Source organism: Kineococcus lubricus, from assembly GCF_050871965.1.
Classification (GTDB): domain Bacteria; phylum Actinomycetota; class Actinomycetes; order Actinomycetales; family Kineococcaceae; genus Kineococcus.
The window spans coordinates 1-44653 of sequence record NZ_JBJLSK010000028.1 but is presented as its reverse complement, the minus strand read 5'-3'; the positions used below and the strand labels follow the sequence as shown (position 1 = coordinate 44653).

Here is a 44653-nt window from a genome sequence, read left to right as displayed (position 1 = left end):
GGGGACGGTGGGTCCACCGTCCCCGGGCGGCCGTCCGCGCGTCCGCGCCGGACCCCCGCGCAGGACCCCCGCGCAGGGCCCGGCGCGGCTCCTGCGGCGGGTCACCCGGTCGCGGCCCCGGTGCGGACGGGCGACGTGGGCCGTCCGGCCCCGGCCCGGGGCCCGCCGACCCCCTACGCTCGCGGGGTGCCAGACGAGCGGACCGACCTGTCGCCCGCGACGGTCCGACGCCTGGAGCAGGCCCAGGCCTCCTTCGCCTCGGCCATCGCGGCGCGGATGGACGCCGCCCACCCCTGGTACGCGGCGCTGCCGGCCGACGAGCGGTCGTGGGTGGGGCTGGTCGCGCAGGCCGGTTTCGGCGACTTCCTGCGGTGGCTGTCCGAACCGGACCCCGACGTGCTGGCCGGGACGGCCGTCTTCGGCACCGCGCCGCAGGAGCTGATGCGGTCGGTGACGCTGGAGCAGACCGTGGAGCTGGTCCGGACGGCGATCACGGTCGTCGAGGAGGGGCTGGACGCCGTCGTCGGCGACGGCGACCCCGCCGAGCAGGTCGTGGCGCGCGAGGCGCTGCTGCGGTACTCCCGCGAGGTCGCCTTCGCGGCGGCCGCGGTCTACGCGCGGGCCGCCGAGGCGCGCGGGGCGTGGGACGCGCGGCTGGAGGCGCTGGTCGTCGACGCGGTGCTGCGCGGGGACGGGGAGGACACCATCGCCTCCCGGGCCGCGGCGCTGGGCTGGACGCTGGACGCGCCGACGGCGGTCGTCATCGGCCCCTCGGGGGACCGGACCTCGGCCGGGGTGGTGGCGCGGGTGCGGTCCCTGGCCCGCGAGGCCGGCGGGGAGGCGCTCGTGGGCGTCCAGGGCGACCGGCTGGTCGTCGTGCTGTCGGGGGCGCTGGACGTGCTGGCGACGGCGGACCTGCTGACCCGGACGGAGTTCGGGCCGGGGCCGGTGGTCGTCGGTCCGACCGTGGGCAGCCTGCCGGTGGCGGCGCGCTCGGCGCGCGCGGCCCAGGCGGGGGTGGTCGCGGCGCGCGCGTGGCCGGAGGCGCCGCGCCCGGTGCTGGCCGACGACCTGCTGCCCGAGCGGGCCCTGTCGGGGGACGCGACGGCGCGCCGGGCCCTGGTCGACCGCGCCTACGTGCCGCTCGTGGAGGCCGGCGGGGCGCTGCTGGAGACGCTGACGGCCTACCTGGCGCACGGCGGGTCGCTGGAGGCGTGCGCGCGGTCGCTGTTCGTCCACGCCAACACGGTGCGCTACCGCTTGCGGAGGGTGGCGGAGGTGTCGGGCTGGACGCCGTCGGCGCCGCGGGAGCGCTTCGTGCTCCAGACGGCGCTGGCGCTGGGCCGGTTGTCGCAGGCCGTGCCGGGTCCGCGGGCCGAAGGGACTCCCGCGCCCCGGCGGGGCACCGGCACCGATCCGCACTGAGCGTCCACCACCGGTGACTGCTCGCCGGAGCCCGAGCGCCCTCGGGGTTGGAGGATCCCTACAAGGGACACGCGCGAAGTCGGTGAGCGTCGTGACCGCCCCCGGCGGGCCGCGGAGGGCAGTCTGAGCCGGTGCTCGTTCTCGTCTTCCCCGGCCAGGGCTCCCAGTCGCCCGGCTTCCTCGCCCCCTGGCTCGACGTGCCGGGTGTCGCGGACCGGTTGCGGTGGGCCTCGGCCGTCGTGGGTGAGGACCTGACCGCCCACGGCACGGTCTCCGACGCCGACACCCTGCGCGACACGGCCGTCGCCCAGCCGCTCATCGTCGCCGCGGGTCTGCTGGGGCTGCGCGAGCTGTTCGCCTCCCCCGCCGACCTGGCCGGCCGGGTCGGCGCGGTCGCCGGCCACTCCGTCGGCGAGCTGACCGCCGCGGCCGCCGCCGGTGCCCTCAGTCCCGAGCAGGCCCTGGTGCTGGTGCGCGAGCGCGGGCGCGGGATGGCCGCGGCCGCCGCCGCCTCCCCGACCGGGATGAGCGCCGTCCTCGGCGGGGACGGCGAGGAGGTCGGCGCGAAGCTGGCGGCGCTGGGGCTGACCCCGGCCAACGCCAACGGCGGGGGCCAGGTCGTCGCCGCCGGCACCCTGGAGGCTCTCGCCGCCCTGGCCGCGGACCCGCCGGCCAGGGCCCGCGTGATCCCGCTGCAGGTCGCCGGCGCCTTCCACACCGAGCACATGGCCCCCGCGGTCGGCGCGCTGGAGCAGCTGGCGGCCGGGATCGACCCCGGCACCGCCGCCGTGCCGATCGCCGCCAACGCCGACGGCGAGCTCGTCACCGACGGCGCGCAGTTCCTGCGGCGCCTGGTCGCGCAGGTCTCCCGGCCGGTGCGCTGGGACCTGGTGACCGACGCCTTCGCGCGCCTGGGCGTCACCGGGCTGATCGAGGTGCCCCCCGCGGGTACGTTGACCAACCTGGCCAAGCGCACACTGAAGGGTGTGGAGGTCCTGGCGCTGAAGACGCCCGACGACCTCGACAGGGCCCGCGCGATGATCGCCGACCACGGTGGCCGGGCCGCCACGCTGACCACGACGGAGGCCGTCCTGTGACCGCGATCAAGACCGCTGCGACCCACCAGGCCGCCGTCCTCGGCGTCGGCGCGCACCGACCGCCGCGCATCATCGACAACGAGGAGGTGTGCACCTGGATCGACTCCTCCGACGAGTGGATCCAGCAGCGCACCGGCATCCGGACCCGCCGCTGGGCCGCGCCGGACGTCTCGGTGGTCGACATGAGCGAGGACGCGGGGGCCAAGGCGCTGGCCGCGGCCGGGCTCGGCGGCTCCGACGTCGACGCCGTCATCCTCGCCACGGTCTCCCACCCGTACCAGACCCCGGCGGCCGCGGCCGTGGTCGCCCACCGCCTCGGCGCGACGCCGGCGGCCGCCTTCGACGTCTCGGCCGGCTGCGCCGGGTTCTGCCACGGCATCGCCCTGGCCGCCGACCTGGTGCGCGGGGGCACCGCGCGCAACGTGCTGGTCGTCGGCGCGGAGAAGCTGTCCGACTTCACCGACAAGCACGACCGCTCCACGGCGTTCCTGTTCGCCGACGGCGCCGGGGCCGTCGTCGTCGGCCGCGCCGAGGAGGCCGGCGTGGGCCCCACGGTGTGGGGGTCCGACGGCGGCCAGGCCGACCTGATCCGCTCGAAGTTCCCCTGGACGGACCTGCGGACCCCCGCGACCGACGCGGCCCTGGCCGCCGAGGACCCCGCCGAGGTCGGTGACGTCGAGCGCTGGCCCTACCTGGAGCAGCAGGGGCAGTCGGTCTTCCGCTGGGCCGTCTGGCAGATGGCCCCCGTCGCCCAGGCCGCCCTCGACGCGGCCGGCGTCCAGGCGCAGGACATCGACGTGTTCGTCCCCCACCAGGCCAACGCGCGGATCATCGACGCGATGGTCAAGCAGCTCAAGCTGCCCGACACCGTCCACATCGCCCGGGACATCGTGGACTCGGGCAACACGTCCGCGGCCTCGATCCCGCTGGCGCTCGAGCGCGCGATGGCCGACGGGGACGCCCCCGCCGGTGGTCTGGCGCTGCTGATCGGTTACGGCGCGGGCCTGTCCTACGCCGCCCAGGTCGTCCGGCTCCCGTAGCCGGGCTGTCTCCTGGCCGTGAACCGCGGTCAGGTCGTTCCGGCGGTCCCCGACGGGCCGCCGTCCACATGGAGGAGCCACGCATGGCCAGTGAGCAGGAGATCCTCAGCGGTCTCGCCGAGATCGTCAACGAGGAGACGGGCCTGCCCACCGACAGCGTCCTCGCGGACAAGTCGTTCACCGACGACCTCGACATCGACTCGCTGTCGATGATGACGATCGTCGTCAACGCGGAGGAGAAGTTCTCCGTCCGCATCCCCGACGAGGACGTCAAGAACCTGCGCACCGTGGGCGACGCCGTCGCCTACATCTCGCAGGCCCAGGGCTGACCCGACCGGGCACCCGGCCGGCCCGCGCTCGCGGGCCGGCCACCCCGCACCACCCCTTCGCCGTCTGAGTTCCAGGAGGAGCTGACCGACCATGACCACGACCCCGTCGACCCCGTCGACCGCGACGACCTCGTCGCGCCGCGTCGTCGTCACCGGGCTGGGCGCCACGACACCGCTCGGCGGCGACGTCCCCACCAGCTGGGAGAACGCGCTCGCCGGCCGTTCCGGCGCGCGTCCCATCACCGACGACTGGATCCACCAGTTCGACCTGCCCGTGTCGTTCGCCGCCCAGGCCGCCGTGCGCGCCGACAGCGTGCTGGAGCGGCGCGAGATCAAGCGGCTGGACCCCTCCCAGCAGTTCGCGGTCATCGCCGCCCGGGAGGCCTGGGCCGACGCCGGGTCCCCCGAGGTGGACCCGCTGCGCCTGGGTTCGGTCGTCGCGACCGGCATCGGCGGCATCTGGACCCTCCTGACCGCGTACGACACGCTCAAGGAGAAGGGCTCGCGCCGCGTCCTGCCCCTGACGGTGCCGATGCTGATGGCCAACGGCCCGACCGCGGCCATCAGCATCGAGTTCACCGCGCGGGCCGGGGCGCACACCCCCGTCAGCGCGTGCGCCTCGGGGGCCGAGGCCATCGCCTACGGCGCCGAGATGATCCGTTCCGGGCGCGCCGACATCGTCATCTGCGGCGGCACCGAGGCCGCGATCCACCCGCTGCCGATCGCGTCGTTCACCTCGATGCACGCCATGTCGAAGCGCAACGAGGACCCCGAGCGGGCGTCCCGGCCCTTCGACACCGGCCGCGACGGGTTCGTGCTCGGCGAGGGCGCGGGGATCCTGGTCCTGGAGTCGGAGGAGCACGCGCGGGCGCGCGGGGCCCGCGTGTACGCCGACGTGCTGGGGACGGGCCTGTCGGCCGACGCCTACCACGTCGCGGCGCCCGAGCCCGAGGGCGCGGGGGTGAGCCGGGCCATCCTGGACGGCCTGGCCCAGGCGGGGCTGACGCCCGCGGACGTCGCGCACGTCAACGCGCACGCCACCTCCACCCCGGTCGGGGACATCGCCGAGGACAAGGGGCTGCGGCTGGCCCTGGGCGACGCCGTCGACGACATCGCGGTGTCCTCGACGAAGTCGATGACCGGTCACCTGCTGGGGGCCGCCGGGGCGGTCGAGAGCATCTTCACGATCCTCGCCCTGCGCGACCGGCTGGCGCCGCCGACGATCAACGTCGACGACCTCGACCCGGAGATCACGCTCGACGTGGTGCGCAAGGACCCGCGTCCGCTGCCCGCGACCGGGCAGCTCGTCGGCGTGAACAACGCCTTCGGCTTCGGCGGTCACAACGTCAGCGCGGTGTTCGCCTCCCGCTGAGCCGCCGCCCGACGCGAGCGCGCCCCCGTCCCCGGTTCCCCGGGGCGGGGGCGCGCTGCGTGGCGGGCGGGCCGGCCGCTCAGCCGACCTGGTGCAGCCAGCGCACGGGGGTGTCGTCCCCGGCGTGGCGGAACGCCTCCAGCTCGCAGTCCCAGGCCTCGCCGACGGCGAGCGCCAGGGCGCGGCGGGCCCCGGCGGCGTCGCCGTGGCTGAGCAGCTCCATGGCCGCGTGGACGCGGTCCTCGGGCACCTGGACGTTGCCGTGGACGTCGGTGGCGGCGTGGAAGATGCCCAGGGCGGGGGTGTGGCTCCAGCGGCCCCCGTCGCAGCCCTGGGACGGTTCCTCGGTGACCTCGAAGCGCAGGTGCGACCAGCCGCGCAGCGCGGAGGCGATGAGGGCTCCGGTGCCCTGCGGCGCCTGCCAGGAGTGCTCGGCGCGCAGGCAGCCCGGGGCGACCGGCTGGCTCGTCCAGTCGAAGGACGCACGCACGCCGAGGACACCGCCGGCAGCCCACTCGATGTGAGGGACGAGCGCTCGCGGTGCGGAGTGCACGAAGAGCACACCGCGGGTCGTCGCACCGGACACGCCTGTCTCCTTCTGCGGGGTTGTGAGGGACGTCTTCCCCAACGACCTCACGAACCGCGGACGACTGGCGGTGATGCTCGACTGCACGACGTGCTGGACGTACGGGGTCATCATGCACTACGGATCACGGTCGCGACCAGCACCCCGACCGCACCGCACCGTCGCGGGCGCTCAAGTCGGCGCCCGCTCCCGCCGATGGACCCACGGTCCCCCGCCCGCCGCAGCGGTGCCGGGGCACCAGCAGCACGCGCACGCGGCGGTCGCCGGACCGCCGCGCCACGACCGGAAGGGGCTCCCCGTGGACGACCAGACCAGCCGGGCCGCGGGCCGCGGCGCCGTCGGCGAGGTCTCCGAGGTGATCCGGCCGGCCGCCATCGTCCCCGAGGAGGCGGCCCGGTCCGTCCTCGTCGAGCTCGCGCTGCGCGACGTGCAGAACGGCGGTGTCTGGCAGGCCGGACCGTCGCTGTGGAGCCGCTACGACCGCCCGTGGCACGGGGCGGACAACGTCGCGGGGGCCGAGCTCATCGGCCGCGTCCACGTCGCCTACGGCACCCCGACGAAGTACGAGATCACCATCTACCGCGTGACCGTCACCCTCTTCGGCAGCCAGCTCGGCTGGACCGTGGAGTCGCTGTGCGACGAGGCCCTGGGCCACGGCGGCCTGCGGCTGCGGGACTGCCCGCGGGCGGCGCTGGCCGTCCCGCCGCCGCCCTTCCGCGGCTGACCGCGCCGGCGGCGGGTGACACCATCGTCCCCGTGCCCGAACCCGTCCCCCCGTCGCGCCGCCACCACCGCCCGGCCCTGCCGGGGGACCAGGCGATCGTCTCCCTCGCGGGGGGCGTCGACCCCTCGGCCGTGCAGGAGGCCGCGCACGCCGCGGCCAGCGCCCTGGTCCACGGCGCCCGCTCCGCGCAGGACGCGGAGGTGACGCGCCGCGTGGTCCGCCTGGCCCAGGACGAGGGCCTGGAGGTCATCGCGGACCTGTGGGCCGACGCGCCCGCCGACTCCCTCGCCGGCGCCCTGTGGCGGCTGTACGTGCTGCGGACGTGGGTGCACCGGCAGCCGGTGGCCGTCTCGCGGCAGTACGCCGAGGGCCGTCGGCACGCCCCCGTCCTGGAGGTCGTCGCGGGTGTCGCCGACCCGCCCGGCCCGCAGGAGGTCGCCTCCGTCGTCGACGCCGTCCTCACCGGCGTCGCCGAGGGCGACTTCGCCGTCACGCTGGAACGGGCCGCCGCGTTCTGCCGCGTCCTGGCGATCGGCCGCGCCCACCACGCCGACTCCAGCTGGATCGCGCCGGAGGACGACGCGGGGGCCGCGCTGACCCGGTCCGCCGCCCGGCTGGTCCGGACGGCCGAGCAGCTCGAGCACGTCGCCGTCCGGTGGCGCGCCGGTGAGCTGGGGTGACGCGCCGGGTTGGGCCCGCCGAGGGGGCCTCGTTACAATGGGGGTGCGTCGGGCCGCGGTAGCCCCGGGTCCCAATGAAAGCCGCTACGAGCGGCCGTGCGCCGTGAGGCGCTTCCCGGTCCGGCGCACCTTCAGCTGAACAGCCCCTCGCCCCAGGCGCCGCCCCGCTCGATGCCGGGCGGGCAGGCGAACAACCCCGAGCCGGTGTGCTTGAGGTACTCCGTCAGCGCGTCGTGCGCCCCCAGCCTGCGCTGGACGGGGACGAACTGCCGGTGGGGGTCGTTGCCGAACACGATGAAGAACAGCCCGGCGTCGAGCTGTCCCGTCGCGGGGTCGAGGCCGTCGGTGTACGAGTAGCCGCGCCGCAGCATCCTCACCCCGCCGTTGGTCTCCGGCGCCGCGAGGCGCACGTGCGCGGCGACGTCGATGGCGGGCTCGCCGTCCACGGTCTTCGCGAGGTCGAGGGCGTCGAACTCCCGCGTCCCCGACAGCGGGGCGCCGGACTCCTTGGCCCGGCCGATGACCCGTTCCTGCTCCCCCAGCGAGGCCCGGTCCCAGGCCTCGATGAGCATGCGGATGCGACGGGCCACGAGGTACGTCCCGCCGCGCATCCAGTCCTGGTCGGCGGCGGGCGCGCCCCGGCCGCCGACCCAGACGTGCTCGTCGAGGTCGGCGGTGTCCTCGGCCCGCAGGTTGGCGGTGCCGTCCTTGAACCCCATGAGGTTGCGCGGGGTGGACTGGGCCGTCGAGGTCGTCGACGTGCGCCCGAACCCCAGCTGCATCCACCGCACGCGCACGGTGCCGCGCCCGATGCGGACGAGGTTGCGCACGGCGTGGAAGGCGACCTGCGGGTCGTCGGCGCAGGCCTGCAGGCACAGGTCACCGCCCACCTTCGTCGGGTCGAGCTGCTCACCCGGCAGCGCCGGCAGCTCCTCCAGGGCGGCGGGCCTGCGGTCGGCCAGGCCGAACCGGGAGTCGAACAGCGACGGGCCGTACCCCAGGGTCACGGTGAGGTTGGCGGCCGGCAGCTCGTGCGCCTCGCCGGTGTCCTGCGGCGGCTCGTCGGTCGCGCCGCCCAGGCCCCCCGGCCCGCCGACGGGGACGCCCGTCGTCATGGTCGCGGCCGCGGCGCTCCACCGCTGGAGCACGTCGGCGAGGTCACCGGCGCGTCGCGTCGTGACGTCGAGGGCCGCGAAGACCAGGGAGTCCTGGGCCGGGGTCGTGATCCCGGCCTGCCGGGCCCCGTGGAAGGGGACGGTCCGCGGGACCGGGGCACCGCCGTCGCGGCCGGCGAAGGCGCTCAGGCCCGCGCCGACGCCGGCCGCACCGGCGACCGCGGCGCCGGTCAGCAGGCCCCGGCGGGAGGGGCGCAGGACGCTCACGGGGCCCCGATCAGCGGTTCGCGGCGCCGACGACCTTGCCGGACACCTGCGAGAGCGGTTCGGCGAGGGCGTCGACGGCGGTGGCGAGGTCCTTGACCTGGTCCGGGGTCAGCTCGGTGTACGCGGCGTACCCGTCACCGCGCCGGTACGGCTGCAGGGCGGTGGTGACGTCGTCGAAGCGGCCCCGGATGGTGGTGACCAGGTCGGCGTCGGTGACCTGCAGCGCCGGGGTCAGCAGGTCGAACGCCGTGCGCGAGCCCTCGACGTTGGCCGCGAAGTCCAGCAGGTCGAGGTGGGAGTACGCCTCCTCCTCCCCGGTGACCTTGGAGCTGGCGACCTCGTCGAGCAGGGCGGAGGCCCCGTTGGCCAGGTCGGCCGGCTGGTACGCGGTGGTCTGGACGAGGGTGTTCAGCTCGGCGACGTCGGCGACGAGCTGCTGCGCGACGGGGGCCACCCCCTCGGTCGTGCCCCCCTCCCACAGCGCCTGCTCGATGCGGTGGAAGCCGGTCCAGGTCGCGGGGTCGGCGACGTCGGCGATGCGGACGTCGATGCGCGGGTCGAGGTCGCCGAAGCTCTCGGCGACCGGCTCGATGCGCTCGTACGGGACGCGCGCGGGGCCGTAGAGCTCCCGGGCCCGGGCGACGTCCCCGGCCTCGACGGCGGCGGCGAAGGCGCCCGTGGCGGTGACGAGGTCGGCGACCTGCTGCTGCACGTAGTCCTGGTAGCCGGAGGTGGCGGCGGCGAACAGCGGGTCGGCGGTGCTCGCGGGGGCCGACCCGGTGACGGTGAACGGCGAGGTCTCGGTCGCGGCGTTGGGGCACTGCAGCGTGTAGTCGCCCGCCTCGAGCTGGAGGGAGAACGTGCCGGTCAGCCCGGGGGTGAGGTTCTCCCGCTCGCCGACGATGCGGCCGCCGGAGTTGACCAGCTCGGCCTCGGTCACGGCGCTCGCCCCGGAGTTCACGATCTCGAACGACGCCGGGCCGGCCGGCACGGAGTTCGGCTCGGCCGTGCAGCCGTCGTCGGTGAGGGTGACGCGGACGGCCCCGTCGGCGCCGCCGGAGGTGCCGCCGGAGGTGTCGCCGGCGGCGGTGGACCCGCCGCTGCAGGCGACGAGCAGCAGGAGGGGCGCGGTGGCGAGCGCCAGGAGGGGACGGGACGTCCGGATCACGGGAGGGCCTCTCGGGGTGCGGGGAGCGGGTCAGGCGGGGACGCGGCGCGGTGCGGTGCGCTGCGCCCGGGGCCGCAGGACGACGACGAGCATGGGGACGAGGTAGACGGACCAGCCGACGAGCTCGGCGACCGTGGGCCGCGGCTGCCAGCCGAGGACGCCGGTGAACAGCGCGGAGCGGACGGTGCCGGGGGTGACGACGGCGCTGAGGTCGAGGGCGCGCTGCTGGCCGGCGAGCAGCCAGCCGGCCTCGTAGGCGGTGTGCGCGGCGGACATCACCAGGCCCGCCGCCACGAGCACGAGCACGACGCCGGTGACGCGGAACAGCCGGCCGAGGTCGATGCGGACGCCGCCGCGGTAGACCAGGTGGCCCAGGACGACGGCGAGCGCGATCCCCAGCGAGGCGCCGACGGCGCCCTGGGCGTTGCTGCCGGAGGCCTGGTAGGTGGCGAGCAGGAAGACCGACGTCTCCAGCCCCTCGCGCAGGACGGCGAGGAAGGCCATGGCGACCAGGGCCCACGACGACCCGCGCGCCAGGGCCGACGACGCGGAGGACTCCAGGTCGGCGCGCATCGTGCGGGCGTGCCGGGTCGTCCACACGACCATCCACGTCACCATCGCGACCGCGACGAGCGCGAGGACGGTCTCGAGCTGCTCCTGCTGGCGCTGGGGCAGGGAGCGGGTCGCGGCCTGCAGCACCACGGCCACGCCGAGGCACAGGACCGCGGCGGCGGCGACCCCGGCCCACACGGACCGCAACGCCCGGCGCTCACCGCGCTGGACGAGGAAGGCCGAGACGATGCCGACGATGAGCGAGGCTTCGAGACCTTCCCGCAGACCGATGACGAACGTCGCGAGCACGGGGGTCTCCTGGGGTCGGGATCGGCTCACGAGGTGAGGTGAGCCTCGCCGAGGATAGGACTCCCTCACCTCACCGGATCGCTCCACGGGGCCGGATGTGGTGCAGTTCACACGGGTAGCGGGAACCCGGTACCGGGTCCCGCGTTGAGTCGTCGCCGTGGGGGACCCCTGGTCGCCAGCACCCCGTCGGCACGGGCAGGATCGTGCCCATGTCGCTCGACGCCGCGCCGCCCACCGCCGCCCCGCCGACCACCGCGGGGGCGCTCCCGATCGCCGACGACGTCGAGGCCGCCGCCGCCCGCCTGGCCCCGGTGGTCACCCGCACCCCGCTGGCCACCAGCAGCCGCTGGTCGGCCGAGCTTGACGCCCACGTGCGGGTCAAGCGCGAGGACCTGCAGGTCGTGCGCTCCTACAAGCTGCGCGGGGCGTACAACCTCGTCTCCCAGCTCGACGCCGGGCAGCGGGCCCGCGGGGTCGTCACCGCCAGCGCGGGCAACCACGCGCAGGGGCTGGCGTACGCGTGCGCGGCGCTGCGCGTGCAGGGCCGGATCTACGTCCCGCGCACGACCCCGCGCCAGAAGCGCGACCGGATCGCGGCCCTGGGCCAGGAGTTCGTCGAGACGATCGTCCTGGGCGACACCTACGACGAGGCCGCCGCCGCGGCCGCCGACGATGCCGCGCGCACCGGCGCCACGATGGTCCCGGCCTTCGACGACGCCCGGACGCTGGCCGGGCAGGGCACCGTGGCCGTCGAGGTCGTGGAGCAGCTGGCCGCCCTCGGGGAGGACCCGCCGGACGTCCTGGTCGTGCCGGTCGGCGGCGGCGGCCTGCTCGCCGGGGTCCTGACCTGGGTCCGGGAGCGGCACCCGCGGGTGCGGGTCGTCGGCGTGGAACCGGAGGGCGCGCAGTCGATGGCCGCGGCGCTGGCCGCGGGGCACCCGGTGGAGCTGCCCGACCTCGACACGTTCGTAGACGGCGCGTCGGTGCGGCGGGTGGGCGCGGTGACGCACGCCGTCGTCGCCCAGCACCCCGTGGAGCTCGTCGCGGTGCCCGAGGGGGCGATCTGCGTCGAGATGCTCGCGATGTACCAGACCGACGGCATCATCGCCGAGCCCGCCGGGGCCCTGGCGACGGCCGCCCTCGCCGGGTACGTGCGGGTCGAGCCCGGCCAGAGCGTCGTGGCGGTCGTGTCCGGGGGGAACAACGACATCTCCCGCTACGCCGAGATCATCGAGCGCGCCCTGGTCCACGAGGGGCGCAAGCACTACTTCCTGGTGGAGTTCCCGCAGGAGCCGGGGGCCCTGCGCCGGTTCCTCGACGAGGTGCTCGGCCCGGACGACGACATCACGCTGTTCGAGTACGTCAAGCGCAGCAACCGGGAGTTCGGGCCCGCCCTGGTTGGGATCGAGATCCCGTCCCGGGACGACCTGCCGGGGCTGCTGGCCCGGATGGACGCCGCTCCCCCGTCGTTCGAGCGGATCTCGGCGACCGAGCCGCTATACCGCTACCTGCTGTGAGCTGACCGGGGGCGGGCCGGTCGGGGACGGCGGGAAGCTGCGCCGTCCCCCGGGCGTTCCACCCAGGTGATCGTCGAGCTGTACACGTCCGCGTTCTGCGCCCCGTGCCGCGCCGCCCGCCGCGTCGTCGGCGAGGCGGCCCGGCTCGTGCCCGCGGCCCGCGTCACCGAGCTCGACGTCGCCGACCACGTCGACCTCGCCGCGGCGCAGCGGATCACCAGCACCCCGACGGTCCTGGTCCGCGACGACCGCGGGCGCGAGGTGTTCCGGGCGGCCGGCGCACCGACCGTGCCGCAGGTCCTGGCGGCGCTGGGGCGGGCGCTGGAACCCTGAGGTCACCCGATCAGCGGCTGTCGTCACCGGCCCGCCGGCCCGACCTTCTAGTGGCCGCCGTCCGTGACCGACCACGACCGCCGCGGCCGGTCCCCGCTCCCAGGAAGGTCCCTCCCCGCATGGCTGCTCGTCCCTCGACCCAGGACCGGATCCCCGGCGTTCCCCGGCCCTCCGCCGAGGCCACGACCCTCGTGGTGGGCCCGTCCGACCGGCCGTTCGCGTTCCCGCGCGCCGCGCGGTCCTCCGCCGGCCCGGTGCCGCCCCGCGCCCTGCCCGGGAACACCTCGTCCCGGGGGCGCCTGCTGGAGCTGTTGCGGGTCAAGGCGTCCCACTGACCCGCGCCGGTGGGGCGGGTGGGGCTCGAACCCACGACCGAGGGATTATGAGTCCCCTGCTCTGACCGACTGAGCTACCGCCCCGCGGGCCGAGAGCTTACCGGCGCCCGGTGCTCAGCCCCGCAGGTCCCGGCGGTGCAGCCACCGGGTCCCGGCCAGCGTGAGCAGCGCCGCCACGAGGACCATCGCCGAGGCCGCCGGCCGGTCCACCGGGTGCAGCGGCACCAGCGCGGTGTGCGCGAACGGCGAGACCGCGTCCAGCCGCTCCAGGAGCCGGCCGGCGGCACCCTGCCCGCCGGTGCTCTGGCCGAGGGTGTGCAGCAGGAACCCCCCGGTGGCCGGCAGCGAGCCCACCGCCGCGACCGCCCGCACGCCCGCCCCGTGGGCCAGCACCGAGGCTCCCGCGCACAGCAGCACCACGGGCAGGGTGTTCCCCGTCCCGGCGAGCACCGCCGTCAGCGGGACCCGCTCCCCGGTGAGCCGGATCCCGCCCCAGGTGGCGAGGGCGGCCACCGCGAGCACGACCGCGGCCGCCGCGACGGTGACCGCGACCTCGGCCAGCAGCACCCGGCGCCGGGTCAGCGGCCCGGCCAGCAGCAGGGTCAGCGTCCCGTCGGCCTCCTGGGCGGCCAGCGCGGCCACCCGCACCGCGGCGAAGACGCCGACCGGGACGGCGAGCAGCGTGAACAGCGTCGCGGTGAAGCCCTCCAGCCGGGCCAGGTCGCCGAAACCGGCCCGCCCGGCCAGGGCGGCGACCTGGGCGTCGGAGGACAGGAAGTCCGTCGTGGTGCGCGCCAGCACGCCGACGAGCAGGAAGTACGCCCCGATCGCCACCGACCAGACCAGGGCCGGCCGCAGCGCGCGGCGCACCGCGAACGCCTCCACCGAGGTCAGCAGCCCCGTCCCCCCGGGCCGCCGGTCGCGGCGACCGACGAGCCCCTGCCCCACGTCCCGCCGTCCCGCGAGCGCCACCGCGGCGGCACCGACGGCCACCGCGGCCCCGGCCAGGAGGAGCAGCGGCCCGGCGCGGTCCGCGCCGTAGGGCTCGCTGAGCTCGAGGAGCCCGAAGGGTGAGACCCACCGCAGCGGACCCCGCGCCGGGCCGCTGTCGGCCAGGGCGCGCAGCGCCAGCCCCGCGCCGAGGGCCAGCACGGCCGCCTCCGAGGCCGCCGTCCGCGTCGGGAGCACCTGGGCGCACAGGGCGGCCACGGCGAGGGCGAGCAGTCCCAGCAGGCCCACCCCGGCCCCGTGCACCAGCGCCCCCCGCGCGGCGGTCCCCACCAGGGTCAGCACCGCGCTCACGGTGGCGCCGACGGCGACGGGGACGGCGGCCACCACCGCCAGCCGTCGGCGCAGCAGCTGTCGCGCGGTGACCGGTGCGGCCAGCAGCAGCGCGGCGTGGCCGCTCTCCTCCTGCCCGCGGGTCAGGCGGGTGGTCGTCAGCACCACCCAGGTCGCCAGCAGCACCGCGGTGACGGTTCCCACCCGCCACACGGTGAACGCCCCGGCGTCGGTCAGGTCGCCCGGTCGCCCGAACAGGACCTCGACGGCGGGGTTGCCCGCGATCGCGGCCAGACCGGCCACCGCCGCGGGGTCGGACAGGACGCGGTCGTGGGCGGTGGCCACGAGCGCCGACACCGCGGCGGTCGCGGCGAGGACCGTCAGCGCGCCGCGGCGGGTCTGGCGCCACGTCAGGGACGCCACCGCCCTCGCCGCGGGGGCGGACGGGACGGCGAGCCTCACCGCAGGCTCCCGGACGTGCCGGCGGCACCGTCGCGGGTGCCCGGCGCGCAGCGTTCGGGCTCCCCCGCGCCGTAGTGGTCCAGGAAGACCTCCTCCAGCGAGGGTTCGTGCACGCTCAGCGCGCTGACCCCGGCCCCGGCCAGGGCCGCGAGCGCGGCACCGGGGGGACCGCTGACGGTGAACCGGACCCGTCCCGGCGCCCGCGGGCCCACCGGGTCGGCCGTCTCCAGCACGCTCACGCCCGGCAGCCCGGCCAGCCGGGGAGCGGGGCCGGTGAAGGTGGCGCTGACCTCGGTGCGGTGCAGGCCCCGCAGCCGGGACAGCGGTCCGGCCTCGACCAGCCGGCCGGCGCGCACGATCCCGACCTCGTCGCAGACCGCCTCGACCTCGTCGAGCCGGTGCGAGCTGAGCAGCACCGTCTGGCCGCGGTCCCGGGCGCAGGTCACCGCCCGGTGGAACTCCCGCTCCACCAGCGGGTCCAGGCCGCTGGTCGGCTCGTCCAGCACCAGCACCAGCAGCGGGGCGCGGGTCGCGAACGCGGCGACCAGGGCCACCTTCTGCCGGTTGCCGGTGGAGTAGGTGCGCGCCCGCTTCGAGGGGTCCAGGGCGAAGCGCTCGACGAGCTCGGCGCGGTAGGCCTCGTCGGTGCCGGGGCCGGTGGCGGCCAGCAGGTGCAGGACCTGCGCCCCGCTCAGGTGCGGCCACAGGGCCACGTCGGCGGGGACGTGGGCCAGCTGCCGGTGCGCCCGGACGACGTCGGCGGCGTCGACGCCGAAGACCTCGGCGCGTCCGCTGCTGGGACGGGCCAGGCCGAGCAGCATCCGGATCGTGGTCGACTTGCCCGCCCCGTTGGGGCCGAGCAGGCCGAAGACCGTGCCGGGACGGATCCGCAGGTCGAGGTCCTGCACGGCCCAGGTCCGGCCGTAGCGCTTGCCCAGGCCCACGGTGCGCACGGCGCAGGGGTCGGTCGGGCGGGTCGTCGGGCTGGTCATCGGCTGCCTCCGGGTCGGAGCTGGACGCGGCCACGGCAGATCGCGCCGCCGACCAGGCTTCCCGGCACACCGGTGATCACCGTACGCCCCGGCCGGCACCGCCGGAAGAGGTCGCCTCAGCCGACGATGGTGCGCTCCTCCGGCAGCTGGTACAGCCGCGGTCTGCTGCGCAGCGCCAGGGCCGCGGCCAGGGTGATCGTGCCGGTGCGGCCGATGAACATCAGCGCCACCAGCACCAGCTGGTGCGCGGCCGGCAGCTGCGCGGTGATGCCGGTGGACAACCCGACCGTGGCGAAGGCGGAGACCACCTCGTACAGGACCTGGTCGAGGGTGAACGGCGTGGTCAGGGCGAACAGCACCGAGGGGAGCACCACCGCGGCCACCCCCAGCAGCGCCACGCTCAGGGCCTGCCGCTGCAGCCCCCGGGGCAGGCTGCGGCCGAACGCGGTGACGGCGTCGTCCCCGCGGGCCTCGGAGACGATCACCAGCAGCAGCACCAGGAACGTGGTGACCTTCACCCCGCCGGCGGTCCCGGCGCTGCCGCCGCCGATGAACATCAGCACGTCCGTGCCCAGCCAGGTCCCGGTGTTCATCTGCGCGACGTCGACGCTGTTGAACCCCGCGGTGCGGGGCATGACGCCCTGGAAGAACCCGGCGAGCAGCTTGCCGGGGACGCTGAGGCGGCCCAGGGTGCCCGGGTTGCCCCACTCCGCGGCCAGCACGAACGCCGGGCCCAGGACGAGCAGCGCCGACGTGCCCAGCACCGTGAGCTTGGTGTGCAGGCTCCAGCGGCGCGGTTCGCGCAGGTGGCGGCGCAGCTCGAACAGCACCGGGAAACCGAGTCCGCCGAGGACGACGGCGGCGCACAGCGGCAGGCAGATCCACGGGTCGGTGGCGAAGCCGACGACGTTGTCGCTGTAGAGCGCGAACCCGGCGTTGTTGAACGCCGAGACCGCGTGGAACACCCCCAGCCACACCGCTCTCGGCAGCGGCTCGCCGTAGCCGAGGGCGAAGCGGGCCGCCAGCAGCGCGGCGGTGACGCCCTCGACGACGAGGCTGGTGCGCGCCACCCCGAGCAGGATGGTGCGCACGTCGCCCAGCCCGAGGGTCTTGGTCTCCGCCTGGGCCACCAGCTGCTGGCGCAGCCCGAGCCGGCGGGTGACCAGCACCCCCAGCAGCGAGGCCAGGGCCATGATGCCGAAGCCGCCGGCCTGGATGAGCACCGCGATGACGACCTGGCCGAAGCCGGACCAGTACACGGGGGTGTCCACGACGATCAGCCCGGTCACGCACAGCGCCGACGTCGCCGTGAACAGCGCCTCCAGCGCCGTGGCGGCCCCCGGCCCGCGGTGGGCGACGGGCAGCACCAGCAGCAGCGTGCCGAGGACGACTCCGACCGCGAACCCGGCGATCGTCAGCTGCGCCGGGTGCGGGGTGCGGGTCCGGCGCCCGCCCGGGCGCGAACGCCGAGGTGGGCGTCCGGGTGCGTCGTGGGAGGGGTCGGGCTGCGGGGACCGGTCCGGCTGTTCTCGTCCGGCCGGTGGGGAGCTGCTCATCGCCGCCCAGGATCCCCCGCCACGCGCCGCGGCGGGCGGCGCCGGGTCCTCCGACGCGCCGTCTTGACGCGTCCTTGACGCACCGCCCGGTGCGCGCGAGGGCGGGGACGTGGGCTGAGACGACGAGAGGGACGCACCGTCCGGTGCGTCCCTCTCGACCTTGCTCCCGCAGTTGGACTCGAACCAACAACCTGCCGGTTAACAGCCGGCTGCTCTGCCAATTGAGCTATGCGGGACCACTCCGCGTCCCGGCGGTGAACCCGCCGTGACGACTGTCCAACCGTACCAGCCCCTCGGACCGCTCCGTGCACACCCGTCCCCCGCCCGGGAGCCCGCTCAGCCCCCGCCGTGCGCCCGTTCCTGCCACGTCCGGCGCGCGGCCTCCAGCCGGAACAGCTCCGCCGAGGCGGCCTGGTACTCCTGCGGCTGCGCCGCGGGGTCCAGCCGCTGCAGGGTGCGCCGGGCCTCGGCGACGGCCCGGGTGGCGGACTGGCCGGCGAGGGCGGCCACCAGGGAACGCCCCCAGCGCTCCAGCTCGTCCTCGCTGGAGACCGGCAGGTCCGCCGCGGCGAGCTCGTCGACCAGCGCGGCCACCGGCCCGTCGGCGTACTCCAGGACCGAGGCCAGCCACGCCGGCCCGGCCGGCGCCTGCGAGGGCCCGCCGGCGGCCACGACGGCGTCGTGGACGGCCCGGTGCCCCGGTGCGCCGAACGCGTCGGCCTCCAGCGCGTCGAAGACGTCCGCGACCGACCACGGCGCCTGCAGCGCGCAGGACAGGACCCGGCGCTCCAGCTGCGCCACCGGGTCGTTCAGGTCCACCGCGGGCCGCTGCGGCGCCGGCGGCGGGGTCTGCTGCGGGCGGGACCCGCCCGAGGCCCGGCGCACGCGGTCCAGCACGAACCGCTCGTCGAGGAACCCGGTCCAGCGGTCCAGGTTGATCGCGTAGCGCTGCTGCAGACCGCGGTCGCGGATGGCCGCCACGATCGGGGCGGCCGCGTCCAGCGCCGCCAGCCGGCCCCCCTCGGAGTCCAGGTCGAACCTCTCGATGGTGGAGCGGATCGCGAACTCGAACAGCGGGACCCGGCCGTCGACCAGCTGCGCCACGGCCGTCTCCCCCGCCGCCAGCCGCAGGTCGCACGGGTCCTGGCCGTTCGGGGCGACCGCCACGTACGTCTGCGCGCTGAAGCGCTGGTCCAGCTCGTACGCCTTCATCGCGGCCTTCTGCCCCGCCGCGTCGCCGTCGAAGGTGAACACGACCTCGGCGGAGGCGTCGGCCTCGCCCAGCATGCGCTGCACGATCCGCGCGTGGTCCTCCCCGAACGCCGTCCCGCACGTCGCGACGGCCGTCCCCACCCCCGACAGGTGGCAGGCCATGACGTCGGTGTAGCCCTCCACGACGACGACCCGCTTGGTGCGGGAGATCTCCCGCTTGGCCAGGTCCAGGCCGTACAGGGCCTGCGACTTCTTGTAGACCGGCGTCTCGGGCGAGTTGAGGTACTTGGCCTCGATGCGGTCGTCGTCGAACAACCGGCGCGCACCGAAGGCCACGGTGTGCCCGCTGACGTCGCGGATCGGCCACACCAGCCGGCCGCGGAACCGGTCGTACAGGCCGCGCTGGGACTGCCCCGCCAGCCCCGAGGTGACGAGGTCCTCCTCGCCGAACCCCTTGGCCCGCAGCTGCCGCAGCAGCGCGTCCCCGGTGTTCGGGGCGAAACCCACCCCGAACCGGGCGGCGTCCTCGCGGCTGAAACCCCGCGCGGCGAGGAAGCCGCGGGCGGTCTCGGCCGGGCCCGGCGCCTCCAGCTGGCGGGCGTAGAACTCCTCGGCGACCGAGTGCATCTCCAGCAGCCGCTGGCGCTGCCCGGCGTTGGACGCCGGCCGCTGCGCCGCGCGGCCGCCGTCGTCGACGTACCGCAGCTGCACCCCGGCGCGCTGGGCCAGGCGCTCGACGGCGTCGGCGAACCCGAGGCCGTCGATCTTCATGACGAACTCGATGGCGTCGCCGGACTCCCCGCAGCCGAAGCAGCGCCAGCGGCCCGTCGCGGGCCGGACGGTGAAGCTGGGGGTGCGCTCGTCGTGGAAGGGGCACAGCCCCTTGAAGGAGCCCACGCCGCCGGAGCGGAGGGTGACCTGCTCGCCGACGACCTCGTCGAGCCGCACCCGTTCCTTGACCGTCAGGAGATCGTCTGGATGGATGCGCCCGGCCACGCAGGGAGTGTAGGCGCCCGGCGCGTCCGGCCCGGGTGGCAGGATCGCCCCGTGAGCAGCGAGCAGAGCAGCACCGCGGGCGACGACAGGGCCTGGGGCTTCCGCACCCGCGCCGTGCACGCCGGGGCGGTCCCCGAGCCGACCACGGGCGCCCGCGCGGTCCCGATCTTCCAGACGACCAGCTTCGTCTTCGAGGACGCCGCCGACGCCGCGAACCTCTTCGCGCTGCAGAAGTACGGCAACATCTACTCGCGCATCTCCAACCCCACCGTCGCCGCCCTCGAGGAGCGGATGGCCTCCCTGGAGGGCGGGCTGGGGGCGCTGGCCTGCGCCAGCGGCCAGGCCGCGGAGTTCCTGACCTTCGCCGCGCTCGCCGGCGCCGGCGACCACGTCGTCGCCTCCAACAACCTCTACGGCGGGACCGTCACCCAGCTCGACGTGACGCTGCGCCGCTTCGGCGTCGACACGGTGTTCGTCGACCCCGAGCCGGAGGCGGTGCGCGCCGCGATCACCGAGAAGACCCGGTTCGTGTTCACCGAGCTCGTCGCGAACCCCTCGACCGTGATCGCCGACGTGCGCGTCCTGGCCGACGTCGCCCACGAGGCGGGCATCCCGCTGGTCGTGGACGCCACCACCGCCACCCCCTACCTGTGCCGGCCCATCGAGCACGGCGCGGACGTCGTCATCCACTCCGCGACGAAGTTCCTCGGCGGTCACGGCACCACCCTCGGCGGCGTCGTGGTCGACGCCGGGACCTTCCCCTGGGACAACGGCAGGTTCCCGTCGATGACCGAGCCCGTCGCCTCCTACGGCGGGCTGTCGTGGTGGGGGAACTTCGCCGAGTACGGGTTCCTGACCAAGCTGCGCAGCGAGCAGCTGCGCGACATCGGCGCCACGCTGTCCCCGCACTCGGCGTTCCTGCTGCTCATGGGGATCGAGACGCTGCCCCAGCGGATGCGCGAGCACGTCGCGAACGCCCAGCGCGTCGCCGCCTGGCTGGAGGCCGACGAGCGGGTGTCCTGGGTGCGGTACTCCGGGCTGCCCTCGCACCCCCACCACGCCCGCGCCCAGCAGTACCTGCCCGAGGGCCCCGGGGCGGTGTTCTCCTTCGGCGTCGTCGGCGGACGCGCTGCGGGGGAACGGTTCATCAACAGCGTCCAGCTCTGCTCGCACCTGGCGAACATCGGCGACGCCCGGACCCTGGTGCTGCACCCGGCCTCCACGACGCACCAGCAGCTGTCCGCCGACCAGCTGCGGGCGGCCGGGGTCCCGGCCGACCTGATCCGCATCAGCGTGGGCCTGGAGGACGTCGAGGACGTCCTGTGGGACCTCGACCAGGCCCTCACCGCGGCCGTGGAGGAGAACTCGTGACCGAGCAGAACATCTCCGACGTCGGCACCGTCGCGGCGCCGCAGAACCTGCGGGAGCAGCCCGCGGCGACCGGCGCGAAGGACGCCCCCGCCACGTCGTGGCGCGGGCCCTCGGCCGCCGAGCGGCTGCGCATCCTGCGCCGGACGCGGACCGTCGCGATCCTGGGGGCGTCGGCCAAACCCTCGCGGGCCTCCTACTTCGTCGAGACGTACCTGCTGGCCGACTCCGACTTCGAGCTGTGGTTCGTCAACCCGAACGAGACCGAGATCCTCGGCCGCCCCTGCTACCCGTCGCTGGCCGAGCTGCCCGGGGTCCCCGACCTCGTCGACGTGTTCCGCCGCCCCAGCGAACTGGGGGCCGTCCTCGACGACGTCATCGCCGTGGGGTCGCCGGTGATGTGGATGCAGCTGGGGCTGGCCGACGAGGCCGTGGCCCGCCGCGGGGCGGAGAACGGCGTGACCGTCGTCATGAACCGCTGCCTGAAGATCGAGCACGCCCGGTTCCACGGCGGTCTGCACCTGGCCGGTTTCGACACCGGCGTCATCTCGGCCCGGCGCCGCGCGCGCTGACGTCCGCGTCCCCCCAGGGGGTGCCCGTCCACAGGGCGGGCCCCGGCGTCGGGGTCGGGTGAGCGCGCGCTCCTAGCGTCGCGGCGTGACCCGCAGACTCCCCTGGGTGGCCGTCGGCGCCGCGGCGGCGCTCGGCGCGCAGACCCTCGTCCTCGTGGCCGGCGTCGCGCTGGCCGCCGTGGGCGACCGGCCCCCGCCGATGCAGCCGCCCGCCGCCCTGCGGCACGCGGCGGCCCCGCCGTGGGTGGCCGGCACCTGCCTGGTCGGCCGCGAGGCGGTCCCCTGCGCCCACGAGCACGACGCCGAGGTCGTCGCGGTGGTCGACCCGGGCCGGCAGGACGACGAGGAGCTGCGCCGCTGGCGCGCGAACGCGGTCTGCGCCCGGGAGGTCGTCGGCCGCGCGGTGGACGCCGCCGCGCCGTCGCTGACCCACGCCTCCACCTACCCCGACGACGAGCTGCAGCGCCGGGACGCGCGCGTGTGGTGCCTGCTGGTGGCCGGTGCCCGGACCGCGCTGACGGGGTCGCTGACCGCGGGCGACCTGGCGGTCCTGCCGCCGCCCCGGCTGGAGTGAGCGGTCGTCCGTAGAGTCGGGCGGGTGAGTTCCCAGCAGCCGGGCCCCGGACCCTCGCGGTCCACCGACGGGTTCTCGATCGCCGCGCTGGTCACCGGGATCGCCGGGACCGGTCCGGTCGCCTTCGCCCTCGGGGCGCTGGCGCTGCACCGCACGGCCTCCCGGCGCGCGCCCGGTCGCGGGTTCGCGGTCGCGGGGATGGTGCTGGGCGGCTTCTGGATGCTGGTGGCGTCGGTGGCCGTCGTGGCCGCGGTGGCCGCCGGGGTCGGCGGGGCGGGCCTGCTCGCCGGGCTGGGCGGCCCCCGCGGCGCGGTTCCCGTCGACGACCTGGTGGCCGGGGACTGCTTCGAGACCGGCGCCGACGACGGCCGGTCCGGCACCGTGGAGCAGGTCGACTGCGCGCGCGAGCACGACGGCGAGGTGCTGGAGGTCGTGGCCCTGCCCGAGGGCCCCTACCCGGGCCAGGCGTACCTGCAGGCCTGGTCGGAGGACCGCTGCGCGGCCGACGCGAACGAGGCCGTCGAGCGGGCCGGTCTGGTCCCGGAGGACTTCGAGTACGGGTACTACTACCCGCTGGAGGACAACTGGCGCGGCGGCAGCCGCCTGCTGCAGTGCACCGTCCACGGCTGGGACGGCCAGGGCGTGCGCGGCTCGGTGCTCGCGGGCGACGCCACCCTCGGCTGAGGCCGGCCCCCGCCCCGCTCAGCGCGTCAGGCGGGCGTGCCAGGCCTGCGCCGAGACGTCGGTGAGCGAGGCGATCTGGTCCACGACGACCCGCAGCCGGGCCGCGTCGTCCCCCGCCGCGGCGTGGTCCTCCCGGAAGGGCGGTTCGAGCACGTCGGGGCCGCCGGCGACGAGCGCGGCGAGCAGCTCGTGCAGCAGCTCGCGCTGGCGGGCGTAGAAGGGCTGCCGCTCCTGCGCGCTCATGACGAAGGTGGCCGCGACCCCCTTGAGGACGGCGACCTCCAGGGCCGTCCCGGCCGGGACGACGACGTCGGCGGCGTACCGGGTGAGCCGGCCGTCGCCGTACCGGGCCCGGGTCGCGTGCTCGGCGGCGTTGGCGAACCGGCCGATGAGCTGGGAGGTCATGTCCTTCAGCGCCGCCAGGTGGCGGCGGCCGCCGAAGACCTCCCCCGGTCGTTCGGCGGCCCAGTACCCCGAGGAGGACAGCCGGCGCAGCGCGTCGGTCACGGCCTCGTCGGTGGCCTCGGGCAGGTACCAGTCCCGCACCTGGGCGGCGACCCGGGCGCGGATCTCGGCCCGCTCGAGCCAGTCGAGCCGCACGTGCCCGGCGACGACCGCGTCCTCGACGTCGTGGACGGAGTAGGCGACGTCGTCGGCGAAGTCCATCACCTGCGCCTCCACGCAGGGGCGGTTCTCCGGGGCGCCGTCGCGCAGCCAGGCGAAGACGTCGGCGTCGTCGGCGTAGGCGCCGAACTTCGACGTCGCGCGCGGCGCCTTCCCGTGCAGCCACGGGTACTTGGTGGCGGCGTCGAGGCTGGCCCGGGTGAGGTTCAGCCCCACCGGCGACCCGTCCGCGGCGACCGACTTCGGTTCCAGGCGGGTGAGGATCCGCAGCGTCTGGGCGTTGCCCTCGAACCCGCCGATGCCGGCGGCCGCCTCGGCGAGCGCCCGTTCGCCGTTGTGCCCGAACGGCGGGTGCCCGAGGTCGTGGGCCAGGCAGGCGGTGTCGACGACGTCGGGGTCGCAGCCCAGGGCCGCGCCGAGCTCGCGGCCGACCTGCGCGACCTCCAGGGAGTGCGTGAGGCGGTTGCGGACGAAGTCGTCCGTGCCCGGCCCCACGACCTGCGTCTTGGCGGCCAGCCGGCGCAGCGCCGAGGAGTGCAGGACGCGGGCCCGGTCGCGCATGAACGCGCTGCGGCCGTGCGCCTTGGGGGGTTCGGTGGCCCAGCGCTCGGTGTCCTGGGGGCCGTAGCCGGCCGCGGAGCCGCTCATCCGCCGGACACCGACAGCTCGGCCTGGCGGATCATCTCGGCGGCCACGCCGGTCAGTTCCTGGCTGTCGAGCCAGCCCTCGGGCAGCGCGACCCGGGCCTGCGGGGAGCCGGCGCGACCGCGCGAGCCCTCGGCGGCCGCGCCGGGGTACGGCTGGTCGAGGTCGAGGTCGGCGATGAGCTCGTCGAGGGCGGCCAGGGTGTCGACGAGGCCGAGCTTGGCGCGCGTGTCGCCGCCGACGGCGTACCCCTTGAAGTACCAGGAGACGTGCTTGCGGATGTCGCGGCAGCCGCGCAGCTCGTCGTCGTAGAACGCGCACAGCAGCTCGGCGTGCCGGCGCAGCACCTCGGTGACCTGCCGCAGGCCGGGCCGCACCCGCTCGGGGCGGCCGGCGAACCCGGCTTCGAGGTCGGCGAACAGCCAGGGCCGGCCCAGGCAGCCGCGGCCGACGACGACGCCGTCGACCCCGGTGCGGCGCACCATCTCCAGCGCGTCCTCGGCGCTCCAGACGTCCCCGTTGCCCAGGACGGGGATCGTCGTGACGGTCTCCTTCAGCCGGGCGATGGCGTCCCAGTCGGCGGTGCCGGAGTAGTGCTGGGAGGCGGTGCGGCCGTGCAGCGCGACGGCGGCCGCGCCCTCCTGCTCGGCGGTCTTGCCGGCCTGCAGGTAGGTGAGGTGGTCGTCGTCGATGCCCTTGCGCATCTTGACGGTCAGCGGGATGCCGCCCTTGGACGCCTCGCGGACGGCGCCGCGGACGATGTCGCGGAACAGGCCGGCCTTCCACGGCAGGGCCGAGCCGCCGCCCTTGCGGGTGACCTTGGGGACGGGGCAGCCGAAGTTGAGGTCGACGTGGTCGGCGAGGTCCTCGGCGACGATCATCTCGACGGCCTTGGCGACGGTGAGGGGGTCGACGCCGTACAGCTGCAGGCTGCGGGGCGTCTCGTCGGCCTCGAAGGTGATGAGGCGCATCGTCTCGGGGGTGCGTTCGACGAGCGCGCGCGAGGTGATCATCTCGCTGACGTAGAAGCCCTGGCCCTGCTCGCGGCACAGGCGCCGGAAGGCGGAGTTGGTGATGCCGGCCATCGGCGCCAGGACGACCGGCGTCGGGGAGACGAGCGGTCCGATCCGCAGCGGCCGGGCGGCGGTCAGCGTGGGTGCACTCACGCACCCATTGTGACCGCCTCGGCGGGGGCCGGGCAGCCGGTGCCCTCGGGTTCGGGGACGGCCAGCACGGGGCAGGGGGCGTCGAGGACGACGAGGCGGGCCCGGCCGCCGAGCAGGTCGTCGACGCCGCGGCGGGGCAGGCCGACGACGAGGAGGGCGGCGTGCTCGCGCTCGGCGTGGTCGAGGAGGGCCTCGGTGAGGTCGGCCCCCTCGGGGGGCAGCCGGACGTCGAGGCCGGCGATCGCGGTGCGACAGCGCAGCAGCAGGCCGTCGGGCAGCGGGGCGGCGGCGATGACGGTGAGGGTGCCGCCGCGCAGGTGGGCCTGGGCCAGGGCTTCCAGCACGGCGTGCTCGTCGCCGGGTTCGTAGCCGACGACCACCTGCGGGTGCCGGCGGTGGGGGGACCTCGGATCGCGCATCTGCCGCTCCCTCGCGTCGATGGATCTCGTCGGTGGATCTGGTCGGGCCATGACACTAGGATCCGGACAAGCGCTTGCGCAAGCGCTTGTCCGGCGGTGTTGCCGGACCGTGACGCAGGTGGGGTGGAGGCTGCGACCGTGGTGACGATGGCCGACGTGGCACGCCTGGCGGGAGTGAACGCCTCCACCGTCTCGCACGTCCTCAACGGCACGCGGACCGTCAGCGACCCCACGCGCGAGGCCGTGCTCGCCGCGATCGCCCGGACCGGCTACCGGCAGAACGCCCTGGCCCGCTCCCTGGCCCGCTCCGCCACGACGACCCTCGGCCTGGCCAGCCGGTTCGTGTCCAACCCCCACTTCGCCGACCTGGTGACGTCCATCGAGTCCAGCGCGCGCCGCGCCGGCTACTCCCTCGTGCTGGCCGACACCCGCGACGACCCCGAGCAGGAGCTGCGGGCCGTCCACGAGCTCGCCGACCGCCGCGTCGACGGGGTGCTGCTGGCCCCCTCGGTGCACGCCGTCGACGGCGCGCTGCCGTTCCTGCGCCGGCACGGGGTCCCGACCGTCCTGCTCGACCGGTTCACCGACTCCGTGTTCGACCAGGTGGCGCCGGAGAACACCGAGGCCACCGCCGTGCTGACCGGTCACCTCGCCGACCTCGGCCACACCTCCCTCGCCTTCGTCGCCGGGCTCACCGGCCTGAGCTCGACCACCGAGCGCCTGGAGGGGTTCACCCGCGTCGTCACCGCCCGCGGCCTGTCGGGGGTCGTCCTGGACGGCGGCAGCGAGACCGAGGTGGCCGAGGCGGCCGTGCGCGCCGCGTTCGCCGGGCCCGGGCGCCCCAGCGCCGTGGTCGTGGGCAACAACTCGATGACGGTGGGGGCCCTGCGGGCGCTGCGGGCCCTGCGGCTGCGGGTCGGCACCGACGTGGCCCTCGTCTGCTACGACGACCCCGAGTGGGCCGACCTCGTCGACCCGCCCCTGACCGCGATCCACCAGGACGTCCCGGCGATGGCGACGCGCGCGGTGACGATGATCCTCGAACGGCTCCGTGACGACGCCCCGGCGGCCCCCCGCCGCGAGCGGATCCGGCCGACCTTCCGGCACCGGGCGTCCTGCGGCTGCTGAGCCCTCCCGGTCAGCCCCGGCCGGCGGCCACCGGTCGCGCCCGCAGCCAGCCGAAGACCAGCAGTCCCGCCACCAGCCCCCAGAACGCGCTGCCGACGCCCGCGAACGTCACCCCGGAGGCGACGACGGCGAAGGTCAGGCCCGCGGTGGGGCGGTGCGCGGCGTCGGCGAGCGCCGAGACGAGGCCGCCGACGAAGGAGTCGAGCAGGGCCAGCCCGGCCACGGCCTCGACCAGGACCGGGTCGGTGGTGCCGACGAGCCCGGCGATGGGCGCGGCGAGCAGCCCCAGCACGAGGTACCCCGCGCCCCCGGCGACGGCGGCGACCCAGCGGCGGCGGGGGTCCGGGGAGGCGTCGGGCCCGGCGATGATCCCCGCGGCCAGGGCGGAGAGGTTGACGGCGTGCCCGCCGAGGACGGCGGCGGCGGCGCTGCCGATCCCGGCGCCGACGAGGACGCGGCCGGTGGGGACGTCGCGGTAGCCCAGGGTGTGCAGGATCGTGAAACCGGGGATGTTCTGCCCGGCCATCGTGACGACGTACAGGGGGACGCCGAGGGAGACCAGGACGTACGGGTCGAGCTCGGGCAGCACGGGCACCAGCCGGGGCACCCAGTCCAGGGACGTCGACCCCGGCAGCCCCGCGACGGTGAACCCCAGCGCGGCGACCATCGCGACGGGGACCGCGAGCACCGGGCGGACCCGGCGCAGGACCAGCCACAGGAGGAGGACCACGAGCCCGGCGACGGGCTGGGCGCGCACGGCGGCCACCGGCGCCAGGCACAGCGGCAGCAGGACCCCGGCCAGCAGGGCCCCGGCGACGGGGGTCGGGACGCGCCGCACGAGCCGGGCCAGCGCGGGCCAGGCGCCGGTGACGACGACGAGCAGCGCGCACAGCAGGAAGGCCCCGATCGCGGCGCCGAAGGACCCGGTGCGGCCCTGGGCGGCGACGAGCAGCGCGGCACCGGGGGTGGACCACACGAAGGACAGCGGGGTCCCGGTGCGCCAGGACAGCAGCGCGGCGAGGGCGAACTGGGCCAGGCACAGCGCGAACAACCCCGACGCGGCCTGCGCGGGGGTGGCGCCGACGGCGGTCAGGCCGGCGAGGACGAGGACGAAGGAGGAGGCGAAACCGGTGACGGCGGCGATCGCCCCGGCCGCGACGGGCCGGGCCAGCCCGCGGTCGCGGCGGTGCTGGGGCGCCGGGGGCACCGCGTCACCGTCGCGCCCCGTCAGCGCCCCCGGCCGCGCACCCGTCCGCTCCCCCGCGTGATCACCCACCGCGCGAACCTACCGAACGACGCGCGGCCGCCCGTCCCCCCGCGAGGGGACGGGCGACCGCGGGCCGGTGGTGCTCAGGCGCCGAGCAGGCGCGACCCCAGCCACTGGGTGACCTGGGACAGCCCGACGCGTTCCTGCGCCATGGTGTCGCGCTCGCGGATCGTCACGGCCTGGTCCTCGAGGGTGTCGAAGTCGACGGTGATGCAGTACGGGGTGCCGACCTCGTCGTGGCGGCGGTAGCGGCGGCCGATGGCGCCGGCGTCGTCGAACTCGACGTTCCAGTGCTTGCGCAGCTCGGCGGCCAGGTCCTTCGCCTTGGGCGAGAGCTGCTCGTTGCGGGACAACGGGAACACCGCGGCCTTGACGGGGGCGAGGCGGTGGTCCAGGCGCAGCACGGTGCGCTTGTCGACACCGCCCTTGGTGTTCGGCGCCTCGTCCTCGGTGTAGGCGTCGACGAGGAACGCCATGAGCGAGCGGGTGAGGCCGGCCGCGGGCTCGATGACGTAGGGCACCCAGCGCTCGCCCTTGGTCTGGTCGAAGTAGGACAGGTCGACCCCGGACTCCTTGGAGTGGGTGGTGAGGTCGTAGTCGGTGCGGTTGGCGATGCCCTCGAGCTCGCCCCACTCCGAGCCCTGGAAACCGAAGCGGTACTCGATGTCGACGGTCCGCTTGGAGTAGTGCGACAGCTTCTCGGCGGCGTGCTCGTAGAAGCGCAGGTTGCCCGGGTCGATGCCCAGCCCGGTGTACCAGGACATGCGCTCGTCGAGCCAGTACTGGTGCCACTGCTCGTCGGTGCCGGGCTCGACGAAGAACTCCATCTCCATCTGCTCGAACTCGCGGGTGCGGAAGATGAAGTTGCCGGGGGTGATCTCGTTGCGGAAGCTCTTGCCGATCTGGCCGATGCCGAACGGCGGCTTCTTGCGGGCCGACCCCATGACGTTGGCGAAGTTCACGAAGATGCCCTGGGCGGTCTCGGGGCGCAGGTAGTGCAGCCCCTCCTCGTTGTCGACCGCACCGAGGTAGGTCTTCATGAGGCCGGAGAAGTCGCGCGGCTCGGTCCACTGGCCCCGGACGCCGGTGTCGGGGTCGGGCACGTCGGCCAGGCCGTTGACGGGCGGGTGCCCGTGCTTGGCCTCGTAGGCCTCCAGGAGGTGGTCGGCGCGGTAGCGCTTGTGCGTCTGCAGGGACTCCACCAGCGGGTCGGTGAAGACGGCGACGTGCCCGGAGGCCTCCCACACGCGGCGGGGCAGGATGACGGAGGAGTCCAGGCCGACGACGTCCTCGCGGGTGGAGACCATGGTGCGCCACCACTGGCGCTTGATGTTCTCCTTCAGCTCCACGCCGAGGGGGCCGTAGTCCCAGGCGGAGCGGGTCCCGCCGTAGATCTCCCCCGACGGGAACACGAACCCCCGCCGCTTGGCGAGGTTGATGACGGCGTCGAGGCGGGATGCGGCCACGCTGGGATCTCCTGTCCGGCTGGGTGTCGGCGGTGCGCCCGCGCAGGGTCGGCGGACGCGGGGACGAGGTTACGCGCTGAGCGAGCACCGGCGCCGACCGGTCGCATCCGTTCGGCCCACGGCGACCCCCGGACGTAGGGTGTCCTGACCGCCCGGGCCCGTCCCGGGCCGACCTGAGGAGGACGAGTCGTCGTGTCGGTCCCGGCCCGTCGATCCACCCGGCAGCGCTCGGCCGTCTCGGCCGCCCTGGACGAGGCCGACGCCTTCCTGTCCGCGCAGGACCTGCACGCGCGGCTGCGCGAGCGCGGCGAGAACGTGGGGCTGGCGACGGTCTACCGCGCCCTGCAGGTGCTCGCCGAGGACGGCGACGTCGACGTCCTGCGCACCGACGACGGCGGCGAGGCGGTCTACCGCCGCTGCAGCACCGGCCACCACCACCACCTGGTCTGCCGCCGGTGCGGGGCGACGGTGGAGGTCGAGGGGCCGCAGGTCGAGGCGTGGGCACGGCGCGTGGGTTCGGAGCACGGCTTCACGGCCGTCCAGCACGTCGTGGAGGTCTTCGGCGTCTGCGCGGACTGCTCCGCGAAGGGCTGACCCCGCCCCACCCCGGCGGGATCACCCGTCGCGGTCGCCCAGCCACGGTTCGAGGCCGTCCTGCGGCGCCGTCCACCCGCGCGTCTCGGCCGGGGTGGCCAGGATCCGCTCGAAGGCGGCGCTGACGCGTTCGGCGTCGCCGTCGTCGACGCCGGTGACCACCAGCCGCGTCCGCGGCCGTTCCCCGCCCGGGGTGTCCCACTGCCCGATGCTGCCGATGCTCAGCTGCCCGCCGGCGCCGTCCCAGGCGCACACGACGCCGGGCCGCGACGGCACCCAGAAGACGCCGCGGGCGCGCAGCCGGCCGGCGCCGACGGCTTCGATCTCGTCGAGCAGCCGCTGCGGGTGCAGCGGCGCCGGGGTGCGCAGGTCGAGGGTGAACACCCCCAGCCGGTCCCCCGCCCCGCTGGGCCGCACGGCGCGCAGGTCGCTGCGGCGCAACGGTTCGGAGGTGGCGACGCGACGCGGCGCGAGCAGGTCGGCGGCGTCGGCGGCGAGCAGGTCGGCCACGGTGCAGCCGGGCGCGGTGACGTGGTCGAGCAGGACGGCCGAGCGCGCCGGCAGCGTCCCGTCGACCAGGACGAGGTCGGCCTCGTCGAGCTGGTGGGCCAGGACCTCCCCGACCGCCCGGTCGCCGTCGGCGAGCAGGTCGTCGCCCAGGAGGTCGTCCAGCAGGCCGGGGCCGCCGACCACCGACACGACGCCGCCGACGGCGACGAGGTCGGCGAGGTCGTCCCCGCCGTCGACGCCGTGGGTCAGGGCCTGCAGGGCGGCCAGCGGTTCGGCGGCGACGGGCAGGGCCAGGACGAGGCGGGCGAAACGGCCGCTGCGGGCGATCGCCGCGACGGTGGGCAGCACGTCCTCGCGCAGGGCGCAGCCCAGGCAGGCGTGCTCCAGCGGGACCGTGACGTCCTCGACGACGCCGCCGAACTCGGTGACCAGGCGGTGCAGCGCCTCGGGCAGCAGGTCGTAGCGCAGCAGGGCGGTGCCCGGCTCGCCCCAGAGGGCGGCGGCGGTGGCGCTGTCGCGCAGCACGGGGTCCATCGACGTCAGGACGGTCACGGGAAGTCTCACGGAGCACTCCTTGTTGAGATCCATTCTCAGAAAATGACCGTAGCAGACGACCCGACGCGCCCCGACGCCCGCCACGTGCCGAGCACGGGAGGTGACCACAGGTAACGTCGGACCCCGACCACCGCCTTCGAGACAACGGGAGAAACCGTGAACCGCTCCGAACTGGTCACCGCCGTCGCCCAGCGCGCCGGCCTGACTCAGTCCGACACCGACTCCGTCCTCAACGCCTTCGGCGACGTGCTCGTCGAGGCCGTGAGCAAGGGCGAGGCCGTCAAGCTCCCCGGCCTGCTGACCGTCGAGCGCGTCGAGCGGGCCGCCCGCACCGGCCGCAACCCCCGCACGGGCGAGACCATGGAGATCGCCGCGTCCTTCGGCGCCAAGCTCACCGCCGGGTCCAAGCTCAAGGCCGCCGCGAACGGGAGCTGAGGCCCCGCCTCCCCCCTGTCCGCCCTCCGGTTTCGCATCGGAGGGCGGACGCGTCAGACTGCCCCCGCCGCTCGCCCGCGAGCGGTGCTGTGACAATGGCCACAGCAGGAAGCAGTCAGCACGTGCACACGGAGTCAGCGTCGACCCCCGGGCACCCGGCAGGGAGGCGAGGCGTCGAATGAGCGCACAGACCGACGAGCAACTCCGAGGTGCGCCCCAGGCACCCGGTCCCCAGGAGGTCCCGGCCCGCGCGCAGGACGTCATGACGGTCGACGGGGTGTCCTCCGACGAGGGCCACGCGGCGCTGCGGGCCTCGGTCCGCAAGCTCGGCGAGCTCCTCGGGGAGTCCCTGACCCGCCACGAGGGCCGCGAGCTGCTCGACCTCGTCGAGCAGGTCCGCGCCCTGGCCCGCCGCCCCGACGACGGCGCCGAGCTGGCCGCGCTGCTGTCCGGGGTCGACGACGCGACCGCCATCAACCTGGCCCGCGCCTTCACCGCCTACTTCCAGCTCGCCAACGCCTCCGAGCAGCTGCACCGCGGCCTGGAGCTGTCGCGGGCCTCCACCGGCGGCCTCGACGGGGCCCTGGAACGGCTCGCCGAGGCCCTGCGCTCGGGCGACCTGGACCGCGACACCGCCCAGGAGATCCTCGGCCGCCTCCAGCTGCGCCCGGTGTTCACCGCGCACCCCACCGAGTCCAGCCGCCGCTCGGTCCTGGACCTGCTGCTGCGCATCACCACGATCGTGCAGACCTCCGAGGACTCCTCCCAGCGCCCCCTGGACGCCCGGCGCGGGCAGCGCCGGCTCGCCGAGCTCGTCGACGAGCTGTGGCAGACCGACGAGCTGCGCGTCCTGCGCCCGCGACCGGCCGACGAGGCCCGTTCGGCGCTGCACTACCTGCGCAACCTCACCTCCACCGTCCTGCCGGACCTGCTCGAGGACCTCGCCGCCGGCCTGGCCGACCTCGGCCTCGACCTGCCCGTCGACGCCCAGCCGCTGCGCTTCGGCAACTGGGTCGGCGGCGACCGCGACGGCAACCCCAACGTCACCCCCGAGGTGACCGCCGAGGTCCTGGCCATGCAGCACGACGCGGCCCTGGACGTCCTGACCGCCGCCACCCGCGACCTCATGACCGAGCTGGCCGCCTCCACCCAGATCGTCGGGTTCTCCCCCGAGCTGCTGGCCTCCCTGGAGGCCGACGCGCAGGCCCTGCCCGAGGTGCGCGCCGCGCGCGCCCACCTCAACGGCGAGGAGCCGTACCGCTTCAAGCTGTCCTACGTCCTGGCCCGCCTCGAGGGCACCCGCGCCCGGCTGCACAGCGGCGCCGAGCACGTCGAGGGCCGCGACTACGCGGACGTCGAGCAGTTCACCGCCGACATCCGGATGCTGCAGGACTCGCTGCGCGCCAACGACGGCGACCTCGTCGCCGACGGCGCGGTGGCCCGGCTGCTGCGCGTGGTCCGCGCCGTCGGGTTCAGCCTGGCGACCCTGGACGTGCGCGAGGACGCCGGCAAGCACCACGCGGCGCTCGCCGCGATCTACGACCGGCTCGGGGAGCTCATCACCCCGTACGCCGACCTGGACCGCACCGCCCGCACGAAGCTGCTGTCCAAGGAGCTGAGCGGGCACCGGCCCCTCATCGGCGCCGCGGTGCGGACCCTGACGGGCACCCCCGCGAAGGTGATGCAGCTGTTCTCGACGATCCGCGCGTCGCTGGACCGCTACGGCGACGACGTCATCGAGACCTACATCGTCTCCATGACCAAGGGCATCGACGACCTGTTCGCCGTCGTCGTGCTGGCCCGCGAGGTGGGCCTGGTCGACCTGGCCGACACCGACGGCGCGCACGATGTCGCCCGCATCGGGTTCGCGCCGCTGTTCGAGACCGTCACCGAGCTGGAGAACGCCGAGGAACTGCTGGAGGGGTTGCTGTCCGACCCGTCCTACCGACGCGTCGTGGCCGCCCGCGGCGACGTCCAGGAGATCATGCTCGGCTACTCCGACTCCTCCAAGGACGCCGGGATCGCCGCCTCCCGCTGGCAGATCCACCGCGCCCAGCGCGCGCTGCGCGACGTCGCCCGCCGGCACGGGGTGACGCTGCGCCTGTTCCACGGCCGCGGCGGCTCGGTCGGCCGCGGCGGCGGGCCCACCGGCGAGGCGATCCTGGCCCAGCCGTACGGGACGCTCGACGGCCCCATCAAGGTCACCGAGCAGGGCGAGGTGATCTCCGACAAGTACGTCCAGCCGCGGCTGGCCCGGCACAACCTGGAGGTCGCCCTCTCGGCGGCCCTGGAGGCCTCCACGGTGCACCGGGCCCCGCTGCAGTCCGGGGAGGTCCTCGACGGCTGGGACGAGACGATGTCCGTCGTGGCCGCCAAGGGCCAGGAGGCGTACCGGGCGCTGGTCCGCGACCCGGGCCTGGTGCCGTTCTTCCTCTCGGCCACCCCGGTCGAGGAGCTGGGCAACCTCAACATCGGGTCCCGCCCGGCGCGCCGCCCCGGCGGCACCGGCGGCCTGGAGGACCTGCGGGCCATCCCGTGGGTGTTCGGCTGGACCCAGAGCCGCATCAACGTCCCCGGCTGGTTCGGGGTGGGCTCGGGGCTGGCCGCGGCCCGCGCCGCCGGTCACGAGGACGACCTGCGGCAGATGGTCGGCAGCTGGAACTTCTTCCGCAGCTTCGTCTCCAACGTGCAGATGACCCTGGCCAAGACCGACCTGGGCATCGCCGCGCACTACGTCGAGGAACTCGTCGCCCCCGAGTCCCGGGGCGCGTTCGAGACGATCCGCGCCGAGCACGCCCGCACGCTGGAGCAGGTGCTGTGGCTGACCGGGCAGGACGAGCTGCTGGAGTCCGCGCCGGTGCTGCGCCGGACGCTGGAACTGCGCGACGCCTACCTGGCCCCGCTGCACGCGCTGCAGGTCTCGCTGCTGGGCCGCTCGCGCGCCAGCGGCGAGGACGTCGACCCGGCGCTGCGCCGCGCGCTGCTGCTGACGATCAACGGGATCGCCGCCGGGATGCGCAACACCGGCTGAGCCCGGCCCGCTGGGGGTTCGGATCGTTGGACCCACGCTGCCGATGAACGGGAGCGAGGGTCCAACGATCCGGACCCAGGCCCTCAGGACGAGGCCGTGGGGGTGTCCAGCGCCCCGCCGTAGCGCCGGTTGCGGGTGGCGTACGTCTCGATCGCCGCCCACAGCGCCCGCCGGTCGACGTCGGGCCACAGCACGTCGGAGAACACCATCTCCGCGTACGTCGACTGCCAGGGCAGGAAACCGGACGTCCGCTGCTCCCCGGAGGACCGCCAGAACAGGTCGACGTCGGGCATGTCGGGTTCGTCGAGGTAGCGGGCCAGGACCTTCTCGTCGATGCGGTCCGGGTTCACCTTCCCGGCCGCGACGTCGAGGGCCAGCGCGCGGGCGGCGTCGGCGATCTCGGCCCGGCCGCCGTAGTTCACGCACATCGTCAGGGTGCAGACGGTGTTCTCCCGGGTCAGTTCCTCGGCCGCCTCCAGTTCGCTGATCACGCTGCGCCACAGGCGAGGACGCCGCCCGGCCCAGCGGACGCGGACCCCCCAGGAGTTCATGACGTCGCGGCGGCGGCGGATGACGTCGCGGTTGAACCCCATGAGGAACCTGACCTCCTCGGGGCTGCGCCGCCAGTTCTCGGTGGAGAACGCGTACGCCGACACGTGCGTGACGCCGATCTCGACGGCGCCGGCGACGACGTCCAGCAGCGACGCCTCCCCCATCTTGTGGCCCTCGATGCGCGACAGGCCCCGCTGGTTGGCCCAGCGGCCGTTGCCGTCCATGACGATCGCGACGTGCTTGGGGACCAGGTCCGCGGGCAGCTGCGGCGGCCGCGCACCGGAGGGGTGCGGCGGCGGGGCGACGACCTCGCGCGGTTCGGGCAGACGGCTGGCGCGGCGGAGTCCTGGCACGGTCCCCAGGGTGCCAGGTGGGACGATGGGCCGGTGCACCCCCACGAACCCCTCCCGGTGACGGCACTGGTCCGGCACGGGCAGACCGACTGGAACCGCGACGGCCGCCTGCAGGGACGCACCGACGTCCCGCTCAACGACACCGGCCGCGCGCAGGCGCTGGCCCTGGCCGCTCAGCTCGCCGGGCAGGGCTGGGCCGCGATCACCTCCTCGCCGCTGTCGCGGGCGCGCGAGACCGCGCAGATCGTCGCCGACCACCTGGGGCTGGACCTGCTGCCCCCGCACGACGACCTCGTCGAGCGGGACTTCGGCGAGGCCGAGGGCGGGGACGCGGAGGAACTGCTGGCCCGGTACCCCGGCGGCGAGCGGCCCGGGCAGGAACCGTGGGCCGAGCTGACCGCCCGCGGGGCGGGGGCGTTGCGCCGCCTGCGCGCCGAGCACGGCGACGTCCCGCTCGTCGTCGTGGCGCACGGCACGTTCCTGCGCGCCACGGTCGAGGGCCTGGCCGGGGTCGAGCTGCCCCGCATGGCGAACGCCTCGTCGGTCGTGGTGGAGGGCGCCGGGGACGTGTGGCGCCTGGTGCGCGAACCTCAGCGGGCGTAGCCGGGGACGTCGTCCCCGCGCGGGGGGTGCGGGTTCACCGGACGGGCAGGGGCTCGGCGCGCTCGACGTGCTGCAGGGAGCGGATGCCGCGTTCGAGGTGCCACTGCAGGAACGCCGCGACCAGGCCGCTGCCCTCGCGGCGGCACCGCTCCTCGGCCTCCTCGGCGACCGACCAGTCCCCGCTGAGCAGCGCGGCGAGCAGCGCGAGCGTGCGCGGGTCCGGGGCGGCCGACCCCGGGGGGCGGCACGAGGAGCAGACCGCTCCCCCGGCGGCGACGTTGAAGGAGGTGTGCGGTCCGGGGTCGGAGCAGCGGGCGCAGTCGGCGAAGCTCGCGGCGTACCCGGCGACCGCCAGGGACCGCAGCAGGAACGCGTCGAGGACCAGCGGCCCGTCGTGCTCGCGGCGCGAGAGGGTGCGCAGCGCCCCCACGAGCAGCAGGTACTGCTGGGTGGCGCTCTCCCGCTCGACCTCGGTGAAGCGCTCGGCGGTCTCCACGAGGGCGTGGCCGACGGTGTAGAGGCCGTAGTCGGTGGCCAGGACCTGCCCGTAGGGGGCCAGGACGTCGACCTGGGTGATGGTGTCGAGCGAGCGGCCGCGGTGCAGCTGGACGTCGACGCAGGTGAACGGTTCCAGGCGGGCCCCGAAGCGGGAGGAGGTGCGCCGCACGCCCTTGGCGACGGCGCGGACGCGGCCGTGGTGGCGGGTCAGCAGCGAGACGATGCGGTCGGCCTCGCCGAGCTTGGTGGTGCGCAGGACCACGGCCTCGTCCCGGTAGCTCTTGGCTCCCCCGATGCTCGAACCCCTCGACCGGCCAGTCACCGTCCCACTGTAGGTGCCCGCACCGACACGACCCCCCGGAGCGCCCGGTCCTCCGCCGGGCGGGGCGGCTCAGGCGGTGACGAGCCGGTCGCGCCCGGAGCGCTGGGCCTCCAGCAGGGCCCGGTCGGCGGCGGCGACGGCCTCGGCGGCCGGGGCGGGCCCGGCCAGCCCCACCGACACGGTGACCCGCAGCCCCAGGGAGATCTCCAGCCACGGTTCCTTGCGCACGACCTCGAGCAGCTTCTCGGCCGTCCGGTCGGCCCCGGTGCCGCCGGGGACGAGCACGACGAACTCGTCGGCGCCGTAGCGGACGACGGTGTCGTCGTCGGCGACGTTGCGCTGCACCAGGTCCGCGATGCGGCGCAGGACGGCGTCGCCGACCTCGGGGCCGTGCTCGTCGTTGACGGCGCGGAAGCGGTCGACGTCGAGCAGGACGGCGCTGAACCGCTGGTCGGGGCGTTCGAGCAGCTGCTGCAGCCGCCGGCGGTTGCCGAGCCCGGTCATGGGGTCGACGAGCGAGGAGCGGCCGAGGCGGTCGTGCTGGGCGGCCATCGCGCGCTGCCGGATGCGGTCCTGCAGCGCCTCGAACCGGCTCTCGCGGTCCTCCCAGAGCCGGGCCAGCGAGACCTGCGCGAGCAGCTCGAGCGCGTCGGCGGCCTCGCTGCGCCCGTCGTGCAGGACGGCGTTGCGGGCGCGGACGGCGAGCGCGGTCAGCCCCCACACGTCGAGCTGGGTGGCCGAGGAGACGCGCTGCACGGCGGTGAGGAGGTCGGCGGCGCCGGTGCGGTCGCCGGCGTCGGAGGTCGCCATGGCCAGGGCGATGCGGGCGATCTGGGTCTCGGCGAGCTCCTCGCGCAGCCGGAAGGCCTCCATGGCGGGCCGCAGCCGGGCCTGGGCGAGCTCGGTCTCCCCGGTGCGCTGCAGGACGAACGCCTCGATGGCCTCGGCCCGGGCGTGCATCTCGGGGTAGTCGGCCCGGGCGGCGAGGGTGCGCATGAGCGCGGCGCGGCTGAGGGCGACGGTGTAGTGCGGCCACGCCTCCTCGCGGCGGCCGGCGACCTCGAGCATGGAGCCCCAGGACACCTGCAGGACGGCGGCTTCCTGCGCGACGTTGAGCTGGACGCGGGCGGGCGGGAAGGTGAGGCCGAGCATCTGCACCATGAGCTCGTCGGCCGGTTCGAACAGGGCGAGCGCGTTGAGCGCGAGCGCCACCGACATGGTCGCCGAGAGGTGGTCGTAGGTGCGGATGGGCTGGGCGGAGACGATGAGCTGGCCCTCGGCGAGGTGGTCCATGGCCAGGGCGGTCATGCCGAGGTCGACGCGGGACTCGGCGAGCAGGGCGAGGGCCTTGGCGCGCCAGACGGGGTCGGCGCTGGGGCCGAGGCGGCGCAGCAGCCGGCCGGCCTCCTCGCTGGCCTCGGCGGCGCGGCCGAGCTGGTGCAGGGCGACGCCGCAGATGAACTGCAGGTAGCGGGCGGTGCGTTCGTCGCCGGCGGCCTCGCAGAAGGCGAGGGCTTCGCGGCTGACGTCGATGGCGCGTTCGCCGTAGCCGTCGAGGTAGAGCTTGTGGGACCACTCCGCGAGGGCGTCGAAGGGCCCGAACGGTCCGACGGCTTCGAGCTGCGTGCCCACGTCCACCCTCCTCGTCCCGACAGCCCCCCTGCCGTGATCACAGGTGGTGACTGATCTTAACGGTCCGCACTGCACAGCGGGAGGCGAGATCGGCCGGAACGCGCTCGCCCCGTGATCACGGACGGTACACCGTCCATGATCACGGGGCGAGGCCCGGTGCGGGGAGGGTCAGCGCTGGGCGCGGTTGACCGCCGAGACGATCGCCTTCAGGGAGGCGGTGGTGATGTTGTGGTCGATGCCCACGCCCCACAGGACGCGGCCGTCGACGGCGCACTCGACGTAGGCCGCGGCCTGCGCGTCGCCCCCGGCCGACAGCGCGTGCTCGGCGTAGTCCAGGACGCGCACGTCCACGCCCTGCGTCCCCAGCGCCGAGCAGAACGCCGCGATCGGGCCGTTGCCGGTGCCCTGCACGGTGCTCACCGCACCGGCGTCCCAGAGGTCGACCTCCAGGGTGTCCGCCCCGTCCACCACGCTCACCGACCGGGTGCCGCGCAGCGCGAACCGGCCCCACTCCGGGGTGCCCGTCGGCGAGGGCAGGTACTCGTCGGAGAACACCTCGAAGATCTGCTTCGAGGACACCTCCCCGCCCTGGGCGTCGGTGTGCTCCTGGATGACGCGGGAGAACTCGATCTGCAGGCGGCGCGGCAGGTCCAGCTGGTGCTCGGCCTTCAGCAGGTAGGCGACCCCGCCCTTGCCGGACTGGGAGTTCACCCGGATCACGGCCTCGTAGGACCGGCCCACGTCCTTGGGGTCGATCGGCAGGTACGGCACCGCCCACGGGATCTCGTCGACCGTCTTCCCGGCGGCGGCGGCGTCGCGCTCCATCGCCTCCAGGCCCTTCTTGATGGCGTCCTGGTGCGACCCGGAGAACGCCGTGAAGACGAGGTCGCCGCCGTAGGGGACGCGCTCGCCGACGGGCAGCTGGTTGCAGTGCTCGACGGTGCGCCGCACGTGGTCGATGTCGGAGAAGTCGATCTGCGGGTCGATGCCCTGGCTGAACAGGTTCATCCCCAGCGTCACCAGGTCGACGTTGCCGGTGCGCTCGCCGTTGCCGAACAGGCAGCCCTCGATGCGGTCCGCCCCGGCCAGGTAGCCCAGCTCGGCGGCGGCGACGCCGGTCCCGCGGTCGTTGTGCGGGTGCAGGGACAGGATCACGTGCTCGCGGTGGTTGAGGTGCCGCGACATCCACTCGATCGAGTCGGCGTAGACGTTCGGGGTCGCCATCTCGACCGTGGCGGGCAGGTTCACGATGACGTTGCGCTCGGCGGTCGGCTCGAAGACCTCGACGACCGCGTTGCAGATGCGGGCGGCGAACTCCAGCTCGGTGCCGGTGTACGACTCGGGGCTGTACTCGTAGTAGACGGTCGTCTCGGGGATGGTCTCCTCGAACTTCCGGCACAGCCGCGCGCCCTGCAGGGCCAGGTCGACGATGCCGTCCTCGTCGGAGCCGAACACCACGCGCCGCTGCAGCACCGAGGTCGAGTTGTAGAGGTGGACGATCGCCTGCTTCGCCCCGCGCAGCGACTCGTAGGTGCGCTCGATGAGGTGCTCGCGGGCCTGGGTCAGCACCTGGATGCGCACGTCGTCGGGGATGAGGTCGTTCTCGATCAGGGTGCGGACGAAGTCGAAGTCCGTCTGCGACGCCGAGGGGAACCCGACCTCGATGTCCTTGTAGCCCATCTGCACCAGCAGGGTGAACATCCGCAGCTTGCGCTCGGAGTTCATCGGGTCGATGAGGGCCTGGTTGCCGTCGCGCAGGTCGACCGCGCACCAGCGGGGCGCCTTCTCGATGCGCTTGGCCGGCCAGGTCCGGTCGGGCAGGTCGACGGTGATCTGCTCGTGGAACGGCACGTACTTGTGGAACGGCATCGGGCTGGGGGTCTGGGGGTTGTGCACGTCATCTCCTCATGAGCGGCTGGTGTGGCGGCCGGCGCGCACGACGAGGTCCCGCGACGGGGAGACCGGCCTAGCTGGCCCCGCCGCGGCGACGAAGGAGGAGGTTCTCCAGACGAGCCACGCTGCCACCGTACCCCCACCGGCCGCCGGCGCGCGCGGGCGGTCGGCTGCGACGTGGGACCCGCCCGTCGTTCTGACACGTCCTCGGTCATTGTCCGAGCATGTGGACGTGTGGCACGATGCTGACCACTCTCCTGCCGACGACGAAGGACGGGTCATGACCAGCCGGATCACGGACGTCACCATCACCCCGGTCGCCTTCCGCGACCTGCCCCTGCTCAACAACGTCGGCGTCCACGAGCCCTTCGCCCTGCGCAGCGTCGTGGAGGTCCGCACCGAGGACGGGTTCAGCGGCCTCGGGGAGAGCTACGGCGACGCCGCCCACCTCGACCGGCTGCGGGCCGCGGCGCAGCGGCTGCCGGGCACCGACGTGTTCGACCTGCACGCCGTCGGCCGCCACGTCGCGGCCTCGCTCACCGGCGACACCGGCGGCGGGCACGGCATGGGGTTGCAGATCACCACCTCGAACACCGCCGACCGCGTCTTCTCCCCCTTCGAGGTCGCCGCCCTCGACGTCCAGGGCAGGCTGCTCGGCCGGCCCGTCAGCGACCTGCTCGGCGGCGCGGTCCGCGACGAGGTCGCCTACAGCGCCTACGCGTTCTACAAGTGGGCCGGGCACCCGGGCCGGCCCGACGACGAGTGGGGCGCGGCGCTGGACCCGGCGGGCATCGTCGCGCAGGTCCGCCGCATGGTCGACGAGTTCGGGTTCACCGCGGTCAAGCTCAAGGGCGGCGCGTTCCCGCCCGAGGAGGAGGTCGAGGCGATCAGGGCCCTGCGCGCGGAGTTCCCCGACCTGCCGCTGCGGCTGGACCCCAACGGCGCCTGGACCGTCGAGACGTCCGTGTGGGTCGCCGAGCAGCTCGACGGGGTCCTGGAGTACCTGGAGGACCCCACCCCCGGCATCGAGGGCATGGCCGCGGTCGCCGCCCGGCTCGAGGGCCGGGTGCCGCTGGCGACGAACATGTGCGTCGTCGCGTTCGGGCACCTGCCCACGGCGATCGCGGCCGACGCCGTCCAGGTCGTGCTGTCCGACCACCACTTCTGGGGCGGGCTGCGCCGTTCGCAGGACCTCGCGCGGATCTGCGAGGTGTTCGGCAAGGGGTTGTCGATGCACTCCAACTCCCACCTCGGCATCAGCCTGGCGGCCATGACGCACCTCGCCGCGGCCACCCCGAACCTCGACTACGCCTGCGACACCCACTGGCCGTGGAAACGTCCCGAGGACGACGTCGTCGCGCCCGGGGCGCTGGGTTTCTCCGGCGGGGCCGTGAAGGTCCCCACCGGCCCCGGGCTCGGCGTGGAACTCGACCGGGACGCCCTGGCCCGGTTGCACGAGCAGTACCTGCGCACCGACGTCCGCGAACGCGACGACACCGGGTACATGCGCCGCTTCGACCCGGAGTTCACCCCGCGGTCGGGGCGCTGGTGAACGCGCTGGAGGTCCTCGTCACCGAACCCGTCCTGGAGCGGTTCGCCGGCGTCCTCACCCGCGACGGCGCGAGCCCGCACCGGTGGACGTTCGGGAAGGAGCCCGAGCGCAGCCCGGACGTCCTGGTCTGCTCGGCCGCGACCGGCGCGCAGATCGCCGCGCTGCCGGACCTCAAACTGGTCCAGGTGACCGGCGCCGGCGTCGACAAGGTCCCCGCCCTGCCCGCGGACGTGCTGCTGGCCAACACCTCCCACCACGGGCGGTCCATCGCCGAGCACGTCCTCACCGTCACGTCGGTGCTGCGCCGCGGGATCCTCACCGCGGACCGGTCGGTGCGGGAGGGGCAGTGGCGCAACGCCGTCGTCACCGACGGTTTCCCGTTCGGGCGGCTGTGGGCCGGGGCCCGGGTCGGGGTCGTGGGTTTCGGGGAGATCGGCCGCGAGGTCGCCCGCCTCGCCCTCGCCGTGGGGATGCACGTGCGCGCCGTCCGCCGCGACCCGCACGCACCCCGGCCCGACGACCTGCGCGCGGTCCGGGTCGAGGGGAACGACGCCCTGCACGACCTGCTGGCCGGTTCCGACGTCGTCGTCGTGACCGTCCCCCTGGACGAGACCACCCGCAGCCTGCTCGGGGCGGCCGAACTGGCCGCGATGCCCGCCGACGCCGTCCTGGTCAACGTCGCCCGCGGGCCCGTCGTCGACGAGCGCGCCCTGCACGACGCGCTGCGCGAGGGCACGATCGGCGGGGCCGCGATCGACGTGTGGTGGCGCAACCCGCGCGACCCCGACGCTCCCCCGCCCGCCCACCTGGACTTCACCGGCTTCGGCAACGTCGTCCTCACGCCCCACCAGTCCGGGCACACCGAGGAGACGTTCCGCGCCCGCGCGCAGGACGTCACCGACAACGTCGACGCCCTGGCCGCGGGCCGGCCGCTGCGGAACCTGGTGGTCCGCTGACCCCCGCCGCGCGTGCCACCATGAGGCGGTGTCGAAGTACGTCGCGCTGCCCAAGGTCGAGCTCCACCTGCACGCCGAGGGGACGCTGGAACCCGAACTCGCGTTCGCCCTCGCCCGCCGCAACGGGGTGAGCCTGCCGTTCGCCACCGAGGAGGACCTGCGGGCGGCCTACGACTTCACCGACCTGCAGTCGTTCCTCGACCTCTACTACGCCACGACGGCCGTCCTGCGCACCCGCGCCGACTTCCACGACCTGCTCTGGGCCTACCTGGAACGCTCCGCGGCGCAAGGGCTCCAGCACGTCGAGGTGTTCTTCGACCCGCAGGCCCACACCAGCCGCGGGGTCGCGTTCACCGACGTCGTCGACGGCCTGCACGACGCGCTCGTGCGCGCGGGGGCCGAGCTGGGGATCACCGGCGGGCTCATCCTGTGCTTCCTGCGCGACCGCCCCGTCGCCGAGGCCGCACAGACCCTCGAGGCGGCCCGCGAACGGCTCGACGTGCTGCTCGGCGTGGGCCTGGACTCCGCCGAGGTCGGTTTCCCGCCCGCCCCGTTCGCCGGCGTCTTCGCCCGCGCCGCCGAGCTCGGCCTGCGCCGCGTCGCGCACGCCGGCGAGGAGGCTCCCGCGTCGTCGGTCACCGAGGCGCTGGACGCCCTCGGCGTCGAGCGCATCGACCACGGGGTGCGGTCCCTGGACGACCCCGGGCTCGTCGCGCGCCTGGTGCGCGAGGAGGTCCCGCTGACGGTGTGCCCGCTGTCGAACCTGCGGCTGCGGGTCGTCGACGACCTCACCGCCCACCCGCTGCCCGCGATGCTCGCCGCCGGGCTGAAGGTCAGCCTGCACTCCGACGACCCGGCCTACTTCGGCGGGTACGTGGGCGACACGTTCGACGCCGTGGACGGAGCCGGGCACCTGGACGACGCGACCGCCGCGCTGCTGGCCCGCAACGCCGTCGACGGCTCGTTCGCGAGCCCGGCGCGCAAGGCGCAGCTGCGGGCCGGGATCGAGGAGTGGCTGGCCGCGCGCCGCTGACCCCTCCACCGGCGCCGCGGGAACGGATCGTTGCGCCAACGCTCGCGATCATCGGGAGCGTTGTCACAACGATCCGTTCCCACGGCCGTGACGGTCAGGGCCTGCGCACGCGGACCAGGTCCGACAGCGGCGCGAAGTCGCCGACGTTCGACGTCCACAACGTGAGGTCGTGCGCCCTGGCGGTCGCGGCCAGCAGCAGGTCGATCCTGCGCGCTCGCGGCTTCCGGCCCGCGGCGACCTCGGCGCGGTCGACGAGGCGGTACTCGGCCAGGACCCGCTCATCGACGGGCAGCGGGGCGAACCGCTCCGCCAGGCGGTCGTAGCGGTGACGGCGGTCGGCGGCCGACTGCGGGGTCCGGGCCGAGTGGATGCCGGTCAGCAGTTCGGCCATCGTGAGGACGGACAGGGCGCCGGGGCCATCGGGCCAGCGGTCGTCGAGCACCGCGTTCGTGTCGACGAGGAACGCCTCGCTCACCGGCGGTCCCGCTCCCACGGGTCGTCCGCCTCGTCAGCCCCCCACGCGTCGCGGGTGTCCTGCTTCCACCGCTCGCGTTCTTCCTCGCTCAACGGGGGGAGGTCGGCGAACACCTGCCTCATGTCCGCGGCGGAGACGAACCGCTGGGGCTGCGCCGGGGGCGGGTCCATGCGGAGCACACCCACCGGCACCCCGTTGCTCGTCACGAGGAGGTGCTCGCCGTCCCGCAGGGCACGCAACACCTGCCCGGAGTCGTTGCGCAGTTCCCGTTGACTGATGGTCCTCACGGCACCAGTGTAGCGAGAGCGTGCTACAGCAACCAGCCCCATGGCGGGTCCACCGGGGGCACGGGGATCCGGATCGTTGGCCCTTCGCTGCCGATCATCGGCAGCGAAGGG

The 44653-nt window shown here is 75.1% G+C and carries 42 protein-coding genes and 2 tRNA genes; 22 read left to right on the top strand and 22 right to left on the bottom strand.

Annotated elements, in window-relative coordinates; all coding sequences use genetic code 11:
- Nucleotides 1–186 precede the first annotated feature (186 nt).
- The 5 genes from ACRYRX_RS18350 to fabF all read left to right on the top strand — a co-directional run bounded on the left by ACRYRX_RS18350 (nt 187) and on the right by fabF (nt 5263).
- Nucleotides 187–1425 carry a PucR family transcriptional regulator gene (locus ACRYRX_RS18350; protein WP_432514155.1) on the top strand — a complete coding sequence of 413 codons (1239 nt, stop codon included), beginning with the start codon at nt 187–189 and terminating at the stop codon, nt 1423–1425.
- A 131-nt stretch (nt 1426–1556) separates the two neighbouring features.
- A complete protein-coding gene (locus ACRYRX_RS18345) occupies nt 1557–2522 on the top strand; it encodes an ACP S-malonyltransferase (protein ID WP_432514153.1) in 966 nt (321 codons plus the stop codon).
- Nucleotides 2519–3562 (top strand): beta-ketoacyl-ACP synthase III, encoded by a 1044-nt coding sequence (locus ACRYRX_RS18340; RefSeq protein WP_432514151.1) that lies wholly within the window; start codon nt 2519–2521, stop codon nt 3560–3562. The genes ACRYRX_RS18345 and ACRYRX_RS18340 overlap by 4 nt, the downstream gene beginning before the upstream one ends.
- Before the next feature lie 83 nt (nt 3563–3645).
- The gene (locus ACRYRX_RS18335) at nt 3646–3891 is read left to right on the top strand and encodes an acyl carrier protein (protein ID WP_012086932.1); all 246 of its coding nucleotides are present in this window, start codon (nt 3646–3648) and stop codon (nt 3889–3891) included.
- 91 nt (nt 3892–3982) lie between these two features.
- Complete coding sequence (fabF, locus tag ACRYRX_RS18330) at nt 3983–5263, top strand: beta-ketoacyl-ACP synthase II (protein ID WP_432514147.1); 1281 nt, start codon at nt 3983–3985, stop codon at nt 5261–5263.
- 79 nt (nt 5264–5342) lie between these two features.
- Here fabF and ACRYRX_RS18325 read toward each other — a convergent pair whose 3' ends face one another.
- A complete protein-coding gene (locus ACRYRX_RS18325; protein WP_432514146.1) occupies nt 5343–5849 on the bottom strand; it encodes a DUF3145 domain-containing protein in 507 nt (168 codons plus the stop codon).
- Nucleotides 5850–6147: 298 nt separating this feature from the next.
- Between ACRYRX_RS18325 and ACRYRX_RS18320 the strand changes: the two genes are divergently transcribed.
- Both ACRYRX_RS18320 and ACRYRX_RS18315 read left to right on the top strand, forming a co-directional pair.
- The gene (locus ACRYRX_RS18320) at nt 6148–6573 is read left to right on the top strand and encodes a hypothetical protein (protein ID WP_432514143.1); all 426 of its coding nucleotides are present in this window, start codon (nt 6148–6150) and stop codon (nt 6571–6573) included.
- A gap of 32 nt (nt 6574–6605) precedes the next feature.
- Entirely contained in the window at nt 6606–7253 is a 648-nt protein-coding gene (locus ACRYRX_RS18315; RefSeq protein ID WP_432514140.1) for a hypothetical protein, read from the top strand.
- A gap of 131 nt (nt 7254–7384) precedes the next feature.
- Here the strand turns inward: ACRYRX_RS18315 and efeB are convergent, their stop codons facing one another.
- From efeB to efeU, 3 genes are read right to left on the bottom strand one after another with little or no spacing between them, the layout of a single operon-like run.
- Entirely contained in the window at nt 7385–8626 is a 1242-nt protein-coding gene (gene efeB, locus ACRYRX_RS18310) for an iron uptake transporter deferrochelatase/peroxidase subunit (RefSeq protein ID WP_432514161.1), read from the bottom strand.
- A 19-nt stretch (nt 8627–8645) separates the two neighbouring features.
- On the bottom strand, nt 8646–9803 hold the full coding sequence (efeO, locus tag ACRYRX_RS18305; protein WP_432514137.1) for an iron uptake system protein EfeO: 1158 nt from the start codon (nt 9801–9803) through the stop codon (nt 8646–8648).
- A 30-nt stretch (nt 9804–9833) separates the two neighbouring features.
- Entirely contained in the window at nt 9834–10664 is an 831-nt protein-coding gene (efeU, locus tag ACRYRX_RS18300; protein WP_432514135.1) for an iron uptake transporter permease EfeU, read from the bottom strand.
- 209 nt (nt 10665–10873) lie between these two features.
- On the opposite strand from efeU, the gene ilvA reads away from it, so the two are divergent.
- From ilvA to ACRYRX_RS18285, 3 genes are all read left to right on the top strand, one after another.
- Entirely contained in the window at nt 10874–12181 is a 1308-nt protein-coding gene (ilvA, locus tag ACRYRX_RS18295) for a threonine ammonia-lyase IlvA (RefSeq protein ID WP_432514132.1), read from the top strand.
- Between the two features lie 66 nt (nt 12182–12247).
- Nucleotides 12248–12514, top strand: a complete 267-nt coding sequence (locus ACRYRX_RS18290) for a thioredoxin family protein (RefSeq protein ID WP_432514130.1) — start codon at nt 12248–12250, stop codon at nt 12512–12514.
- A 119-nt stretch (nt 12515–12633) separates the two neighbouring features.
- Nucleotides 12634–12849: a hypothetical protein gene (locus tag ACRYRX_RS18285; RefSeq protein ID WP_432514128.1), complete on the top strand. Its 216-nt coding sequence runs from the start codon at nt 12634–12636 to the stop codon at nt 12847–12849.
- Nucleotides 12850–12859: 10 nt separating this feature from the next.
- Here ACRYRX_RS18285 and ACRYRX_RS18280 read toward each other — a convergent pair.
- The 6 genes from ACRYRX_RS18280 to dnaG form a co-directional block, all read right to left on the bottom strand.
- A tRNA-Ile gene (locus ACRYRX_RS18280) sits at nt 12860–12933 on the bottom strand.
- 30 nt (nt 12934–12963) lie between these two features.
- Nucleotides 12964–14592, bottom strand: a complete 1629-nt coding sequence (locus ACRYRX_RS18275; protein WP_432514127.1) for a polyketide antibiotic transporter — start codon at nt 14590–14592, stop codon at nt 12964–12966.
- Entirely contained in the window at nt 14589–15584 is a 996-nt protein-coding gene (locus tag ACRYRX_RS18270) for an ABC transporter ATP-binding protein (RefSeq protein ID WP_432514125.1), read from the bottom strand. The genes ACRYRX_RS18275 and ACRYRX_RS18270 overlap by 4 nt, the downstream gene beginning before the upstream one ends.
- 116 nt (nt 15585–15700) lie before the next feature.
- Entirely contained in the window at nt 15701–17140 is a 1440-nt protein-coding gene (locus ACRYRX_RS18265; protein ID WP_432514122.1) for a TrkH family potassium uptake protein, read from the bottom strand.
- A 163-nt stretch (nt 17141–17303) separates the two neighbouring features.
- Nucleotides 17304–17376: transfer RNA gene (locus ACRYRX_RS18260), tRNA-Asn, on the bottom strand.
- A 100-nt stretch (nt 17377–17476) separates the two neighbouring features.
- The gene (gene dnaG, locus ACRYRX_RS18255; RefSeq protein WP_432514121.1) at nt 17477–19348 is read right to left on the bottom strand and encodes a DNA primase; all 1872 of its coding nucleotides are present in this window, start codon (nt 19346–19348) and stop codon (nt 17477–17479) included.
- A gap of 51 nt (nt 19349–19399) precedes the next feature.
- On the opposite strand from dnaG, the gene ACRYRX_RS18250 reads away from it, so the two are divergent.
- From ACRYRX_RS18250 to ACRYRX_RS18235, 4 genes are all read left to right on the top strand, one after another.
- Nucleotides 19400–20719: an O-acetylhomoserine aminocarboxypropyltransferase/cysteine synthase family protein gene (locus tag ACRYRX_RS18250; protein WP_432514119.1), complete on the top strand. Its 1320-nt coding sequence runs from the start codon at nt 19400–19402 to the stop codon at nt 20717–20719.
- 47 nt (nt 20720–20766) lie between these two features.
- A complete protein-coding gene (locus ACRYRX_RS18245; protein WP_432514159.1) occupies nt 20767–21288 on the top strand; it encodes a CoA-binding protein in 522 nt (173 codons plus the stop codon).
- Between the two features lie 85 nt (nt 21289–21373).
- Entirely contained in the window at nt 21374–21862 is a 489-nt protein-coding gene (locus ACRYRX_RS18240; RefSeq protein WP_432514116.1) for a hypothetical protein, read from the top strand.
- A gap of 24 nt (nt 21863–21886) precedes the next feature.
- Entirely contained in the window at nt 21887–22546 is a 660-nt protein-coding gene (locus ACRYRX_RS18235; protein WP_432514114.1) for a DUF4190 domain-containing protein, read from the top strand.
- An 18-nt stretch (nt 22547–22564) separates the two neighbouring features.
- Here ACRYRX_RS18235 and ACRYRX_RS18230 read toward each other — a convergent pair whose 3' ends face one another.
- The 3 genes from ACRYRX_RS18230 to ACRYRX_RS18220 are packed head-to-tail and all read right to left on the bottom strand — an operon-like array spanning nt 22565 to nt 25400.
- Nucleotides 22565–23818: a deoxyguanosinetriphosphate triphosphohydrolase gene (locus ACRYRX_RS18230; RefSeq protein ID WP_432514111.1), complete on the bottom strand. Its 1254-nt coding sequence runs from the start codon at nt 23816–23818 to the stop codon at nt 22565–22567.
- A complete protein-coding gene (dusB, locus tag ACRYRX_RS18225) occupies nt 23815–24981 on the bottom strand; it encodes a tRNA dihydrouridine synthase DusB (RefSeq protein WP_432514109.1) in 1167 nt (388 codons plus the stop codon). Before dusB ends, ACRYRX_RS18230 begins: the two co-directional genes overlap by 4 nt.
- Entirely contained in the window at nt 24978–25400 is a 423-nt protein-coding gene (locus tag ACRYRX_RS18220) for a universal stress protein (RefSeq protein WP_432514108.1), read from the bottom strand. Before ACRYRX_RS18220 ends, dusB begins: the two co-directional genes overlap by 4 nt.
- Before the next feature lie 123 nt (nt 25401–25523).
- On the opposite strand from ACRYRX_RS18220, the gene ACRYRX_RS18215 reads away from it, so the two are divergent.
- Nucleotides 25524–26528, top strand: coding sequence for a LacI family DNA-binding transcriptional regulator (locus tag ACRYRX_RS18215; RefSeq protein ID WP_432514107.1), 1005 nt, complete (start codon nt 25524–25526; stop codon nt 26526–26528).
- Nucleotides 26529–26538: 10 nt separating this feature from the next.
- Here the strand turns inward: ACRYRX_RS18215 and ACRYRX_RS18210 are convergent, their stop codons facing one another.
- On the bottom strand, nt 26539–27735 hold the full coding sequence (locus tag ACRYRX_RS18210) for a benzoate/H(+) symporter BenE family transporter (protein WP_432514105.1): 1197 nt from the start codon (nt 27733–27735) through the stop codon (nt 26539–26541).
- Nucleotides 27736–27878: 143 nt separating this feature from the next.
- Nucleotides 27879–29261: a glycine--tRNA ligase gene (locus ACRYRX_RS18205; protein WP_432514103.1), complete on the bottom strand. Its 1383-nt coding sequence runs from the start codon at nt 29259–29261 to the stop codon at nt 27879–27881.
- A 192-nt stretch (nt 29262–29453) separates the two neighbouring features.
- On the opposite strand from ACRYRX_RS18205, the gene ACRYRX_RS18200 reads away from it, so the two are divergent.
- Nucleotides 29454–29855 carry a Fur family transcriptional regulator gene (locus ACRYRX_RS18200; RefSeq protein ID WP_432514101.1) on the top strand — a complete coding sequence of 134 codons (402 nt, stop codon included), beginning with the start codon at nt 29454–29456 and terminating at the stop codon, nt 29853–29855.
- A 21-nt stretch (nt 29856–29876) separates the two neighbouring features.
- Here the strand turns inward: ACRYRX_RS18200 and ACRYRX_RS18195 are convergent, their stop codons facing one another.
- Nucleotides 29877–30929 (bottom strand): GTP-binding protein, encoded by a 1053-nt coding sequence (locus tag ACRYRX_RS18195; RefSeq protein ID WP_432514099.1) that lies wholly within the window; start codon nt 30927–30929, stop codon nt 29877–29879.
- A 147-nt stretch (nt 30930–31076) separates the two neighbouring features.
- Between ACRYRX_RS18195 and ACRYRX_RS18190 the strand changes: the two genes are divergently transcribed.
- Together ACRYRX_RS18190 and ppc are read left to right on the top strand one after the other, a co-directional pair.
- Entirely contained in the window at nt 31077–31355 is a 279-nt protein-coding gene (locus tag ACRYRX_RS18190; protein WP_432514097.1) for an HU family DNA-binding protein, read from the top strand.
- A 178-nt stretch (nt 31356–31533) separates the two neighbouring features.
- Complete coding sequence (gene ppc / locus ACRYRX_RS18185) at nt 31534–34386, top strand: phosphoenolpyruvate carboxylase (RefSeq protein ID WP_432514095.1); 2853 nt, start codon at nt 31534–31536, stop codon at nt 34384–34386.
- Between the two features lie 83 nt (nt 34387–34469).
- Here the strand turns inward: ppc and ACRYRX_RS18180 are convergent, their stop codons facing one another.
- Nucleotides 34470–35291, bottom strand: coding sequence for an isoprenyl transferase (locus tag ACRYRX_RS18180; protein ID WP_432514094.1), 822 nt, complete (start codon nt 35289–35291; stop codon nt 34470–34472).
- Nucleotides 35292–35348: 57 nt separating this feature from the next.
- Between ACRYRX_RS18180 and ACRYRX_RS18175 the strand changes: the two genes are divergently transcribed.
- On the top strand, nt 35349–35894 hold the full coding sequence (locus ACRYRX_RS18175; protein WP_432514093.1) for a histidine phosphatase family protein: 546 nt from the start codon (nt 35349–35351) through the stop codon (nt 35892–35894).
- 34 nt (nt 35895–35928) lie between these two features.
- Here the strand turns inward: ACRYRX_RS18175 and recO are convergent, their stop codons facing one another.
- From recO to leuA, 3 genes are all read right to left on the bottom strand, one after another.
- A complete protein-coding gene (recO, locus tag ACRYRX_RS18170; protein ID WP_432514091.1) occupies nt 35929–36714 on the bottom strand; it encodes a DNA repair protein RecO in 786 nt (261 codons plus the stop codon).
- 69 nt (nt 36715–36783) lie between these two features.
- Nucleotides 36784–38346, bottom strand: a complete 1563-nt coding sequence (locus tag ACRYRX_RS18165; protein ID WP_432514089.1) for a GGDEF domain-containing protein — start codon at nt 38344–38346, stop codon at nt 36784–36786.
- A gap of 168 nt (nt 38347–38514) precedes the next feature.
- Entirely contained in the window at nt 38515–40215 is a 1701-nt protein-coding gene (gene leuA, locus ACRYRX_RS18160; protein WP_432514156.1) for a 2-isopropylmalate synthase, read from the bottom strand.
- A 304-nt stretch (nt 40216–40519) separates the two neighbouring features.
- Between leuA and ACRYRX_RS18155 the strand changes: the two genes are divergently transcribed.
- From ACRYRX_RS18155 to ACRYRX_RS18145, 3 genes are read left to right on the top strand one after another with little or no spacing between them, the layout of a single operon-like run.
- The gene (locus ACRYRX_RS18155; protein WP_432514088.1) at nt 40520–41791 is read left to right on the top strand and encodes a glucarate dehydratase family protein; all 1272 of its coding nucleotides are present in this window, start codon (nt 40520–40522) and stop codon (nt 41789–41791) included.
- A complete protein-coding gene (locus ACRYRX_RS18150) occupies nt 41788–42747 on the top strand; it encodes a 2-hydroxyacid dehydrogenase (RefSeq protein ID WP_432514085.1) in 960 nt (319 codons plus the stop codon). Before ACRYRX_RS18155 ends, ACRYRX_RS18150 begins: the two co-directional genes overlap by 4 nt.
- Before the next feature lie 28 nt (nt 42748–42775).
- Entirely contained in the window at nt 42776–43780 is a 1005-nt protein-coding gene (locus ACRYRX_RS18145; protein WP_432514082.1) for an adenosine deaminase, read from the top strand.
- Between the two features lie 94 nt (nt 43781–43874).
- Here ACRYRX_RS18145 and ACRYRX_RS18140 read toward each other — a convergent pair whose 3' ends face one another.
- A complete protein-coding gene (locus ACRYRX_RS18140; RefSeq protein WP_432514080.1) occupies nt 43875–44255 on the bottom strand; it encodes a PIN domain-containing protein in 381 nt (126 codons plus the stop codon).
- Complete coding sequence (locus ACRYRX_RS18135) at nt 44252–44542, bottom strand: type II toxin-antitoxin system Phd/YefM family antitoxin (RefSeq protein ID WP_432514078.1); 291 nt, start codon at nt 44540–44542, stop codon at nt 44252–44254. Before ACRYRX_RS18135 ends, ACRYRX_RS18140 begins: the two co-directional genes overlap by 4 nt.
- Nucleotides 44543–44653 lie beyond the last annotated feature (111 nt).

Bases quoted from the DNA above. Each gene is read 5' to 3' on its own strand.
- ACRYRX_RS18335 (WP_012086932.1), top strand. From the start codon at position 3,646: ATGGCCAGTGAGCAGGAGATCCTCAGCGGTCTCGCCGAGATCGTCAAC.
- fabF (WP_432514147.1), top strand. From the start codon at position 3,983: ATGACCACGACCCCGTCGACCCCGTCGACCGCGACGACCTCGTCGCGC.
- ilvA (WP_432514132.1), top strand. From the start codon at position 10,874: ATGTCGCTCGACGCCGCGCCGCCCACCGCCGCCCCGCCGACCACCGCG.
- ACRYRX_RS18285 (WP_432514128.1), top strand. From the start codon at position 12,634: ATGGCTGCTCGTCCCTCGACCCAGGACCGGATCCCCGGCGTTCCCCGG.
- ACRYRX_RS18270 (WP_432514125.1), bottom strand. From the start codon at position 15,584: ATGACCAGCCCGACGACCCGCCCGACCGACCCCTGCGCCGTGCGCACC.
- ACRYRX_RS18265 (WP_432514122.1), bottom strand. From the start codon at position 17,140: ATGAGCAGCTCCCCACCGGCCGGACGAGAACAGCCGGACCGGTCCCCG.
- ACRYRX_RS18230 (WP_432514111.1), bottom strand. From the start codon at position 23,818: ATGAGCGGCTCCGCGGCCGGCTACGGCCCCCAGGACACCGAGCGCTGG.
- ACRYRX_RS18220 (WP_432514108.1), bottom strand. From the start codon at position 25,400: ATGCGCGATCCGAGGTCCCCCCACCGCCGGCACCCGCAGGTGGTCGTC.
- ppc (WP_432514095.1), top strand. From the start codon at position 31,534: ATGAGCGCACAGACCGACGAGCAACTCCGAGGTGCGCCCCAGGCACCC.
- leuA (WP_432514156.1), bottom strand. From the start codon at position 40,215: ATGCCGTTCCACAAGTACGTGCCGTTCCACGAGCAGATCACCGTCGAC.
- ACRYRX_RS18155 (WP_432514088.1), top strand. From the start codon at position 40,520: ATGACCAGCCGGATCACGGACGTCACCATCACCCCGGTCGCCTTCCGC.